General features: G+C 28.7%; 52 protein-coding genes (2 of these 52 only partly in view). 46 read left to right on the forward strand and 6 right to left on the reverse strand.

Annotation, left to right across the window (positions count from 1 at the left end; translation table 11 throughout):
- The 4 genes from IC218_RS01085 to IC218_RS01100 form a co-directional block, all read left to right on the forward strand.
- Positions 1-1,601, forward strand: the 3' portion of a protein-coding gene (locus tag IC218_RS01085) for a hypothetical protein (RefSeq protein ID WP_227482243.1). Its footprint begins 571 nt before the window's first position; 1,601 of the gene's 2,172 nt are visible here — the last part of the coding sequence; its start codon lies off the left edge, out of view; its stop codon occupies positions 1,599-1,601.
- A 151-nt stretch (positions 1,602-1,752) separates the two neighbouring features.
- The gene (ruvX, locus tag IC218_RS01090) at positions 1,753-2,178 is read left to right on the forward strand and encodes a Holliday junction resolvase RuvX (RefSeq protein WP_227434195.1); all 426 of its coding nucleotides are present in this window, start codon (positions 1,753-1,755) and stop codon (positions 2,176-2,178) included.
- Positions 2,179-2,255: 77 nt separating this feature from the next.
- A complete protein-coding gene (locus IC218_RS01095) occupies positions 2,256-2,543 on the forward strand; it encodes a DUF1292 domain-containing protein (RefSeq protein ID WP_009889069.1) in 288 nt (95 codons plus the stop codon).
- A gap of 275 nt (positions 2,544-2,818) precedes the next feature.
- A complete protein-coding gene (locus IC218_RS01100; RefSeq protein WP_227434196.1) occupies positions 2,819-3,277 on the forward strand; it encodes a Fur family transcriptional regulator in 459 nt (152 codons plus the stop codon).
- Between the two features lie 120 nt (positions 3,278-3,397).
- Here IC218_RS01100 and IC218_RS01105 read toward each other — a convergent pair whose 3' ends face one another.
- Positions 3,398-4,135, reverse strand: a complete 738-nt coding sequence (locus IC218_RS01105; RefSeq protein WP_227434197.1) for a metal-dependent hydrolase — start codon at positions 4,133-4,135, stop codon at positions 3,398-3,400.
- Between the two features lie 216 nt (positions 4,136-4,351).
- Between IC218_RS01105 and IC218_RS01110 the strand changes: the two genes are divergently transcribed.
- From IC218_RS01110 to IC218_RS01120, 3 genes are all read left to right on the forward strand, one after another.
- On the forward strand, positions 4,352-6,028 hold the full coding sequence (locus tag IC218_RS01110) for a ribonuclease J (protein ID WP_227434198.1): 1,677 nt from the start codon (positions 4,352-4,354) through the stop codon (positions 6,026-6,028).
- Positions 6,029-6,229: 201 nt separating this feature from the next.
- On the forward strand, positions 6,230-6,430 hold the full coding sequence (locus IC218_RS01115; protein WP_227434199.1) for a CD1290 family small acid-soluble spore protein: 201 nt from the start codon (positions 6,230-6,232) through the stop codon (positions 6,428-6,430).
- 53 nt (positions 6,431-6,483) lie between these two features.
- Positions 6,484-7,647, forward strand: coding sequence for a D-alanyl-D-alanine carboxypeptidase family protein (locus IC218_RS01120; RefSeq protein WP_227434200.1), 1,164 nt, complete (start codon positions 6,484-6,486; stop codon positions 7,645-7,647).
- A gap of 114 nt (positions 7,648-7,761) precedes the next feature.
- Here IC218_RS01120 and IC218_RS01125 read toward each other — a convergent pair whose 3' ends face one another.
- From IC218_RS01125 to IC218_RS01135, 3 genes are all read right to left on the reverse strand, one after another.
- Positions 7,762-8,184: a DUF2000 domain-containing protein gene (locus IC218_RS01125; RefSeq protein WP_227823656.1), complete on the reverse strand. Its 423-nt coding sequence runs from the start codon at positions 8,182-8,184 to the stop codon at positions 7,762-7,764.
- Between the two features lie 3 nt (positions 8,185-8,187).
- Positions 8,188-9,042, reverse strand: a complete 855-nt coding sequence (locus IC218_RS01130; protein WP_227823657.1) for an AraC family ligand binding domain-containing protein — start codon at positions 9,040-9,042, stop codon at positions 8,188-8,190.
- A 192-nt stretch (positions 9,043-9,234) separates the two neighbouring features.
- A complete protein-coding gene (locus IC218_RS01135) occupies positions 9,235-9,384 on the reverse strand; it encodes a hypothetical protein (RefSeq protein ID WP_227823658.1) in 150 nt (49 codons plus the stop codon).
- Between the two features lie 258 nt (positions 9,385-9,642).
- On the opposite strand from IC218_RS01135, the gene IC218_RS01140 reads away from it, so the two are divergent.
- The 8 genes from IC218_RS01140 (at position 9,643) to IC218_RS01180 (ending at position 16,127) form a co-directional block, all read left to right on the forward strand.
- On the forward strand, positions 9,643-10,239 hold the full coding sequence (locus IC218_RS01140) for a site-2 protease family protein (RefSeq protein ID WP_227434204.1): 597 nt from the start codon (positions 9,643-9,645) through the stop codon (positions 10,237-10,239).
- 29 nt (positions 10,240-10,268) lie between these two features.
- Positions 10,269-10,988: a segregation and condensation protein A gene (locus IC218_RS01145; RefSeq protein WP_227823659.1), complete on the forward strand. Its 720-nt coding sequence runs from the start codon at positions 10,269-10,271 to the stop codon at positions 10,986-10,988.
- 1 nt (position 10,989) lies between these two features.
- The gene (scpB, locus tag IC218_RS01150; RefSeq protein WP_227434206.1) at positions 10,990-11,529 is read left to right on the forward strand and encodes an SMC-Scp complex subunit ScpB; all 540 of its coding nucleotides are present in this window, start codon (positions 10,990-10,992) and stop codon (positions 11,527-11,529) included.
- Between the two features lie 219 nt (positions 11,530-11,748).
- Positions 11,749-12,381 carry a DUF2953 domain-containing protein gene (locus IC218_RS01155; RefSeq protein WP_227434207.1) on the forward strand — a complete coding sequence of 211 codons (633 nt, stop codon included), beginning with the start codon at positions 11,749-11,751 and terminating at the stop codon, positions 12,379-12,381.
- Positions 12,335-12,763 carry a GerW family sporulation protein gene (gene ytfJ, locus IC218_RS01160; RefSeq protein WP_227434208.1) on the forward strand — a complete coding sequence of 143 codons (429 nt, stop codon included), beginning with the start codon at positions 12,335-12,337 and terminating at the stop codon, positions 12,761-12,763. The genes IC218_RS01155 and ytfJ overlap by 47 nt, the downstream gene beginning before the upstream one ends.
- 260 nt (positions 12,764-13,023) lie before the next feature.
- Positions 13,024-13,464, forward strand: a complete 441-nt coding sequence (locus IC218_RS01165) for a MarR family winged helix-turn-helix transcriptional regulator (RefSeq protein WP_227434209.1) — start codon at positions 13,024-13,026, stop codon at positions 13,462-13,464.
- Positions 13,465-13,479: 15 nt separating this feature from the next.
- Positions 13,480-14,931: a leucyl aminopeptidase gene (locus tag IC218_RS01170; RefSeq protein WP_227434210.1), complete on the forward strand. Its 1,452-nt coding sequence runs from the start codon at positions 13,480-13,482 to the stop codon at positions 14,929-14,931.
- 1,046 nt (positions 14,932-15,977) lie between these two features.
- The gene (locus IC218_RS01180) at positions 15,978-16,127 is read left to right on the forward strand and encodes a hypothetical protein (protein WP_227434212.1); all 150 of its coding nucleotides are present in this window, start codon (positions 15,978-15,980) and stop codon (positions 16,125-16,127) included.
- A 212-nt stretch (positions 16,128-16,339) separates the two neighbouring features.
- On the opposite strand, the gene IC218_RS01185 is transcribed toward IC218_RS01180, so the two are convergent.
- Positions 16,340-16,660 carry a MazG-like family protein gene (locus IC218_RS01185; RefSeq protein ID WP_009905401.1) on the reverse strand — a complete coding sequence of 107 codons (321 nt, stop codon included), beginning with the start codon at positions 16,658-16,660 and terminating at the stop codon, positions 16,340-16,342.
- Between the two features lie 118 nt (positions 16,661-16,778).
- Complete coding sequence (locus IC218_RS01190; protein ID WP_227823660.1) at positions 16,779-17,516, reverse strand: NAD-dependent protein deacylase; 738 nt, start codon at positions 17,514-17,516, stop codon at positions 16,779-16,781.
- Between the two features lie 314 nt (positions 17,517-17,830).
- Between IC218_RS01190 and IC218_RS01195 the strand changes: the two genes are divergently transcribed.
- From IC218_RS01195 to IC218_RS01345, 31 genes are all read left to right on the forward strand, one after another.
- Positions 17,831-19,660 (forward strand): SH3 domain-containing protein, encoded by a 1,830-nt coding sequence (locus tag IC218_RS01195; protein ID WP_227482247.1) that lies wholly within the window; start codon positions 17,831-17,833, stop codon positions 19,658-19,660.
- Positions 19,661-19,872: 212 nt separating this feature from the next.
- A complete protein-coding gene (locus tag IC218_RS01200; RefSeq protein ID WP_227823661.1) occupies positions 19,873-24,171 on the forward strand; it encodes a PolC-type DNA polymerase III in 4,299 nt (1,432 codons plus the stop codon).
- A 212-nt stretch (positions 24,172-24,383) separates the two neighbouring features.
- Positions 24,384-24,845, forward strand: a complete 462-nt coding sequence (gene rimP / locus IC218_RS01205) for a ribosome maturation factor RimP (RefSeq protein WP_227434216.1) — start codon at positions 24,384-24,386, stop codon at positions 24,843-24,845.
- A gap of 29 nt (positions 24,846-24,874) precedes the next feature.
- A complete protein-coding gene (nusA, locus tag IC218_RS01210) occupies positions 24,875-26,029 on the forward strand; it encodes a transcription termination factor NusA (protein ID WP_227434217.1) in 1,155 nt (384 codons plus the stop codon).
- A 6-nt stretch (positions 26,030-26,035) separates the two neighbouring features.
- Entirely contained in the window at positions 26,036-26,317 is a 282-nt protein-coding gene (gene rnpM / locus IC218_RS01215; protein WP_227434218.1) for an RNase P modulator RnpM, read from the forward strand.
- Positions 26,307-26,618: a L7Ae/L30e/S12e/Gadd45 family ribosomal protein gene (locus IC218_RS01220; protein WP_227434219.1), complete on the forward strand. Its 312-nt coding sequence runs from the start codon at positions 26,307-26,309 to the stop codon at positions 26,616-26,618. Before rnpM ends, IC218_RS01220 begins: the two co-directional genes overlap by 11 nt.
- Before the next feature lie 21 nt (positions 26,619-26,639).
- Complete coding sequence (gene infB, locus IC218_RS01225; RefSeq protein ID WP_227434220.1) at positions 26,640-28,580, forward strand: translation initiation factor IF-2; 1,941 nt, start codon at positions 26,640-26,642, stop codon at positions 28,578-28,580.
- Between the two features lie 42 nt (positions 28,581-28,622).
- Entirely contained in the window at positions 28,623-29,003 is a 381-nt protein-coding gene (gene rbfA, locus IC218_RS01230) for a 30S ribosome-binding factor RbfA (protein ID WP_227434221.1), read from the forward strand.
- Positions 28,984-29,967: a DHH family phosphoesterase gene (locus tag IC218_RS01235; protein ID WP_227482249.1), complete on the forward strand. Its 984-nt coding sequence runs from the start codon at positions 28,984-28,986 to the stop codon at positions 29,965-29,967. Before rbfA ends, IC218_RS01235 begins: the two co-directional genes overlap by 20 nt.
- Before the next feature lie 12 nt (positions 29,968-29,979).
- A complete protein-coding gene (truB, locus tag IC218_RS01240; protein WP_227434223.1) occupies positions 29,980-30,885 on the forward strand; it encodes a tRNA pseudouridine(55) synthase TruB in 906 nt (301 codons plus the stop codon).
- A 131-nt stretch (positions 30,886-31,016) separates the two neighbouring features.
- Complete coding sequence (locus IC218_RS01245; protein ID WP_227434224.1) at positions 31,017-31,946, forward strand: bifunctional riboflavin kinase/FAD synthetase; 930 nt, start codon at positions 31,017-31,019, stop codon at positions 31,944-31,946.
- A 103-nt stretch (positions 31,947-32,049) separates the two neighbouring features.
- Complete coding sequence (gene rpsO, locus IC218_RS01250) at positions 32,050-32,307, forward strand: 30S ribosomal protein S15 (RefSeq protein ID WP_227434225.1); 258 nt, start codon at positions 32,050-32,052, stop codon at positions 32,305-32,307.
- 238 nt (positions 32,308-32,545) lie between these two features.
- On the forward strand, positions 32,546-33,391 hold the full coding sequence (locus IC218_RS01255) for a DegV family protein (RefSeq protein ID WP_227434226.1): 846 nt from the start codon (positions 32,546-32,548) through the stop codon (positions 33,389-33,391).
- 124 nt (positions 33,392-33,515) lie between these two features.
- Positions 33,516-35,627 carry a polyribonucleotide nucleotidyltransferase gene (gene pnp / locus IC218_RS01260; protein ID WP_227823662.1) on the forward strand — a complete coding sequence of 704 codons (2,112 nt, stop codon included), beginning with the start codon at positions 33,516-33,518 and terminating at the stop codon, positions 35,625-35,627.
- A 157-nt stretch (positions 35,628-35,784) separates the two neighbouring features.
- On the forward strand, positions 35,785-36,201 hold the full coding sequence (locus IC218_RS01265) for a MarR family transcriptional regulator (protein WP_227482444.1): 417 nt from the start codon (positions 35,785-35,787) through the stop codon (positions 36,199-36,201).
- Positions 36,202-36,248: 47 nt separating this feature from the next.
- Positions 36,249-37,649, forward strand: coding sequence for an MDR family MFS transporter (locus IC218_RS01270; RefSeq protein ID WP_227482251.1), 1,401 nt, complete (start codon positions 36,249-36,251; stop codon positions 37,647-37,649).
- Positions 37,650-38,033: 384 nt separating this feature from the next.
- Positions 38,034-38,777, forward strand: coding sequence for a polysaccharide deacetylase family protein (locus tag IC218_RS01275; RefSeq protein WP_227434229.1), 744 nt, complete (start codon positions 38,034-38,036; stop codon positions 38,775-38,777).
- 156 nt (positions 38,778-38,933) lie between these two features.
- Positions 38,934-40,181 carry a M16 family metallopeptidase gene (locus tag IC218_RS01280; RefSeq protein WP_227482252.1) on the forward strand — a complete coding sequence of 416 codons (1,248 nt, stop codon included), beginning with the start codon at positions 38,934-38,936 and terminating at the stop codon, positions 40,179-40,181.
- A gap of 34 nt (positions 40,182-40,215) precedes the next feature.
- On the forward strand, positions 40,216-40,461 hold the full coding sequence (locus tag IC218_RS01285; protein WP_003419503.1) for a YlmC/YmxH family sporulation protein: 246 nt from the start codon (positions 40,216-40,218) through the stop codon (positions 40,459-40,461).
- Between the two features lie 9 nt (positions 40,462-40,470).
- Complete coding sequence (gene dapG / locus IC218_RS01290) at positions 40,471-41,694, forward strand: aspartate kinase (RefSeq protein WP_227434231.1); 1,224 nt, start codon at positions 40,471-40,473, stop codon at positions 41,692-41,694.
- A 111-nt stretch (positions 41,695-41,805) separates the two neighbouring features.
- Positions 41,806-42,540: a ClpP family protease gene (locus IC218_RS01295; RefSeq protein WP_227434232.1), complete on the forward strand. Its 735-nt coding sequence runs from the start codon at positions 41,806-41,808 to the stop codon at positions 42,538-42,540.
- Positions 42,541-42,662: 122 nt separating this feature from the next.
- Positions 42,663-45,074: an FtsK/SpoIIIE family DNA translocase gene (locus tag IC218_RS01300; protein WP_227823663.1), complete on the forward strand. Its 2,412-nt coding sequence runs from the start codon at positions 42,663-42,665 to the stop codon at positions 45,072-45,074.
- 2 nt (positions 45,075-45,076) lie between these two features.
- Complete coding sequence (gene mnmH, locus IC218_RS01305) at positions 45,077-46,135, forward strand: tRNA 2-selenouridine(34) synthase MnmH (RefSeq protein WP_227434234.1); 1,059 nt, start codon at positions 45,077-45,079, stop codon at positions 46,133-46,135.
- Positions 46,129-47,463 carry a 30S ribosomal protein S12 methylthiotransferase RimO gene (gene rimO, locus IC218_RS01310; RefSeq protein ID WP_227823664.1) on the forward strand — a complete coding sequence of 445 codons (1,335 nt, stop codon included), beginning with the start codon at positions 46,129-46,131 and terminating at the stop codon, positions 47,461-47,463. The genes mnmH and rimO overlap by 7 nt, the downstream gene beginning before the upstream one ends.
- Positions 47,450-47,992 (forward strand): CDP-diacylglycerol--glycerol-3-phosphate 3-phosphatidyltransferase, encoded by a 543-nt coding sequence (gene pgsA / locus IC218_RS01315; RefSeq protein WP_227434236.1) that lies wholly within the window; start codon positions 47,450-47,452, stop codon positions 47,990-47,992. Before rimO ends, pgsA begins: the two co-directional genes overlap by 14 nt.
- Positions 47,993-48,281: 289 nt before the next feature.
- Positions 48,282-49,328, forward strand: a complete 1,047-nt coding sequence (gene recA / locus IC218_RS01320; RefSeq protein ID WP_227434237.1) for a recombinase RecA — start codon at positions 48,282-48,284, stop codon at positions 49,326-49,328.
- A 175-nt stretch (positions 49,329-49,503) separates the two neighbouring features.
- Complete coding sequence (rny, locus tag IC218_RS01325; RefSeq protein ID WP_227434331.1) at positions 49,504-51,045, forward strand: ribonuclease Y; 1,542 nt, start codon at positions 49,504-49,506, stop codon at positions 51,043-51,045.
- A gap of 325 nt (positions 51,046-51,370) precedes the next feature.
- Entirely contained in the window at positions 51,371-53,164 is a 1,794-nt protein-coding gene (locus IC218_RS22125; protein WP_227823665.1) for a sensor histidine kinase, read from the forward strand.
- A gap of 4 nt (positions 53,165-53,168) precedes the next feature.
- Positions 53,169-53,975 carry a response regulator gene (locus IC218_RS01335; RefSeq protein ID WP_227823666.1) on the forward strand — a complete coding sequence of 269 codons (807 nt, stop codon included), beginning with the start codon at positions 53,169-53,171 and terminating at the stop codon, positions 53,973-53,975.
- A 346-nt stretch (positions 53,976-54,321) separates the two neighbouring features.
- Positions 54,322-56,655, forward strand: coding sequence for a diguanylate cyclase (locus IC218_RS01340; protein ID WP_227823667.1), 2,334 nt, complete (start codon positions 54,322-54,324; stop codon positions 56,653-56,655).
- A 353-nt stretch (positions 56,656-57,008) separates the two neighbouring features.
- Positions 57,009-57,671 carry the 5' portion of a UvrD-helicase domain-containing protein gene (locus tag IC218_RS01345; RefSeq protein ID WP_227434241.1) on the forward strand. Its footprint extends 1,125 nt past the window's final position, so only the first 663 of its 1,788 coding nucleotides appear in the window; it begins with the start codon at positions 57,009-57,011; the stop codon falls past the right edge of the window.

Raw genomic sequence — 57,671 nt, forward strand, 5'->3', positions numbered from 1 at the left:
ATGATATTAACAAAAAAGATTCTAAGATGCCGTTTGGAATAGTTACAGACTACGATAAGTTATTAGATGAAACTAAAAAGTCTTATAAAAATAGTGATGCTATATTTGTAGAACTTGGAGATACATATAGATTAGATATGTATAGATTGAATTTAAATGATAATACTTATGCTGCAATGAAGAAAAATATTGTAAAAAATATAGATAAATACCTTAAAGAAGTATTTTCTATGGTTGGAGAAAATGATACTGTTTATGTATCAAGTGCTTTTCCAAGTGATTTAGATTATAAAAATAAGAGAAGACTTTCTCCAATAATAAAATTTAGTGGAGAAGGAAAGGGTCTATTGGAATCTGCTACAACAAGAAAAGCTGGTATTGTTGCAAACTTAGATGTTGGAGTGGACATATTAAATGAGTTTGGTCTTAAAAATGATGAAATGGTGGGTAGAAGTTATACTTTGGTTGACAAAGAAGATAATGCTAGTTACCTAAAATCACTTTATAAAAAGATAGTATCTATATCATCTATAAGGTCAAGTATCATAAATGGATTTGTAGGTGTAATATCTGCCTCTTGGGTGATTGCAATGTTTGCAATATTCTTTAGAAATTACATGCCACATAAAGAGCGTGTATTCAAAGTACTTAAGGAGTTTATAAAATTGGGTATAATAATGCCTCTGTCATTTATGTTGGCTCCTTTGATGAATTTTAAGACCCCAATTACAATATCTTTGGGAATCTTTGTAACTACACTAGTGTTATACTTATTAGGTCGAAAGTTATTTAAAGACAATGATATAAAACATATGGGATTTTTTGCAACACTGACTATTTTAATAATAGTCATAGATTCTGTATTTGGAACATACTTAATGCAAAATAATATAATGAGTTATGATGCTGTTATTGGTGCCAGATACTATGGTGTAGGAAATGAGTATGAAGGTGTAACCATAGCAAGTGCAGTATTTGGTTTAGCAGTTTTATTACATTACAAGAAGGTTTCTAAGCCACTTGTTGTAATATTTTCATTAATAATACTTATAACTAGCGCATATCCTTCTATGGGGGCAAATGTTGGTGGAGCAATATCAGAATGTGTAGCATATTTGTTGTTTATAATGCTTATATATGATGTTAAACTAGACATTAAAAAAGTTGCACTATTAGCTATTTCAGCTGTGGTTGTTGTTTGTGCATTTGCAGCTCTAGATATAATCTCAGGTAGTGAATCTCACTTAGGAATGTTTGTACAAAGAATTTTCTTAAATGGACCAGGAGAGATATTGCAGACATTTGGAAGAAAAATTCAAATGAATATGCAATTAGCACAGACAAGTGTATGGGTAAATATTTTACTTGTGGGAATTGCTGTGATTGCAGTACTTATATTTAAACCATCTAGACACTTTAGAAAGATAATGAATAATTTTCCAATTTTGTTTAAAGGATTCATTGCATCTATGGTTGGTTGTATAATTACTCTTTTAGTTAATGACTCTGGTATAGTTGCTGCATCTACAGCATCTATATATATACTTATACCACTTATAATAATAAGCATAAACATGATAATATTTGAAAAAAATAATTAAAAATTTTTTAATGTATATATGCTTTGAATAAAAAGTTGCAATATGATTATTAATGTAAACCAAACAGCTTACATCAAAAATTCATATTGCAATTTTTGTAATTAATGAAATGTATATGTTTTATAAAATAAGGTAAATAAAAGGAGAAAATATGTTAGATGGAAGAATAATGGGTCTTGATGTTGGAGATAAAACTATTGGAGTTGCTGTAAGTGATTTAATGGGATTAACTGCACAAGGGATAAAAACGGTAAGAAGAGTTGGCAAGAAGAAGGATATTGAAGAATTAAAAGCTATAATAAAAGAAAAACAAGTAAATAAAATTGTGTCAGGATTACCAAAAAATATGAATGGTACTTTAGGACCACAAGGAGAAAAGGTAATTAAGTTTTGTGAATTATTAAAAGAAGAAACAGGAATTGATGTAGAGTTTTGGGATGAGAGACTTTCTACAGTAGCAGCAGAGAGATCTTTGTTAGAAGCGGATGTTAGTAGACAAAAAAGAAAAAAGGTTATAGATATGTTGGCAGCAGTAATAATTTTACAAGGATATTTAGATTTTAAAATAAATTCATAAAAGAACTATAAAATTGAATACTTATGATATATAATATAAATAATAAAAATAAAAATAAATTTGAGGTGAATGACATTATGGAAGAAAATATAATAAATTTAATTGATGAAAATGGTGTAGAAAGCCAATTTGAAATAATATTAACATTAGAAGCAGAAGGAAAAGAATATGCAATATTAATGCCTTTAGATGATGAAGAGGCTGAAGAAGCTTTAATATTTAGAATTGATGAAGATGAAGAAGGAGAAATACTAATACCTTTAGAAAGTGATGAAGAGTATGAAACTGTTGTAGCTGTATATACTGCTATAATGGAAGAAGAAGGTTTAAATTACGACGAAGATGAATCAAATGGACTTAACTAGGTAAATAATTAAGTTTGTATATAAAAAATCAGGTATTTTACTGTATTTACTTTAATTAAGAATTATTAATTGTAAAAAGTATTTATAGTATATATCTGTTTTTTTATTTTTTATTAAAAAATTTATAGATTTTGGTGAATAATATATCTTTTATGGGTATATATTTATATTATGAGAAGAAATTAAATTTTTTCAAATGTCTTGACAAAAAAAGAATTATCAATTACAATATTATTTAATAAAGATTATCAATTGAAAATAGTAAGGGTGATGTTATGGCAAACACAATGGATTTATTAAAAGACAAGTTAAAAGAAACTGGTTTTAAGATTACGCCACAAAGAAGAGCAATAGTTGAGATATTGCTTCAACATGACCATTCACATTTAAGTAGTGAAGAAATCTATGATTTAGTTAGGGTTGACTGTCCTGAAATAGGGCTAGCTACTGTATACAGAACAATGCAGTTATTAGACGAAATAGGATTAATATCAAAACTAAACTTAGATGATGGGTGTATAAGATATGAGATTAGTCTACATAAAGAAGACTGTCATAATCATCATCATCTTATTTGTAAAAATTGTGGAAAGATAATGGAAGCTAAAGAAGACCTTTTAGACAATATAGAAAAAGAAATACAATCATTGTACAAATTTAAAATACTTGATCATGATGTTAAATTTTATGGATTATGTGATGAGTGTAATAAAATAAGTGATTCAGAAGAATAATTCTTCTGTAATTTAATGTTGATGGAAGAATAGTATAGAACTTTTATATTCTATACTATTCTTCCATTTTTTATTATAAATTTAAATATATAGTATAAATATAAATAGCTTTAAAGCTTTTTATAATTTTAATATTGAAAATATAATTAATCCTATAAGTATGAAAATAAATGATTTTTCTATAAAATTACTAAATGGTCCTCCAACTGTTAAAAATCCTAAGGAAATCTTTTTTTCACTTAGTGGATAAAAAAGTGGTATTCCTTGTTTTGTAAATAAATCCCCTAAAAACATATGGCTTGCATAGCCAAGTGTTCCATAAAAAGATAAATTATTAATACTAGTGATTAATTCTATTTGTTTTAGTAAAAAATATATTATGATGGTTGCAAATATACTATGAGAAAAGCTTCTGTGCTTTAGCCAGGGAAAAATTGACAACATTAGACAAAAAATTATAAAATATATTTCAACTTCTACGATGTATAAGCATATAGCTAATAGTATAAATATTAATGATAGAAAGATTTTTCTCAGAAATGTATGGGTTAGTTTTGCCTCAATAATTATAATTGCAACAAATGTAATTATTGCACTTAAATAAAAATTATCATTTATATTTATTGAAATAAAGAAAATAATAATATTAATAGCGTATATAAAAATTCTATATATGTATTTGGATATATTGTTTTTTAGAATGAAATTTGAGACCATAGAATTAGATTTATCCAAATCGGGCAGTACTGCAAAAGTAGCTGAAACTAAAATATCTACTAGAGATATAGGAATTGTAAAAATTAAAGATGTCTGGATAGCTGTTAAAATTCCTATTGCACAATGAGTTTTACCACGCATAAATCCTCCTAAAATATCAGATATTAAATCATATAATATTTAGAGGATATCAAAATAAAATAGGTTTGTCAAAATAATACGTTAAATGTATTTTAAATATAGCTTAAAATATGATACGAATTATGGTACAATAAGAATAACTGGTAGCGAGTGCGTGATTTGATATTATTTAAGATTGTAGAACGTGTTAAAAAATTAAATAGACAGAAGGAGATGATGCAATTGTTCAAAAAGAACACCAACAAGATAAAGGTAATGGCTTTAGGTGGACTTAACGAAGTTGGAAAAAATATGACTGTTGTTGAGTATAAAGATGAAATAATTGTTATAGATGCTGGACTTAGTTTTCCAGAAGATGAAATGTTAGGAGTAGATATAGTTATACCAGACATAACTTATTTAGTCAAAAACAGGGATAAAATAAAGGGTATATTTATTACACATGGACATGAAGACCATATAGGAGCTCTTCCATATATACTAAAAAAGATAAATGTTCCTGTATATGGAGCGAGACTTAGTATAGGTCTTATACAAGTAAAATTGAAAGAACATAAGATGAATAATGTTAAGTTAAATGTCATAACTCCAAGACAAGTTATAAAGCTTGATAATATGGAAGTAGAGTTTTTGAAAAATAACCATAGTATACCAGATGCTTACTCTATTGCAGTACACACAGACCAAGGGATAATATACCATACAGGAGACTTTAAGATTGACTTAACTCCAATTGATGGTGATGTTATGGATATGCATAGAATCTGTGAGTTGAGCAAAAAAGGAGTTCTTTTAATGTTGGCAGATAGTACTAATGCAGAAAAACCAGGATTTACTATGTCTGAAAAAACTGTTGGAGTAGGTCTTGATGAGTTATTTGCAAAGGGAAATGGTAGAAGAATTATAGTTGCTACGTTTGCATCTAACATACACAGATTACAACAAATAATAAATACAGCTGAAAAGTTTAATAGGAAGGTTGCTATATCAGGTCGTTCAATGGTAAATGTAGTTGGAGTTGCCAAGGAATTAGGATATTTAGATATTTCTGACGATATGCTAATAGATTTAAATGATATATACAAGCATGAAGATGGCGAGTTAGTGATAATAACGACTGGTTCACAAGGTGAGCCTATGTCAGCTCTTGCTAGAATGGCTTTTTCAGAACACAAAAAAGTAGAAATAAAGAGTGGCGATTTAGTTATAATATCTGCTCATCCAATACCAGGAAATGAAAAATTAATATCAAGAGTAATAAACTTCTTATTTGAAAAAGGAGCAGAAGTAGTATATAGTGATATAGCGGATATACACGTTTCTGGACATGCCTGTCAAGAAGAATTAAAGCTTATACATGCATTAGTTAGACCAAAGTTTTTTATGCCAGCTCATGGTGAATATAGAATGTTAAAAAGACATGCTGAAATAGCTGAACAACTTGGAATGGACAAGGAAAATATTTTTGTCATGCAAACAGGAGATGTTTTAGAGTTAGATAAAAACTCTGCTAAAGTAGCAAATCGTATACAAACAGGAAATATACTAGTTGATGGATTAGGTGTAGGAGATGTAGGTAATATAGTCTTAAGAGATAGAAAGCATTTATCAGAAGATGGTCTTATGATAGTTGTAGTAACTATTTCTAAAGATGAAGGCAAAGTTTTAGCAGGTCCAGATATAATATCTAGAGGCTTTGTGTATGTAAGAGAGTCTGAAGATTTAATGGATGGAGCAAAGGATATAATTAAAAACGTTCTAAACGAGTGTGAAGAGAAAAATATTAAAGAATGGGCTTATTTAAAGAATAACATTAAAGAAAACCTAAAAGAGTATTTATATCAAAAAACTAAGCGAAATCCAATGATACTTCCTATAATAATGGAAGTATAGGATATAAAGTTTATAAAATTGAAAAGTAGACCTCTTGTAATTTTTAAAATGATATCAAAAGATTAAATTGATATCATCTTAAGAATTACAAGAGGTCTTTTTAATATTGAAAAATTTAGATATTACATAAAATACCAATTATAACAATCTTTTATTAGTAAAAACTACTTATATATAAATTTTATTAATAGGAGGATATTTATGGATAATATTTCAAAACAAAATGCTAGAAAAGCTTTAAAACAAACTAAGATGGAAATAGCAGGAGAATATGGAATGAATTATGAAGATGCCTTTGAAATAATAGAAAATGCATCAAATAAAGGTGTTTTAGAAGGTTATTTTAAAAAGCTTGAAAAGAAAAAAAATTTAGGTCAAGGTATATCTAGGCATTTAGAATAAAAAAAGTTAATTGTGAGAAAATAAGTTTAAATAAACTTTAAGAGGTGACATCTATGAAAAAATTAGCTAGTACTGCTTTGGCTATATTACTTGCATTTACTCCTTTGAGTTTTTCTTTTGCAAATAGTAAGGACAATGCTGATGCCAACCAACTAAATATATCTTCAAAATCGGCAATTTTGATGGATGTTGGTAGTGGACAAATTTTATATGAAAAGGATGCTCATAAGAAGCTTCCTCCTGCCAGTGTAACAAAGGTAATGACAATGTTACTTATTGTAGAAGCTTTGGATTCAGGTGATATTAAACTTGATGATGAAGTACAAGTGAGTGAAACTGCATCTAGTATGGGTGGTAGTCAAATATTTTTAGAACCAGGAGAAACTCAAAAGGTTGATACTTTATTAAAAGGTATAGCTGTTGCGTCTGCAAATGATGCTTGTGTAGCTATGGCTGAACACTTGGCTGGAAGTGTTGAAGGGTTTGTTGATAGGATGAATTCTAAAGCAAAGGAGCTAAATATGAATGATACTCATTTTGCAAATACAAATGGACTTCCAGTAGCAAATCACTATACATCTGCTCATGATATAGCTTTAATGTCCAGAGAATTATTAAAACATGAAATGATAAGCAAATACTTAACTACATGGATGGATAAGGTTGTAGTAGGTAAAAAACAAGTTACAGTAGGTCTTGCAAATACTAATAAGCTTATAAAGCATTATCAAGGAGCTACTGGTGTTAAAACTGGATTTACTCAAGAAGCTAAATATTGTCTATCAGCATCAGCAAAAAGAGGTAATACTCATTTAGTTGCGGCGACTTTGGGTGCAGAAACTTCTCCTGAAAGATTTAATGATGCATCTAGTCTTTTAAATTATGGATTTGCAAATTATGAAAGCGTTAAGCTATGTAGTAAGGGAGATAATATCGCTACACTTACATTAGATAAAGCTGATGAAAATAAAGTCAAATTAGTTGCTAAAGAAGACTTAAATGCTCTTATTAAAAAAGGAAGTTCTAAAAAGTTTGAAAAGAAAATAGAAATAGTAAAAAATCCTAAAATGCCAATTAAAAAAGGTACTGTTTTAGGAAAGATAAAGATATGTAAAGATAAAAAAGTAATAGGTGAAGTAGAATTAATAAATAATAAAGATATAAATAAGGCAAGTTACCTACAAATGCTTCAAAGAATAATTGATAATATGATATAATAACTTGCGATAAGATACAGCTATAATTCACATAAAAAATGCCCGTATAGAAGTACTATATGGGTATTTTTATCTAGTATATTAAAGATTGTTATAAGCAGATGCTTACAATGATTATTTAAGTAAAGGCATACTGCCTGTAAGTTTATTTACTTGCTTTTTATTTCCATATATTCCTATACCAAAATACTGTAGTTCATCTTCTTGGACAGTGGCAATTTTTTGTGTGAATTCCTCATAAATATTACAACCTTGTGCAACATCTGAAAAATCTACAACAGTTAATCCTTCAAATTCAGGAGTGTATAATTTTTTACGTAAATTCTTTATAATTTCTTTGTTTCCTTTTAAGATAGGCACAGGTATAGCAACAATTCCTAAATGATTATTACCTGTTTTGTCAACTACATCTGGACCTACTATTTCTGGAGTATATTTACCTAGTGTAACTCCCATTACTGCTGCTGTATTTGATATAATTCCCATTGGTAAATTTTCATCTATTACCATAACACATTTTACATTTTTATTTTCCATTTTTCAATTCTCCTTTTTATCCTCTTTAAAATTATTTTTATCATTGTTTATAAATATATTTTGATACTGTTTAGGTGTAAGACCAATAAAGTTTTTAAAGAAATTTGTAAAGTGACTTTGGTCCACAAAGCCTGTTTGTATAGCAGCATCTATAGGTTCTATTCCATTTTCTAAAAGTTTCTTAGCTTTATTTACTCTTATATTTTCAAGGTATCTATAGGGTGTAATACCTTTTAATTTTGTAAAATTACGAAGTAATGAGTACTTATTCATTTTTGCTAGATAACTTAATTCATCAAGTGCTATGCGTTCAGCATAATTATTTTCTAAATAATCACAGACTATTTGAATTTCTGTATTTATTTTTTCTGAGTTAGATTGTAAAACTGGCTCTGTATATTCATTGATTATTTGTTCAATTAGGAAAAAGAATATTTCTTCTTTTTTAAAATCTAATTGTTCTTCCATAATTATATGATGTAGTTCTTGTAGCAAAGGTACTAATTCACTACGAAATATTACCTGCTGATTGAATTGAGGTAAATAATTTTTCCCTGTAATTTCTAATACAGCTTTTTGCATTATTTCTGGCTTAATATTAATACATCTATAATCAAGAACTTCATTATCTATTTGTTCACAAGTATGACTATCAAAAGGATTAAAAAGTAATAAATCTCCTGTGCTTGTGGTATACTTTTTGTTTTTGCATGATAAATATCTTTGACCTTTTTCTATCAAACCAATCACATAGTGTTCATGAAAATGGTTTGGAAAATTTTGCATAATACCTTTGAATCTATATGCTTCAATTTCTAATTCACTATCAAAACATACTGTGCGTTCTTCTTGTTTCACTTGGACAACCTCCTTTCATAATGTATAAAGTGTAACATATATTTTTTTGTAGTTCTTGTATGATATTGACTAAAAATTAAGAACAACTAAAAAAATGACAACTTAATTTTTTTAGTTGTCAAATTAAATAATATTTATATGTAATTTATTTTGCTAACCAATTAAAACTTCTGCCTTTTTCTTTACAAATAGTTAATGATTAAGTATTTTTTCAGTTACAACAACTTCGTCTAACATGTTCTCATAAGAAGCAAGTTCTTTTATAAATTTTAATACAAGGTTTGTATCTGATTCAACTGTGTATCTAAATTTTAGTTCATTATTTTCTACAGTACTATTCATTTTGTTGTTACCTTCATTTGTAATACACCAATAAGATAACAACAATGTCAGTTTATGTCAATATAATATTGTACTACCAATAAGTGTAATTATTATATTTTTACAGCTAATATGATATAATAATAAAAGTTATAAAGTAAAAAATGAATTTTAATTTTATGCTTATACACACAATTATTATAATATAAAATAATTTTGATTATAAGTTATTTAATTGTTATAATAGTATTAAAAATTTAATTTAGGAGATGTACATTAATGTTAAGTATGAATATAGGAGAAATCGTAGCAAGTTTGGTTGGTATAGCCATGGCAATATCAATACATGAGTTTGGTCATGCATACTCGGCACATTTATTAGGTGATGATACAGCTAAGGCTTATGGAAGAATGACATTAAATCCTGTAAGACATGTCGACCCAATTGGTCTTTTGGCTATGTTTATTCTTAGAATAGGATGGGCAAAGCCAGTCCCAGTAAATCCTAATAATTTTAAAAATTACAAGATAGGCAATTTGATAGTTTCACTTGCAGGTGTTTTCTGTAATGTTCTGACCGCTATAGTCTGTGTCATTATAAATAAATATGTGCACATGTATGCGATAAATACAATAGCTGAATATGTATTCTTATATAGTATGGGATTTGCAGCTTTTAATTTACTGCCTATACCTCCACTTGATGGATGGGGAGTTATATCTACACTTGTTCCATATAAATGGAATGAATATGTATATAAATTTGAAAATATGAGTTATATAATTTTGTTGATTGCTTTATTTACAGGGATATATCAAATAATATTAACACCAATATATACCGTATTACTAAGAATAGTATATTTATTTGTTTAATAAAATAAATAACTTAAAGAGGGATTAATATGAAGTATAATATACAATTACAAGTTTATGAGGGACCATTAGATTTGCTGTATGACTTGATAACTAAACATAAGATAGATATAAAAGATATATCAATTATAGATATAACTAAGCAATATCTTAATTATCTAAAAATGTTAGACAAAATGGATTTAGAGATAACTAGCGAATTTATAACTATGGCATCTAAGCTTTTAGAGATAAAATCTAAATACTTACTTTACAAACAAAAGGATGAAGAAGAAGACCCAAGAATAGAACTTATGGAGAAATTAGAAGAATACAGAAAATTTAAAATAGCATCACAAGATATAAAGGAAAATATAACTTATATTAATGAAAGATTTTATAGAACTAAAGAAGAAATAGTTATTGATGATAATGTAGATTTAGAAGATATATCAATAGAGGCAATAAAAAATATACTTCCATATATATTTAAGGTTAAAACATCACAAATTGAAAGTACTAATGATGAAAAATTGGATAAAATAGTGAGAAAAAAGATAATATCTGTGGAAGAAAAAATAGTGTATATAAGAAATGTCATAAAAGAGAAAATAGAAGTTACTTTTACAAATATCATAAAATCATATGAAAATGATGAAATAATTGCTACTTTTTTATCTATATTGGAGCTTATAAAAGAAAAAGAGATAGTGGTGGTACAAGATATATTTTTTGATGATATTTTAATTAGAAAAAGTTCGGAGTGTTAAAATGAAAAGAGAAGATATAAAGTGTATTATAGAATCTATTATGTTTGCATATGGTGACCCAATAAGTATAAAAGAATTAAATTATATAATAAATAAAGAACTTTCATCAAAAGAGATAGAGATTATGTTAAATTTACTTATTGATGAATATAGAGAAAAAAATAGAGGTATTCAAATAATCAAATTGGAAAACAAATATCAAATGTGTACAAATGAAGATTATGCAGAATATATAAAAAAAATTATTGAACCAAAGAAAAAGAAAAGTTTGAGTCAAGCTACACTAGAGACTCTTACTATAATTGCATATAAACAACCAATAACGAAGGTAGAGATAGAAGATATAAGGGGAGTAAAATGTGATAAGGTGCTACAAACTCTATTTGAAAATCAACTTATAAGAGAGGCTGGTAGACTTAATAAAATAGGAAAACCTATAATTTATAAGACAACAGATGAATTTTTAAAGTTGCTAAATATAGAAAGTCTTGAAGAGTTGCCTGCTATAGAAACTTATCAAGAAGCATTAACAAATGAATAAAATGTTATACAAAGAGAATATTAATTTTACAATAGAAATGTTAATTTTAAAATAAAAATATGGAGAACACAGTAATTTAGTTTATAGTTTTAAATTTTTTAGAAGGTTTAAAATACTCTAAGTTATTGTGTTTTTTTGTGTGAATATAAAAAAGTGGTTTTGGTAAAATAAATATGGTTAATTAAGTATAAATAGTAATTTTTTGATGATAATATAGACATGGAGATTAATGAATTACTTAATTTTAAATACTTAATAATAGCAATAATTTTTATAATAAGTATAATTGTATTGTTTTTAATGTCTCATATAAATATCTTATTAATAGCAGATATAAACAATAAAGATGTTTGCTTAAAACTTAATATAAAATACATGTTTGATTTAATAAATATAAATAGACAACTATATCCAGCTGAAAATAGTAACAATAATGATAAAAAAGAGGGGATGAAGAATAATATAGACTCTAGTATATTATTAGCTGATGACCTTTTAAGTATTTATAGACTATTAAAAAAGATAAAAATACATGAATTTTATTCAAACATTGATTTTGGAACTAAAAATGTAAGTTTGACATCTTCTGTGTATGTATTAATAAATACTCTATATGGAAATTTATTTAATATAATTGATGCAGAAAAAATATATCTAAATGTAAATCCAAATTTTACAAAAGATTACTTTTTGGGAAATGTAAGGATACATATAAGGTCAAGAATAAAAGATTTATTTCATTTTATAATAATGGTTAATAAGGTTATGAATAAAAATAAAGGAAATTATAAGGGAGGTGATAGTAATGAGAGCAACAGGTTCGATACAAAGTCTTATGGAAACAACTCTTGAAACTATTAAAGGTTCTATAGATGCAAATACTATTATAGGAGACCCTATAAAAACAGATACTACAGTAGTTGTTCCTATATCAAAAGTAACAATTGGATTTGGTATAGGTGGAGGAGAATATTCAAAAGGATATGATGAGAAAGATAAAAATATTGAAATAAAAAGTGAAAAAGCAGATACAAATTTTGCAGGAGGTAGTGCAGGAGCTATATCTGTACAACCAGTAGCATTTGTAGTAGTTGAAAGTGGAGAAACTAGAATAATGAGTTTAGATAGTAATATTAATCTAGTAGATAATATCTTGTCTATAACTCCTAGAGTATTAGAAAAAATTCAGAATATATCTCAAAATAATAAAAATACAGACAAGAATAATATGTAGTATAAGATTAGAATACTTTTGAAAATAAAATATATCCTTAAGTAAAATAGTGAGATTGATATAAGTCTCACTATTTTATAATGTAATTTAAATGTTTTTTACTTTATACCTAATAATATTTTAGTTTAAAACAATTTAAATGGATAATAAAGTTTATCTATAGTATAATTATAAAAAGAAAAGAAGTATTATATTAGAGATATATAAACATATTGGGGGGATGAGAGGGAGTCCCAATTATTAATTTTGAGGTGAATTTTATGAGTGATAAAGAGTTATCTATTTTGTTGTTGGAAAGTATGAATAACTTTCATAATTTAATAAAGATTATTAATAATGAAAGATATAAAAAAGGTAAAGTACTTACAGAAAGGCAATTTTTTGCTTTAGTAAGTATAAGAAAGCATAATAAAATGGAACTTAAAAATTTAAGTAGAGACTTACATGTATCTACTTCTAGTTTGTGTATATTGCTTAATAAGCTAGTTGAGCAAGACTATGTATATAGAGAAGAAGATAGTAGAGATAGACGAAATACTTTTTATGGAATAACTGAAAGTGGAGAAAAAATACTAGATGATGAAATATTAAAATTTATATCTATAATAAGTGATAAAATGAACTGTTTAGATGTAAAAAACAAAGATAAATTATTTGATTCTTTGGAAGACTCTAGAAATATAATTGAGCAATTATTTTAAAAAGGAGAATTTGATATGCAGATAAAATGTTCTAAAGAAATATTAAAAAGCTTGGATGATGCTATAACTGTAGTTACTGTGTTTGAAGATGAGAATGTTTCTACAATGTTTGATAAATTAAATATTGTAAGTAAAAACTTCAGTGCTAAAGAAAATAACATAGAGATTGTGACATTGCTCGAAAATGAAAATCTAATAGATATTTGTCTAGTTGGTCTTGGTAAGAAAGAATCTTTAGATAAGGAAAAACTTAGAATCATAGGGGGCAATTTATGTAAAAAAATAAAAAGTATATTGAGAAATAAAGTATGTAAAAATAATGATATTAACATAATAAATATTAATTTAGATATAGAAGAGATAGGTGCTTTTTCAGAAGGAATATTGCTTGGAAACTATAAATTTGATAAATATAAGACAAAAAGTAAAGAATTTGAAGAAAGAGAAATAGAGAATATAATTATATTCACTGAAAAAGAAGCAGATTGTCAAATAGAAAAAGCTAGAATACTATCTAATTCAACTATAATAGCTAGAAATCTAGTTAACGAACCATCAAATATAATATACCCAAAGACATTGGCAATAGAGGCAGTTAGACTTGGGGCAGAGTATGGATTTAATGTTGAGATTTATGAAGAAGAAAAAATAAAAGCATTGGGTATGGAAGCTTTTTTTGCTGTATCAAGAGGTTCAGTTAATAAACCAAGATTTATAGTAATGAGATATTTTGGAGATGAAGAGAATTCAGATATACTAGGTCTAGTGGGCAAAGGATTGACTTATGATACTGGTGGATATTCTTTAAAATCAAATGCATCTATGCTAGATATGAAAACAGACATGGCTGGAGCTGCAAGTGTAATAGGAGCTATGTGTGCCATATCTCAGAGTAAATTAAAGAAAAATGTTATAGCAGTAGTAGCTGCATGTGAAAATGCTTTATCGGGAGGTTCATATAAGCCAGGAGATATAATTAACTCTATGGCAAGAAAAACTATCGAAGTTTTAAATACAGATGCAGAAGGTAGACTTACATTAGCCGATGCAATATATTACATTATTAATAATGAAAAAGTAACAAAAGTTGTTGATGTAGCAACATTGACTGGTGCAGCTTTAACATTATTAGGTAATGTTGCAACTCCTGTAGTAACAAATAATGATGATTTTTATTGTGAATTGGAAAAAGCATCTACTTTATCTGGAGAAAGAGTTTGGAAGATGCCTCTTTATGATGAGTTTAAAAATATGGTAAAGGGAGAAGAAGCAGACCTTAAAAATACTGGAGGTAAAAATGCTGGATGCATAACAGCAGGAGCCTTTATTGGAGAATTTGTTGGCAGTACTCCATGGATACATATGGATATAGCAGGTACAAGTACATCATCAAAATCAAAGGGATATAAATCAAAAGGAGCGACAGGAGAGCCTGTTAGGACATTGTATTATTTAGCAGAGGTATAAAATTATATATTACAAAAACTATAGTTTAATGTGTAAAGCCACTTGGATATTTTTAAAACTTAAAAAATATCTAAGTGGCTTTATTTATAAATTTAAATAAATTATTTACTCTTTTTCTTTTTTTCAAGGATAAAGGTATCTATATTGGATAAAAGAGGAAGTATGTACACAATGCTAGTAGCAAAAATAAATATGAAAATGGTAGTTGTATTGTAACTTAAAAAGCTATAGTAATATTGTGAATCAGTAAATGTATTTAGTAAAAATATAAATGAAAAATAAATAAGACAAATTCCAAAATTATCTCTAAATGCATGTCTGTTAACTTTAAATTTTCTTACATCAACCATATAAATATTTGCATATATTATCAAACATTTAGAGAAGATAAATAGAAAATATATGAAGCTAGGAAATTCGTATCCTAAGTTTTTAGAAAAAATAAGTTCTCCAACAGAACAAACTAAACTCCAAGAAAAAAATATGTTAAAAAAATGATACTGTTTAAAAACTAATATAGCTATACATATGTAGATACAAATATGGCTAATTCCAATTGGTAAGGAATTCAAGGTGCTATAATTCCCTGAAGAAATAATTAAAATTTGTTCTAAAGCAACGACTATTACCATTAAGGTACAAAGTATTTTTTCAACTGTGTAACTATAGGGTAAAATATTTTTTGTTAGCTTTGGACAATGATATAGAAATAATCCGAATATAAAAAGACTTACAAACTGTTCACTAGAAAAAAGAAAAATTTTAAACATAGAGCATTCTCTCCTATAATAAATTAATATGTACCTATATAAATATATTCATCCTCTGTCAATTTAATATATAAAAAATTTAATAAAGTTAAGATTTTATATAGAAAATTTAAAGAGATAAAAGTTTTTAAATTTCGTAGTCATAGTGGCCATATTAGAATCGTGTCAAAAAATAAAAATATTTTTATTTATTAAAGTTTTTGGGAATAATAATAACAAATATTAGAACTAATTAACAGTTTTTGTAAGTATTTGACAATAGAGAGGGTGTAACAAATGGGAATAATAGAATCAGCATCAAAGTTAGCTGAGATAGTTCATTTATTAGCAATTGAAAAAGGGATAACAGATATAGAAGCATGGGATGAAGCGATAGAAGAATATAGTAAAATTTATGAAAATAAGAGAGAACAATATAGAAGTTAAAAATAAAATTTTGCTGACAAAAAACTCATTATACTGGATAAAATTTAATTGTTTATGAAAATATCAAATAATATATACAAATAAAATAAAAAATGGTATCTCAATTACAATTTAAAAAATCATTTTGAGATACCATTTAATAGCAAATTTACATAGAAATTAAACATTTCAGACTTTAAATTTATTTTAATAAATATTTAGAGATAGAATGTTTACTTATCTATGTTTTTTATGTAGCCTCTTTTTTCTAGTTTTTTTATATGTTCTTTGCGTATTTCATCAAGATTAATACCATATTGTTCTTCTAGTTTAAACATCATAGTTACACATGTTTGAGCCACGTCCATCAATTCTTTAGCAGTTTTCTTTATAATATCAACTTCATCTAAGTCATTATTTTCTCCACTTAGATTTCTGAATTTGCCTATACATTCAGCTAGTTCGCCTTGCTCTTCACCCATTTTGATAAATGTAGATTCCAGTGTTGGGTCTAAATTATTAAGTTCTGGTAAAGATATAGTTTTTAGTTTCATAAAAAGCTCCTTTCAAATTATATATTTATACTAAAATACTATAACAAAAATAATAATAAAAAGAAACTTTAAATTCAACATAAAAACTCATATATATAATAAAAATATTGAAATAAATCTATATTTGTCTTAATACAGCTTCATATAGGACTTCTCCAATAGGTCTATTAATTACAAGAGATGCAGATTTATCATAAACTGTGTTTGCCTTATTAATAAGAGCAATATATTTACCTTTGTAATAATCTATAAAACTAGCTGCTGGATATACAGCCAATGATGTACCTCCTATAATCAGTAAATCAGCATTACTTATAGCAGAAATTGTCTTAGTAATAACATCACCATCAAGAGCTTCTTCATAAAGCACTACATCAGGTTTTACTATAGAGCCACAATCATCACAATGAGGAATATTACCTCCTAGATTTAGCATAGCTTCTAAATCAAAAAATTTACCACAGTTAGTACAGTAATTTCTATGTACAGAACCATGAAGTTCTAAAACATTCTTACTTCCAGCCATTTGATGAAGTCCATCAATATTTTGAGTTATAACAGCTTTAAGTTTCCCCATTTCTTCTAGCTTTGCCAAAGCTATATGGGCATTATTAGGTCTTGCATTAGGATATATCAGTTTATCTTTGTAGAATTCAAAGAACTCTTCTGGATATTTAACAAAAAAAGTATGTGAAACTAATTGCTCAGCAGTAAATTGTTTATTGAGTTTTTGACTAAAAAGTCCAGTAGAGCTTCTGAAATCTGGTATATTAGATTCAGTTGAAACACCTGCTCCACCAAAAAATACTATATTATTATGATTAGATATTAAGTCTTTTAGGTTATTTGCATCCATAGTTTACACCTCCAAAATTATTATATATAGATTGTACTACATATTATAAAGTTTATGTTACTTTATTAGATTCTGAGTATCTTCTTAATGTTTTACAAATCAATTTAAAGAGTAGGCATAAATAAAATTATATGAGCTAAAAGAGTTTATATTTTTCAATATATAAATAGATAAATTAAAATCAGAAATGAAAATAAAGAAAGTATAAATAAAATGTATACATAATATAAATAGACAATATTTACTAAAATCATAAGTTGTCGTATAATTATATTAAAATTGTTTTAGTGTTAAAAGAAGGGCGGGGGAAGTAAGTGAAGAAAAAAGCAGCTTTAGCAACATTAGCTGTATTGCCATTAACTATGGTAAATGCACATGCTGATGGAGAAATAGGTATAGTGACTATAAATTATTTAAATGTAAGAAATGAACCAACTGCCGAAAGTAGTATATCTTTTGTTGCTAAAAAAGATGATAAAGTTTTAATAAAAGACTCTTCTAATGGATGGTATAAAATAAAAGCTGAATCTGGACAAGAAGGTTGGGCTTCATCAAAATATATAGCAAAATCTAATGGTGACTTTTTAAGAACATCTACAAATAAAGAAAAACAGGTTACCTCAAATAGTTTAAATATGAGAAATGGAGCAGGAACAAGCTATAGAGTTATAACTGTATTAAAAAAGGGACAAAAAGTAGAAGTAATATCAGAAAGCAATGGCTGGTCAAAAATCAAATATGATGGAAGACTAGGTTATGTATCGAGTTCTTATCTAGGAGATGTATCAAGTTCAACTAATAAATCAAAAACTAAGCAGGTAAATACAACTTCACTAAATGTAAGAAGTGGTCCAAATACAAGCTATGGTGTATTAGGTAAGTTACAAAAAGGAAGTAAGGTAGAAGTAATATCAGAATCTAATGGATGGTCAAAAATAAAGTATAATGGAAAAGATGGATATGTATCTAGTATGTATTTATCAGATGCAGGTCAGAGTGATACAAATAATTCTAGCCAAGATACTGATAAAAAAAATACTAATAAATTTGTAAATACAGCCTCTTTAAATGTAAGAAGTGGTCCAGGCTCTACATATAGTAAATTAGGAAAAGTCTATAAGGGAAGCAAAGTAACTGTGATGTCAGAAAGTAGTGGGTGGGCTAAAATTAATTTTAACAATAAAGAAGCATTTGTTGTGGGGAATTATCTAGCTGATTCGACAGATACATCAGATGATAATACAAATAATAATAACTCAAATAACAATTCCAATAATAATGGAAATAATGATTCTACAACGTCAGGACAAGTAAATGGTATGGCAAATATAAGTGGAGCTAAGATTGATTACAAATCTTTAAACTATACACTAGCTTCTCATGTAAGTAAACAAGTTGAGAAAGCAACAGCAGGAGGGAATGTAATAGCTCCAGGTAATAGAAAAAGTACCCCAAGTCCTGAATTTAGTACATTTTCAGCACAAAGAACAAGTTCATTTGTAAATGCTAGTTCAAGTGACATAGAATATTATTTAAATCCTAAAAACTTTACAAATACTACAAAAGGTATGATGCAATTCTTAAAAATTAATAGCTATAGAAGTGGTATATCAGAGTCAAGCTTAAATTCATACCTTAATGGATTATCTTCTAGTGTATTTAAGAATCAAGGAGCTGCATTTATAAACGCTGCTAAGAAGTATAATATAGATGTAGTATATCTAGTATCTCATGCTATGTGGGAAACTGCTTATGGTAAATCTACACTTGCACAAGGTCAGACATTGACTTCTTATAAAGGCCAAGCTCTTAGCAAGCCAGTTAAAGTGTATAATTTTTTTGGAATAGGAGCAATAGATAAAAGTGCCAATGTTTCAGGAGCAGAGGCAGCATATTCTAATGGATGGACTAGTATTGAAGCTACGATAGATGGTTCTGCAAAATGGATATCTCAAAACTATGTAAATAGTTCTAAGTACAATCAAAATACTATTTACAAGATGAAGTGGAATTATGATTATACATGGCACCAATATGCAACTGATGTAAATTGGGCTAATGGAATTTCTGGAATTATGGAAAATTTAATTGGCCTTTATGGTGGTGGAAGTAGTTTAGTCTTTGAGGTACCACAATATAAGTAATACATAAGTAAAAAATATAGACTATGGGTAGTTTTTCATTTTGTTTAAATTATCTGTAGTCTTTTTGTATATAATTTACAAGATATAAATCTTAATATTAGCAAAATTTTTATGCTATAATATTAATTCTAAGTAAATATAAGTGAGTAATAGATAGAAATAGAGAAAAAGTGGTAATAATATATATATAATGTTAGGAAAGGAGGATATAAATGGAAAGTGTTAAGGAATATTTAGATAAATTAGAAATTAATAACAGCGGTCTTGGAAAGCAACTTAAAGAAGTTTACATAAGTAGAGTAGTTTATTTTAAAGAAAATAAAATTGTTTATTTTTACCTGACATCTAAAGATATTGTTTCACATGAACTTTTAGATAAATTTAGAGAAGAATTGATGTATAAGCTTGATTATTTTAAAGATATAAAGATGAAAATAAGATTTACTGGGTTTGAAAGAAAATCTAACAAAGATGTTATAAAAAAATATTGGAATAATATCTTGTATATATTAAAGTACCTGTGTCCATCCATTGCAGGATGGTATAAGCAAGTTGAATTTCTTTGTTTAGATGAAGAATTAAAAATAAAACTCCCAAAGGGTATATTTTATGAGAGATTAATAAAAAAAAATGTAGTTCATGTACTTAAAACTGTTCTTAGTGAAGAATTGGGATTGGATTTAGATATAACTATTGAAAAAGCTGTTGATGAAAAGGTAAATGTAGAAAGACTTATAAGAATAAATGATAGAGAAATGGAAGAAAAAATTAGAGCATTGGAAATTGGACAAATTAATAAGTGTGAAGAAAATGAAGAAGAAGGCTATGTTATTAAATCAGAAGTTGACGAAAATTTAGTCTATGGAGATAATGCAAATGCTATGATTGAAAATATATCTAGCTTAAATGCCTCTTCTGGAACAGTTGCAGTTGTTGGAGATATATTTGATGTTGAGACTAAAGAACTTAAAAATGGAAAAATACTTATGATAGCATCAATTACAGATTATACTAGTTCAATAAGTTGTAAGCTATTTTTAACAGATACCAATAAAGATGGAGTACTTGAAAATGTTAAAAAAGGAGCTTATTTAAAACTTAAAGGTGACATAGTTTATGATACATATCAAAGAGAAATTAGTATGATGATTAGTGGAATTAGACAAGAAGCTAGACCAGAGAGAAAAGATACTTCAGAAGAAAAAAGGGTGGAGCTTCATGCACATACTCAGATGTCTTCTATGGATGCTATTTGTTCTGTTAAAAAACTTGTAGAACGTGCAGCAAAATGGGGACATCCAGCGGTTGCTATAACAGACCATGGTGTTGTACAGGGATTCCCAGATGCTATGAATGCTGGTAAGGCAAACAACATAAAAATACTTTATGGAGTAGAAGGGTATTTAGTTGAAGATGATTCTCTTATTATAGAAGATGCAAATGATAAAGAACTTTCTCAGACGTTTGTTGTATTTGATATAGAGACTACTGGATTTTCTAATACAAATGATAAAATAACTGAAATTGGTGCTGTAAAAATAGAAAATTTTAAAATTGTAGATAGATTTAGTGAATTAATAAATCCTGAAAAAGATATTTCGTATAAGATACAAGAATTAACAGGAATAACTAATGAATTGATTAAAGATAAGCCAACTATTGAAGAAGTTCTTCCAAGATTTATGGAGTTTGTTGGAGATAGTGTACTAGTTGCACATAATGCGGAGTTTGATACTGGATTTATATCACAAAAGTGTAGAGAACAGGGGATAATGTATAATCACAAAAAAGTAGATACACTTATGTTAGCCAGAGTAATGCTTCCAAAGTTAAAAAGACATAGATTAAATGTTGTTGCTAAAGAGCTTGGCATACCTCTTTTAAACCACCATAGAGCAGTTGATGATGCGGAAGCAACTGCACTTATATTTAATAAATTTTTACAGATGCTTACAGAAAAAGGTGCCAAAACTTTAAGTGATGTGAATAATATTCTTGGAAAAATCGATTATACAAAGCTTAGTACAAATCATATAACTTTGATAGCAAAAAATTCTATAGGTATAAAAAACTTATATAAAATAATTTCAGATGCACATGTAAATCATTTTTTTAGAGCCCCAAGAATCCTTAGAAGTATTTTAAATGAGTATAAGGAAGGTCTCATAATTGGTTCTGCTTGTGAAGCAGGGGTTGTTTTTCAAGCTGTAAAGAAAAATGTATCTGATGAAGAAATGAAAAAAATAATAGATTTATATGATTATATAGAAGTAATGCCTATAGATAACAATAGGTTTATGATTGATAAAGGAGAAGTAAAGGATGAAGAAGAGCTGAGAGAATTAAATAGAAAATTAATTGATACAGCTAAGAGGTTTAATAAAATTCCAGTAGCTACTGGAGATGTGCATTTTTTAGATAAACATGAGGCTGTTTTAAGAAAAGTTCTAAAGTATTCTCAAGGATTTAAGGTAGATGAAGAAGAGACTTATTTACATTTTAGGACAACAGATGAAATGTTGGAGGAGTTTAGTTATCTTGGAGAAGAATTAGCATATGAAGTTGTGGTTGAAAATAGTAATTTGATTGCTGATATGGTTGAAAATATAAAACCTATACCAGATGATACATATCCACCAATTATAGAAGGTTCAGATGTAGAATTAAGGGAAATGTGCTATGAAAAAGCTAAACGGATTTATGGAGAGCCAATACCAGAAATAGTTCAAAAAAGATTGGATAGAGAATTAAATTCAATAATAAGTAATGGATATGCAGTTATGTATATTATAGCTCAAAAACTAGTTGCAAAATCTCTTTCAGATGGGTATTTGGTTGGTTCAAGAGGTTCTGTTGGTTCATCATTTGCAGCTACTATGAGTGATATAACAGAAGTTAATCCTCTACCAGCTCACTATATTTGTGAAAATGAAGATTGTAAATATTCCTTTTTTTATGAAATAGGTGAATGGGGGTCAGGTGTTGACTTGCCAGATAAGGATTGTCCAAAATGTGGAAGAAAACTTGCTAAAAATGGTCATGACATTCCGTTTGAGGTTTTCTTAGGTTTTGAAGGAGATAAAGAACCAGATATAGACCTAAATTTCTCAGGAAATTATCAGCCAACAATCCACAAATACACCGAAGAATTATTTGGAGAGGGATATGTATATAGAGCAGGAACTATAGGTACAGTAGCAGAAAAAACAGCTTTTGGATATGCAAGAAAATATGTAGAAGAAAATAATATAAGTGTACCAAATGCGGAGGTTCTTAGACTTTCAAATGGGTGTACTGGCGTAAAAAGAACCTCAGGACAGCATCCTGGTGGAGTTATGGTTATACCAGACTATAAAGATGTATATGATTTTACACCTATACAATATCCAGCAAATGATACTTCTTGTGGCGTTATAACTACTCACTTTGATTATCATTCAATAAGTGGTAGGATACTTAAACTTGATATACTTGGACACGACGGTCCTACTATCATAAGAATGCTTGAAGATATTACTGGAATAAATATAACTGAAATTCCTCTAGATGATGAAGAGACTATGTCTTTATTTACATCTACAGAAGCGTTAGGAGTTACACCAGAAGAGATAAATTGTCCTATAGGATGTCTTGCTGTACCTGAATTTGGAACTAAGTTTGTACGACAAATGCTCCTTGATACAAAACCTACTACGTTTGCAGAGCTCGTACGTATATCTGGTCTTTCTCATGGTACAGATGTTTGGGTAAATAACGCACAAGATTTAGTTAGAGAAGGTATAGTGGGATTAAAAGATGTTATATCTACACGAGATGACATAATGAACTACTTAATATTTAAAGGCTTACCTCCTAAGATGAGTTTTACAATAATGGAGAGTGTAAGAAAAGGGAAAGGTTTAAAACCAGAACATATTGAAGAAATGAAGAAAAATAATGTTCCAGAATGGTATATAGGTTCGTGTAAAAAGATTAAATATATGTTCCCTAAAGCACATGCTGTTGCTTATGTTATGACCTCATTTAGAATTGCATATTGTAAAGTACATTACCCAGAAGCCTTTTATGCAACTTACTTTACTACAAAGGTGGAAGATTTTGATGCAGATTTAATTGTTAAAGGTTTGGATACTATAAAATCAAAAATAAATGAGATTGAAGCATTGGGAAATGATGCAACTACAAAGGAAAAAGGTATGTTGACCGTATTAGAAGTTGCACTTGAAATGTATGCAAGGGGGATAAGGCTGTTACCAGTTGATATATATAAATCGGATGCAAGTGACTTTATAGTTGTTGGAGAAAAAACATTACTTCCACCAATGGCAGCAATACAAGGTCTTGGAGGAAATGCAGCTTTAAATATTCAAAATGAAAGAAAAAATGGTGAGTTTATATCAAAAGAAGATTTAAGAAAGAGAGCAAAAGTATCAAAAACAGTAATAGAAACACTTACTAATCATGGCTCACTTGAAAATATGAGTGATGAAAACCAATTGTCACTGTTTTAGGTTAGTTCAAAAAGTTGCAAATAAAAGAATTTTATGATATCATAGTATAGAAAATAGTATACTTTGCAGAAACTAAGAGTGAGACAGCTGTTCTCACTCTTTTATTTTAAATATATTATTAAGAACTAGTTTAAATTTATTAAATACATTTAATTTAAAAATTATTTAATAAATTTAAAATAGTCATTTACAATTGAATAGGAGGTAATTTAATGAAAAAAGATTTAGAAGTAGCAATTGAAGAAATTGTAACTAAAATAACGGATGAACATGGATTTGAAATGGTTGATGTTGAATATGTAAAAGAAGCGGGAGAATACTACTTAAGAGTATACATAGATAAAGAAGAAGGAATATCTTTAAACGAATGTGAATTAGTTAGTAGAGAACTAAGCCCAATATTAGACGAAAAAGACCCTATAAAAGAGAATTATTTCTTAGAAGTATCTTCTCCAGGGCTTGATAAAGCACTAAAAAAAGACAGAGATTTTGCTAGATACCAAGGTAGAGATGTAGATTTAAAATTATATAAACCATTAAATGGATGTAAACAATTTGAAGGTGAACTTGTAGGATTAACAGAAGACAATAATATAAAAATCATTATAAATGGTGAAGAAATGGAATTTAATAGAAAAGATGTTGCTATTGTTAGATTAGCAATAAAGTTTTAGTGGTATATTAAATAGGGAGGAAATAAAAAATGAATCATGAATTTATGGAAGCACTAAATGAATTAGTAGTTGATAGAGGTATAGATAAAGAAATACTTATAGATACTATAGAGCAAGCTCTTTTAACTGCATACAAAAAAAACTTTGGTTCAGCACAAAATGTTAGAGTTGAGTTTGATAGAGACAAAGGCGATATAAAGGTGTTTTCTCAAAGAGTAGTTGTCGATGAATCAGACTTGTATGATACTTTCTTAGAAATAGAGTTAGCAGATGCTAGAGAAATAAACCCTAATTATGAACTGGGTGATATTATAGAGCATGAAGTTACACCTAAAAACTTTGGGAGAATTGCAGCTCAGACAGCAAAACAAGTAGTTGTTCAAAGAATAAGAGAAGCTGAGAGAGAAATAGTGTATAATGAATTTATAGAAAAAGAAAATGAAATAGTTACAGGAGAGGTTGCTAGAGCAAATAAAAATATTGTTTATGTAAATCTTGGAAGAATAGAAGGGATAATGACTCAAAGTGAACAAATCCCATTTGAAAATTATAAAGCAGGTCAAAAAATAAAATTCTATATACTTGAAGTTAAAAAGACTAACAAAGGACCTCAAATAGTTGTATCAAGAAGTCATCCAGGTCTAGTAAAGAGATTATTTGAAGAAGAAGTTCCTGAAATATATGAGGGTATAGTTCAAATAAAATCAGTAGCAAGAGAAGCTGGGTCAAGAACTAAAATGGCAGTAAGATCTATAGATGAAAAAATAGACCCAATTGGAGCTTGTGTAGGTCCAAAAGGACTTAGAGTAAAAAATATAGTGGATGAACTTGGTGATGAAAAAATAGATATAATAAAATATAGTGAAAATCCAGCAGAGTTTATATCAGCAGCACTTAGCCCATCAAAAGTTGTTAAAGTAGATATAAATGAAGATGAAAAATCTGCCTTAGTTATTGTTCCAGATTATCAGCTATCACTTGCTATAGGTAAAGAAGGCCAAAATGCAAGACTTGCAGCAAAATTGACAAACTGGAAGATAGATATTAAGAGCGAATCTCAAGCAGAACAAGAAATGATAAATCTTGAAAATTCCAAAGAAATAGAAGATGAGGGTATTAAAGCTGAATTTATCAATCAAGATGAGTTAGATATCTCAGATGATAATTTCAAAGAAGAAGAGTAAGGAGGGATGGCTTTGAAAAAAGTAAAAAAAGTGCCTCAAAGAAAATGCATAGCGTGTCAAGATAGAGACTCTAAAAAAGAGCTTATAAGAATAGTTAAAAATAAAGAAGGAAAAATATTTTTAGACCCAACAGGAAGAGCTAATGGAAGAGGAGCATATGTGTGCAAAAGCTCTGAATGTCTAAAAAAAGCTATAAAAAGCAAAGCATTAAATAAAGCTTTTAAAATTGATGTTCCTGATGAAGTCTATGATAATCTACTTATGGAGTTAGAAGAATATGAAAAATAATAAAGAAAAGATACACTCGTTCTTAGGACTCGCAACTCGTGCAGGGAAAATAGTGTCTGGTGATGATTCAACTTTGCTTGACTTAAAAAAAGGAAAAGTAAAATTAATTTTAATTGCAGAAGATGCATCAAATAACACAAAAAAACTTTTTAAAGATAAATCAACTTTTAGAAATATTCCATATCTATTTTTTTCAACAAAAGATGAAATAGGATTTGCAATAGGAAAATCTCCAAGAGCAGTCGTAGGAATAAAAGATGAAAATTTTGCTAAAAAGATAATTGAACTAATAGAAATTTAAAATAAAATAGGGGGTGATCTTGTGTCAAAAACAAGAGTATACCAAATAGCAGAAAAATTAAATATATCAAATGAAGAGCTTATAAATAAGTTAGCTGAATTAGATATTAATGTAACTGACAAAGATTCAGTATTAGAAGGTGAAGCGTTAGAATTAGCACTTGAAGTGTTAAGTGAAGATTCATCTCAAGAAAATGGAAATATTATAGAAATAGATGGACAGTTGACAGTACAAGTATTGGCAACTAAATTAGATAAATCTCCATCAGAAATAATTATGAAGCTTATGAAAATGGGAACTATGGCAACAATAAATCAAGAGATAAATTTTGAGATTGCTGCTTTAGCTGCCAAAGACTATGGATTTGAATTAACAGTAGCAGAAAGTGATGATACAGAAGCTTTAGAAATAGAAGCTTTAATGGAAATTGAAGAAGATAATGAAGAGGATTTAAAACCTAGACCACCAGTTGTTACAGTTATGGGACATGTTGACCATGGTAAAACATCTTTACTAGATGCAATAAGAAAAACTGATGTAATTTCAGGTGAAGCTGGAGGAATAACTCAGCATATAGGTGCTTCAGAAGTTAAAATTAATGGACAAAAAATAGTCTTTTTAGATACACCAGGGCATGAGGCTTTCACATCAATGAGAGCAAGAGGAGCACAAGTTACAGATATAGCAATATTAGTTGTTGCAGCAGATGATGGTATAATGCCTCAAACAGTAGAAGCAATAAACCATGTTAAAGCAGCAGGAGTACCTTTAATAGTTGCTATAAATAAAATAGATAAACCAGGTGCAAACCCAGATAAAGTTAAACAAGAATTAGCAGACCAGGGATTATTAGTTGAAGACTGGGGTGGAGAAGTAATAGCAGTTCCAGTATCAGCTAAGAAAAAAGAAGGAATAGATACACTTTTAGAAATGGTATTGTTGGTTGCTGAAATAGAAGAATTAAGAGCCAATCCAAATAAAAGAGCAGTAGGAACTGTTATAGAAGCTGAGCTTGATAAGGGAAGAGGTCCAGTTGCAACAGTACTTGTTCAGGGTGGTACTCTAACAGTAGGTGATCCAATTGTTGCAGGTGTTGCATGTGGTAAAGTTAGAGCAATGATAAATGCAAAAGGAAAAAGAGTAAAAACAGCAGGTCCATCTACAGCAGTGGAAATATTAGGGCTATCAGAAGTTCCACAAGGTGGAGACCAATTTGTTGAGGTTCCAACAGATAAAATTGCTAGAAGTGTAGCAGCAAGAAGACAACAATTATTTAGAGATGAGATGTTAAAATCAACTCAAAGATTATCACTAGATGCTTTATTTAGTCAAATGAGTGAAGGTGCTATAAAAGACCTTAACATAGTTATAAAAGCAGATGTACAAGGTTCAGTACAAGCAGTTAAACAATCTTTAGAAAAATTATCAAATGAAGAAGTACAGGTTAAAGTAATACATGGAGGTGTTGGAGCTGTAACAGAATCAGATATATTACTTGCAGCAGCCTCTAATGCAATAATAATAGGATTCAATGTAAGACCAGTTCCAGGTGCAGAATCTCTAGGAGAAAAGGAAAATGTTGATATAAGAACATATACTATAATATACAAGGCTATAGAAGATATACAAGCTGCTATGACTGGTATGTTAGACCCTGAATATGTTGATGAAGAAACAGGAAAAGCTGAAATAAGAGAAATATATAAAATATCTGGTATTGGAACAGTAGCTGGATGTTATGTAACTAATGGTAAAATATTTAGAAACTGTAAAATAAGATTAGTTAGAGATAGTATAATAATACATGAAGGTGAACTGGCAGCACTTAAGAGATTTAAAGATGATGTAAAAGAAGTTAATTCTGGATACGAATGTGGTATGAGTTTTGTAAATTATAATGACATAAAAGAAGGCGACATAGTAGAAGCTTATATAACTAAAGAAGTAGAAAGAAAATTATAAATTCGTATCAAAGAAAATCAGTTAGTAAAGAAGGTCGATGGTATGGCATCATATAATAGAACAAGAAGAATTGCAGAAGAAATAAGAAAAGTAGTAAGCACTATGCTTATAAATGGAGTAAAAGACCCTAGAATAACATCTTTGGTAAGTGTAACTGATGTAGAAGTTACAAATGACCTAAGATATGCTTATGTATATGTAAGTATTCTAGGTGGAGATGAAGAATCCACATTAGCAGGACTTAAGAGTGCTGGAGGGTATATAAGAAGAGAAGTAGGAAAAAATATAAAGCTTAGATATATTCCTGAGATAATATTTAAACTTGATGATTCAATAGAAAAAGGAATGTATATGGATAGCCTTATAAAGAGAGTAAATGAAAAAAATACTCAAAAAAATGAGGATGAAAATTATGATGAATAATATTGATAGTATTATAAATTATATATATGAAGGTGACTATTTTATAGTTACCTCTCATATTAGTCCAGATGGAGATAATATTGGTTCCACACTTTCAATGTATTATACACTAAAAAATTTAGGGAAAAATGTATATTATGTACTTGATGATGAAGCTCCATTGAATTTAAAGTTTTTAGTTGAAGGTATAGAAATTTATAAGTCTCATGAATTTGATATAAATAAGTATTCTCTAATTGCACTTGACTGTGGAGATAAGATGAGAATATGTGTAAGTGATGAAATCAAAAATAATGCATCAAAAGTAATCTGTATTGACCATCATGCAAGTAATGATTCATATGGAGACTTAAACTATGTAGATATTGATGCATCTTCTACTTGTGAACTAGTGTATAATTTATTGGTTAGATTTCAAGAAATAAAAGACATTAAGATTATAAATAAAGACATAGCAACATGTTTATACACAGGTCTTGTAACTGATACCGGAAATTTTTCCTATTCAAATGTGCATGCAAGTAGTTTTGAAATGGCAAAGGATTTACTTATTTTGGGTGCAGAAAAAAATACTATAATACAAAATATATATCAAAGTAATTCTTCTGATTATTACAAATTATTAGGTGAAGCTTTGAAATCTTTGGAGATATTTGATTCAAAGGTATCTAGTATAATTTTAACTCAGGATATGATGAATAGGAATAACATGAGTTTCAATGATGTTGATGGTATAACAACATATACTAGAGATATAAAGGATATTGAAGTTGGAATTTTATTTAAAGAAAAAAAACAAGATGAAATTAAAGTGAGTTTTAGGTCAAAAAATTATGTTGATGTAAGTGAAATAGCTAAGGTATTTGGTGGCGGTGGTCACATAAGAGCTGCTGGATGCACTATCAAAGATAGTATTGATAATGCTAAAAAAATGGTATTAGAGGCAGTGTTAAAATCAATTTAAGGTGACAATAAAATGAATAAGATTATAAATATATTGAAGCCTACAGGTATGACGTCTCATGATGTTGTAAGTAGGGTAAGAAAGATTTTAAATATGAAAAAAGTTGGGCATACAGGTACTCTTGACCCAGATGCATCAGGTGTTTTACCAATATGTATAGGAAAAGCTACAAAAGTATGTGAACTTATTTTAAACAAAGATAAATCGTATATATGTGAACTTACTTTAGGTATAAGTACAGATACCTATGATTCATCTGGCGAAATTATAAAAAAAGTTGATGATTTTAAGTTAAGTAATGAAGATATAGAAAGAGCTTTTGATACGCAAAAAGGTGAAATAGATCAACTTCCTCCAATTTACTCAGCTTTAAAAGTAAATGGAAAGAGAATGTGTGATTTAGTAAGAAGTGGTAGAGGCTCTGAGATTACTTTAAAAACTAGAAGAATAAACATAAAAGATATAAAAATCCTTAGTATAAAAGGTAATAAAGTAATGTTTTATGTTGAATGTTCTAAAGGGACTTATGTGAGAAGCATTTGCCATGATATAGGAGAATATCTAGGGTGTGGAGGACATATGTCGTTTTTAAATAGAACATCTTCTGGCAAATTTAACTTGGAAAATTCGATAACGCTGGAAGAATTAGAATTATTTTATGCAAATGAAACTCTGGATAAACATTTATATGATATAGATTATGTATTGGATTCGTTTAATTATATTGTATTAAACCCTAATGCTATAAAATATTATAGTAATGGTGGTTCAATAGATGATAAGAGATTTTTAAAGAACAATCTCAGTAAAGATGATGAATTTGTAAGAGTATACAGTAAAGATAACTTCTTAGGATTAGGAAAATTATCAAAACATAATAATACAATAAGTGTTAAAAGTGATAAGATGTTTGTATAATCAATGTATTTGAAAAAACACCAAAAGAGATAGTACTATAATAACTTCTATAGTCTATCTCTTTTACTTATGCTATAATAGTTTGTGAATAAGTTAAGAGTAAATTATAATTTTAGCGGGGAAAATTTATTATGGTGATTATAAAATCTATAGCAGAAATAGCAAACATAAAAGAAAGTGTCATTACCATAGGGAATTTTGATGGCATACACAAAGGACATCAAGTTCTTATAAAAAAAGCAGTTGAATATGCAAAAAAAGAAAATATACAGAGTATTGTATTTACATTTGCAAATCATCCTGTAAACTACTTTAGACCAAACTCAACAAAAAATATTATAAGCAATGAGGACAAAATAAGATTATTGGAAGAATTGGGAATAGATATAGTTGTAATCATACCATTTGATGAGTATATGACCAAAATACCTGCAAAGGATTTTGTAGAGGAGATACTAGTAAAAAAATTAAAAGCTAAAAAAATAGTAATTGGACATGACTTTACGTTTGCTAGAGCGAAGGAAGGTAATGTCAATCTATTAAAAAGCTTAGAAGATGAATTTGGTTTTGAGGTGGAAGTAATAAAACCAATCAAAATAAATGATGTAAGAGTGAGTAGTACTTATATTAGAAGTTTAGTATCCCAAGGTGATATGACTAATGTCAAAGAGTATTTAGGTCGTAATTACAAGTTAGAAGGCTGTGTTATACATTCTAAACACCTTGGAAGAACTATTGGATTCCCAACAGCAAATATTGACCTTAAGAATAATATGCTCATTCCAAAGAGAGGTATCTATGCTTCTATTGTACATATTGGAGATGAGGTTTATTTTGGTGCTACAAATGTAGGTTACAACCCAACGGTTAATGGAAAATCTTTGTCTATTGAAACAAATATTTTAGAATTTGACAGAGATATTTATGGTGAAAATATAATTGTTGAATTTTTGGAAAGAATAAGGGATGAGAGAAAATTTAATTCAATAGATGACTTAAAAAATCAATTGTCTAATGACATAAACTATGTATATGAAAACTATGTTTGCAAAAACAGGTAATGTATGATAAAATGATTAAGGAAAATAACCATTACTCAGCTTTTGAATACTCCAATCAATGCTTAGTAATAGGCGTTTCTAAAAAAATACGGAGGTAATCTAAATGATAAACAAAACAGAAATAATCAAAGAATATGGAAGAGTTGAAGGAGATACTGGTTCTCCAGAAGTACAAATAGCTTTATTAACAGCTAGAATAAATGATCTAAATGGACATTTAAAAACTCATAAGAAAGACCACCATTCAAGAAGAGGACTATTAAAAATGGTTGGTAGAAGAAGAAACTTATTAGCTTACTTAAAAGAAAAAGATCTTGAAGGATATAGAGCATTAATAGCTAAATTAGGATTAAGAAAGTAATTTCATTCTTTATAAAAAAGCAGGTATAGTGTATACCTGCTTTTTTATAGTTAATTTATTATAGAGTAAAATAGTTAATAATAAAAGTAATTTATACATTATAAAAAATTATAAAATGAATAATATTGGGTAAGAATATAAGGTAATATATAAATACATAAGCAATTAAAAAGGAAAGACAAGATAAATATAGAAACTTTATACTATAATATTTAGTTAGAATAAGGAGGAAATTATTTTGAAAATAAAGTTAGTATGTGATAGTTTGTGCGATATTCCAGATGAAATATCAAAGAAAGATTATATAGAAATAGTTCCACTTACAGTTATTTTTAATGATAGAGAATACATAGAAGGAGTGGATATAGATAAAGAAGAGTTTTACAAGAAAGTAAAAGAAATAAAACAAATACCTAAGACTTCACAAGCTACATATATGGAGTTTAAAGAAGTATTTGATAAGTTTATAGAAGAGGGATATCATATAATCTGTTTAACAGGTGCATCAAATGCCTCAGGAACTTTTCAAAGTGCTGTAATAGCTAAGAATGATATGAATGAAAAAGAAAAAATACATATATTTGATACTCGAAACTTATCACTTGGTAGTGGGCAATATGTTATAAAAGCCTGTGAACTTGTTGAAGAAGGTTTGGGGTTTGAAGAAATAATAAATGAGTTAGAAAACATTCGTAGCAGTATAAGATTACTTTTTGCTCCATATACCCTTGATTTCTTAAAACAAAGTGGAAGGGTTCCAGTAGCAACTGCTTTAATAGGAAATATGTTGAATATAAAACCTATATTTTTCTTTGATAATGGGGAAGCTAAGTTGGTAAACAAGGTCAGAGGAGTAAAAAATATAGCAAGTAAACTAGTAGATATAATTTTAGAAATGAATGAAGGGTCTTTAGAAGGGAAAATAGTAACAATAGGCTGTGGAGATAATCTACATGATTGTGAAATATTAAAAGAAGAAGTAAATAAAAGAATAAAAGCAAGAAGAGTCTTGTTTACTAGAGGTGGAGTTTCTATTTGCTCTCATACAGGGCCAGATATATTAGCTATAAGTTGTTCTAATTAGCAGGAATATAAGCTTCTTGCATATATAGGCAAAGATAATTTTTATATTGTTAATTTATAGTATTTTTGATAATATAGTAAATAGAGTGATATACGTGTTTTTAATAAGAGGAGGACAAGCATTAATGTTTGAACATAAAATATTTAAAATGGATTTCGCAGGGAGAGAACTTTCTGTAGAAATAGGAAAAATTTGTGAAATGACTAACGGTAGCTGTATAGTTAGATACAGCGACAGTATGGTAATGGTAAATACAACTAAGTCAGCTAAGCCTAGAGACGGAATAGACTTTTTCCCTTTAAGTGTAGATTATGAAGAAAAATTATACTCTGTAGGTAAAATACCTGGAGGTTTTTTAAAGAGAGAAGGTAAGCCTTCAGAAAAAGCGATACTTACATCAAGATTGATAGATAGACCAATAAGACCATTATTTCCAAAAGGATTTAGAAATGATGTTCAGGTAGTTGCAACAGTTTTATCAGTAGATCAAGATTGCACACCAGATATAGTAGCAATGATAGGTTCATCTATAGCACTTTCTATATCAGATATACCATTTAATGGTCCAACAGGTTCAGTATGTGTTGGTCTTGTAGATGGTGCATTTGTTGTAAATCCAAATGCAGAGCAAAGAGAGAAAAGTTCAATGCATCTAGTTGTTTCAGGTACAAAAGAAGCAATAATGATGGTTGAAGCTGGAGCAGATGAAGTTCCAGATGATATAATGCTTGATGCTATTTTATTCGCTCATCAAGAAATAAAAAAAGTGGTTGAATTTATAGATGGTATAGTTGCAGAAGTTGGAAAAGAAAAAATTGTTGTTGAATTATACCATGCAGGAGAAGAAATAACTCAATTGGTTCGTGAATTTGCAACTGCTAAGATGAAGGACGCAGTTCAAACTTTTGAAAAACTAGAAAGAATGGAAAAGATGGATAGAGTTAAAGAAGAAACTCTAGCTCATTTTGAAGAAACTATTGAAAATTTTGAAGAACTTATTGGTGATATAGAGGAAGTATTACAAGATATAATAAAAGAAGAAGTAAGAAAACTTATAGTGCATGAAAATGTAAGACCAGATAATAGAAAATTAGAAGAAATCAGACCTATATGGTGTGAAACTGGTATGATACCTAGAGCTCATGGTTCAGCTATATTTACTAGAGGACAAACTCAAGTACTTAATGTAGCTACTTTAGGTGCTTTAGGAGATGTTCAAAAGTTAGATGGATTAGATGAAGAAGAAAACAAGAGATATATGCATCACTACAATTTCCCATCATATAGTGTTGGAGAAGCTAGACCATCAAGAGGTCCAGGTAGAAGAGAAATAGGGCATGGTGCTTTAGCTGAGAGAGCTTTACTACCAGTGATACCATCTCAAGAAGACTTCCCTTATGCTATTAGATTAGTTTCTGAAGTATTGAGTTCAAATGGTTCTACATCTCAAGCGAGTGTATGTGGCTCAACATTATCTCTGCTTGATGCAGGTGTACCTATAAGAGACATGGTTGCAGGTATAGCAATGGGACTTATAAAGCATGATGGTAAAGTAGCAGTGCTTTCAGATATACAAGGTATGGAAGACCACTTAGGAGACATGGACTTTAAAGTGGCTGGAACAGAGCATGGTATAACTGCGATACAAATGGATATAAAAATAGATGGTATAGATAAAGAAGTTCTACAACGTGCTTTAAAACAAGCTAAGGAAGGTAGAATCCATATACTAGGAGAAATGAGAAAAACTATATCTCAACCAAAACCAGAGCTTTCACCATATGCACCTAAGATTGTTAAAATGCAAATAAATCCTGACAAAATAAAAGATGTAATAGGACCTGGTGGAAAAATAATAACTAAGATAATAGATGAAACTGGAGTTAAGATAGATATTGAACAAACTGGAGAAGTATTCATATCAGGTATTGAAATTGATATGATTAATAGAGCTCAAGAACTTATAAATAATATAGTTATTGAACCAGAAGTAGGAAAAACTTATAAAGGTAAAGTAAGTAGAATAATGAATTTTGGAGCATTTATTGAAATACTTCCAGGAAAAGAAGGATTACTTCATATATCTCATATAGCTCATGAAAGAGTTGCTAAGGTTGAAGATGTATTAAATATAGGAGATGAAGTTGAAGTTAAAGTTACAGAAATAGATGAAAAAGGAAGAGTTAACTTATCCAGAAAAGTTCTTTTACCAAAACCAGAGCATAAAAATAAATAATATATTAAATAATTAAAGGCAAAATCCTAGGGTTTTGCTTTTTTTTATTGCTAATATGATAATGACTATTAAATATCGTGTTAATATTGATTTTATTTACAACATATGGTAAATTACTAATAGTATTAGCAATTAAGGAGGTGATAATGTGGACTATATGAAATTAGCACTTGAACTTGGAAAGGTTAAGACGTTGATGGTAAAAATACCGCATAAAGATAAAATTGCAGATATACAAAGTGGTGAAAAATTTGTATTGGGTTATTTATCTAAAAATAATAAAAAAGTAAATCCAAAAGAAATAAGTAGTACTATGAATGTTAGTACTGCTAGAATGTCTGCTATTCTTAATCAATTAGAATCAAAGGAAATGATTGAACGCTGTGTTGACCCACAAAATGGTAGACAGACACTAGTTCAATTAATGGCTAAGGGAATACAACAGCAGAAAATAAATGAAAAAGAATTTTTAGAGTATACAGTTGAATTTTTAAAAGCACTAGGTCCAGAAGATGCTATTGCTTACATACGTATTCAAAAAAAGATTATAAAGTTTTTTGAAGATAAAAAATAGAGATATTTCTTAAGTGTTGCTAATAAAAACAGAAAGAAGGTAAAGACATGAGTTTAAATAAGCAATCTAGAAATATGATTTTTGCTGTACTATTGATTGGTTCTATAGTTGGCTCATTACTTCAGACATCTCTTACTACTGCATTGCCAGTTATGATGGGGGATTTAAATATATCAGCCACAACAGCTCAATGGCTTACTAGTGCATATACGCTTGCTATGGGAATTATGGTTCCTGCCACTGCATTTTTGATTAGGAGATTTCCAACAAAACCACTTTTCATTAGTGCTATGAGTCTTTTTGCTGTAGGATTGTTGCTTTCTGCTAGTGCATCTTCATTTACACCCCTTTTGTTTGGGCGTATATTGCAAGCAATGGGGAATGGAGTGTTGCTATCCATGACACAAGTAATAATTTTAACAATTTATCCTGCAGAGCAAATGGGTTCTATAATGGGTATATATGGTTTGGCTGCTGGTGCTGCTCCAATATTTGCTCCAACTCTAGCAGGAATTGTCATTGATATTTTTAATTGGCAAGCTATTTTTTGGTTTTCTTTAGTTATAAGTATTATTGATATTATTATAGCATCTAGAGTGTTACAAAATGTAATAGAGACAAAAAAACAATCATTTGATACGTTTTCTATGATTTTATGTGCAGTAGGATTTAGTGGTCTTTTACTTGGGCTTGGGAATATTGGGACAACTGAGTTTTTTAGTATAAATATTGCTTTACCATTATTTGTAGGGATAGTATCAATTATAGTATTTTCTTTACGTCAGATTCACTCAAAAGAGCCATTTCTAGAACTTCGTATTCTTAAAAATAAAAGTTATAGGCTTGCTGTAATTATAAGTATGCTTTTATATGTTGTAATGATGGCAGGATCCACTTTAATTCCAATATATATCCAGACAGTAAGAGGATTTTCAGCAACTAAGTGTGGTCTCATTATGATGCCAGGTTCTCTTGTAATGGCACTTATAAGTCCTTTTGCAGGTAGATTTTATGATAGGTTTGGAATACGAAAGCTAGTTGTATGTGGAAGTATATTCTTGGCAATAAGTTGTCTTGGTGTATCTTTTGTAGGAGAAGATACTTCAGTATTGTATATCTCTGCTTTTTATATTATACGTCTGATAGCTATTGGATTAATTATGATGCCTATTGTTACCTGGGGAATGAGTGTGCTTGGTGAAAAAAATATTGCTCACGGAACAGCATTACTTACTTCATTGCGTACAATAGCTGGTGCTATTGGCTCAGCAGTTTTTGTTGCAGTAATGACAACTGCTACAGTAACATCACGAGGTATGACAAATGCTACAGCAAATGTATTTGGAATGGATGTTGCATTTATTTGTATTTCAATTGTTGCAGTAGTTCAGCTTTTAGTGGCTTTCTTTTTTATAGAAAGAAAAAGTTTAAAGAAATCAACAAACTAAAGCTGATTTGTAGATTTTAAAAGCACAATTACATAAACATGTTCTAGTTATTATAATAAATTTTCAAGTATGAAATTAAACTTTTGAATATGAAATTAAAAGCCTATGTTACTTTTGCTAACAGAGGCTTTTTATATAAAATGTATTATGTCCTCTTATATTAAAGGTAATGGAAGGAAGTACTATAGGAAATTCTAAAATAATAGGAAAAATAAATAGCTAATTTAAAATTTTTTTAATAATAGAGGTTTAGTTAAGAGATTTTTAAGATAATTTTTTATTGATATACAGAGAAAGGTTTATGTTATATTTAGTGCATAAATAGAGCTTTCCTTTAATAGTATTAAATAAGAAACAATTTGTACATAATTAGGGGGAGTTTTAATGATAATGATGGTACTTAATAAGAGTAAGCTCAAAAAAATTATAATACTAATTTTAGTGATATTATTAGGATTGTCAGGAGGGGTAATGGTATTAAAATTGTTTAACAATAAGCCCGTTTTCAACTTATTTAATGGAGTAGATTTACCATATGAGAGAGGCACAAAAGATAAAAGTGGCTACGTTGCATTAACATGCAACGTAGACCTTGGATGGGAAACAGAGTACATAGAATCTATTTTGGAAACTCTCAAAAAAGAGAATGTAAAAATTACTTTTAATGTAACTGGGAAGTGGGCAGAAAAAAACAAAGATGAACTATTGAAGATAAAGAAACAAGGACATGAAATAGGAAATCATGGATACAAACACTTAGATTATTCGACACTATCATATGAAGATAACTATAAACAAATAGAAACCTCTAAAAAGATAATTGAAGAAATTATAAATGAAAAGACTAAGTTTTTTCAAGCTCCAGCAGGTTCTTTTGGAGCAGAAACAGTGAAGGCAGCTAAAGAATTAGGATATACTTCAATTAAATGGGATGCTGATACTATAGACTGGAAATATAAAGATCAACCAGAAGTAATTATAGATAGAATGAAGAAAAAAGATATTAAAGATAGTAGTATAATCTTAATGCATCCAACTGATGCAACGACAAAATGTATTGATGATATTATAGCAATTGTAAGAGAAAAAGGATTAAAACCAGGTAAACTTAGTGATGTATTTAAGTAGACAAAGTATAAAAATTTGATTAAGATTGTATAAGTTGTAGTTGAATTAATTAAAAGACTGACTTATAATGTAATACATATAAAAATAAATAGAATTAGAACATAGTGTTTTCAATAATCCAATGTAAAATAAAGAATAAATTTTTAGGAGAATGTAATGTATAAGACAAAAATACTGGAAAATGGGCTTACAATAATTGGTGAAGAAATACCATATCTAAAGTCAATAACATTAGGTATTTGGATAAATGCAGGGTCTAGAATAGAAGAAGAAGAGGTAAGTGGAACTTCTCATTTTATAGAACATATGATGTTTAAAGGAACCAAAAATAGAACCTCAAAAGAGATTGCTAGCACAATTGACAATTTAGGTGGGCAAATCAATGCATTTACAAGTAAAGAATGTACATGTTATTATGTAAAATTAATAGATGAGCATATAGATACAGGAATAGATGTATTAAGTGATATGATACTAAATTCTAGATTTGATAAAAATGATATAGATAAGGAAAGACTTATAATACTGGAGGAACTTAAGATGTATGAAGATTCTCCAGACGATTTATCTTATGATTTATTAGTCGAAAATATATATGCTAATGATGGTTTAGGGATGAATATAATTGGGACAAAAGATTCTCTATACAATATAACTAAGGAATCTATGTTAGAGTACTTAAACAAATATTATATTCCAAATAATGCAGTCATTTCTATAGTTGGAAACTTTGACTTTGATGATATGGTAGATAAACTTGAATCTAAATTTGGAAACTGGAAAAAGAGAAATTTAAATATAGACGTAACTGAGGCTACGTTTAATCCTTGTTTTATATCAAAAAATAAAGATACTGAACAGGTAAATTTGGCTATGTGTTTAAAAGGTATTCCATTTGAAAATGATGATGAAGTTTATTCAATGGCAGTGGTAAACAATATTTTTGGTGGAAGTATAAGCTCAAGACTTTTTCAGAAGATAAGGGAGGAAAAAGGGTTAGTATATTCAATATATTCATCACAAACACTATACAGAAAATGTGGTGAATTGGGTATATTTGCAAGTATGAGTACAGAAAATTTACAAGATGTTTATAATTTAATAAAAGAAGAAATTGAAAATATAAGAAAAAATTATCTTACAGAAAAAGAAATATTTGAAAGTAAGGAGCAACTAAAAGGTAATTATATATTGGATTTAGAAAGTACTAGCAGTAGAATGATGTCTACTGGTAAATCTATGTTATTGAGTAAAAAAGTAAAAACTACAGATGAAATACTTGAATGTATAAATAATGTTGATATTAATTCAGTAAAAAAAGTTGTTGATAAGGTATTCAATATAGAAAATATTGGTACATGTATAGTGGGAAGAGATGTAGAAGATATTCTGCACTTGGATTAATATCTTAAAAAGTAAATCTCTGGAGGTATAAAATATGAATTTATCTGAAATAGCAGGTAAGGAAATAGTTAACTTAGTCACAGGAGAAAGATTAGGAGTTATTGGAGAGTGTGACCTTATACTAGATGAAACTACAGGCGGGATATTGGCGCTTTTAATTCCAAAAGAAAAAGGCTTTTTTGCCAGAAGAAAAGATAAGTCATTTTTAGAAGTTCCATGGAGAAATGTAAAAAAAATAGGCAATGATATGATAATTATAGAATATGAGGGATATATTTAGGAGGAAAAAATGAGTATTTTAGTGCAAAAGTTTGGTGGGACATCAGTAGAATCATATGAAAAAATGAATGAAGTATGTAAAATAGTAAAAGCATACAGAGATAATGATGAAGAGTTACAATTAGTATTAGTAGTTTCAGCAATGGGTAGAAAGGGAGCTCCATATGCCACAGATACACTTATAAATCTATGTAATTCAGTAAATGACGAACCAAATAAAAGAGAACTTGATTTAATAATGTCTTGTGGTGAAATAATATCAGGGACAGTTCTTGCTAATTTATTAAATGCAAAAGGTATAGAATCTGTTTTCTTTACTGGTCAACAAGCAGGTATAATTACAAGTGATGAGTATTCTAATGCAAAAATAAAATATATAAACCCTAAAAAGGTAAAAAGAGCATTAGATGATGGTAAAGTTGTTGTTATAGCTGGATTTCAAGGTGTAACAGATGATGGTGAAGTAACGACTCTTGGAAGAGGTGGAAGTGATACATCAGCAGTTGCTATTGGTAAATCTTTAGAATGTGAGACAGTTGAAATTTACACTGATGTAGATGGTATAATGACTGCAGACCCTAGAGTAGAACCAAATGCTAAAGTATTGAGTTTTATAGATTATGAAGAAGTATTTCAAATGGCAGATAAAGGAGCTAAGGTAATACATCCAAGAGCAGTACAGTTGGCTAAAAGTGGAAATATAACTCTAGCAATAAAAAATACAATGAATCCAACTTTTGAAGGTACAAAAATAGGTTCTTTATGTAAGCATTTAGAACAAAATATAGAATATGAACAAGAAAAAGACCTTAAAGTTGCTGTTGCAAATAAAGATAGTGTTGCTCAAGTTAAGATTAAATCAGCAGAAGAAGTGTTTACAGAAGTATTAAATGAAATAGAAAAGAAACTTATAAATATAGATATGATAAATTTCTTTATATCAGAAAAAGCCTTTGTTATTGAAGATGCTGATATAAAAGAATTAAAAGAAATACTGGATAAATTTGAATTAGATTATGAAGTAAATAGAGATTGTGCTAAAGTAACATTGATATGTTCAAGAATAGCTGATGAAATGTCTGGTATCATGTCAAAAGTAGTTAGAGGGTTATCAAAAGCAGGAGTATCTCTTTTACAAACATCAGATTCAAATATGACTATATCTTGTTTAGTTAGTGAAGAAGATATGCATACAGCAGTACATGCAATACACCAACAATTTTATGTAAAATAAGAATCGTAATGCAATTACTTTTATTCAAAATTTAATAATTTTGCTTATATCTTAATATATTTGATTTATTTGGTAAAACTAAGTTAAATATATTTTGATAGGAGTTTTTTTATGAAAGATTATAAAGATGATAATGAAACATTTGATAAAGATAATTGTAGAAGAGATTCTAGCTGTGAGGAAAGAGAATGTATAAAACAATTTGGCACTAGTGAGATGCCTCCTCAGCCTCCTAAAGATACCCAATGTATAACTATAATTGGAGAAATTGAAGGTCATTTTATAGGAAATCCTCAGAAAAAAGCTACGAAGTATGAACATATAATTCCAATGCTTTATTCAATTGAAGAAAGTAATGATGTTAAAGGAGTACTAGTTGTTTTAAATACTGTTGGAGGAGATATTGAGGCAGGTCTAGCTATTGCAGAACTTTTAAATAGTACATCCAAAAAAGTAGTTACTCTTGTATTAGGGGGAAGTCATAGTATAGGTGTTCCTCTTGCTACTGCTGGTGATTACTCATTTATAGCTCCAACTGCAACAATGATTATACATCCTGTAAGAACAACTGGACTTGTAATAGGTATAAATGAAACTTTCGAGTATTTTAAAAAGATGCAAGAGAGAATAATTCAATTTATCATAAGAACATCTAATATCGAAAGAGATATACTTGATAAACTTATGCATGAGAAAGATGAGCTTATAAGTGATGTGGGTAGTGTTCTAATAGGAAAAGAAGCTGTAGATTATGGGCTTATAGATGAAGTTGGTGGATTAAAAGATGCTATTAAAAAATTAAAAGAGCTTATAAAAGAGTCAGAAGAAGAAAAAAATAATGATTAAAATTTGTTTAAATAATAAAATTTATGATATAATGATGTAATAAAGTAGGAGTGTTAGTGTTAAGGCATTAGCACTTTTTGCTATGAAGGGGTAAAACTTGCTAAAAATAAGGAGTGATATTAATGGCCACGAAAAAGAAGAAAAAAAAGAAGGTAAATACCTTAAGCTTTAATGCAGAATATCATAATTTGATAACCATATTTATAGGTGTATTTTTATTATATAGTTTAAATTCTAATTCTATGGGATGGATACCTGTGATAATGCAAAATCTCTTTAAAGGATTATTTGGAGGACTTTCCATAGCAATACCATTTATAGTAATTATAACAGGACTTCTAGGATTTTTTGATGGAAATGAATATATATATAGACTGAGAAAGACTAAATTATACTACATAATTATTTTATTTATTTTTGTATTTTATGGATTGTTAAATGCAGGAACTCTTCCTGTAGATAGCCCACTAAAAGGTAATATGTTTGATGATGTTATGAAATTGGGTGTAAGTGGACAAGGTAGTGGTTTAATAGCAACAACCATTGCGTATTATATGAGTAAAATATTTGGTATAGCAGGTGGATGGCTAATAAGTATATTTGCTCTTATACTTTCTATAATGTTTATATTTAATATTTCTATAAAAGACTTGGTATCAAATGCAAAGTCAAAATCTAAAGCATCAAAAGACAGTAATTTAACTTTTAAAGATAAAATTTCAAATATGAAAAAATCTGCAATAGATATGATAACTGATGAAGTGGATGATACTACTGTAAACAAGAAGCCTGGATTTTTTAAAGGGCTAATGTCAAAAGGTCGTGACAATGAAGATGAAGAAGATGAATATTTAGAAGAAGAAAATGGTGATGGTGTAGACGATAAAACTATTAAAATAGTTGGTTTTAACAAGGCAGAAGATGAATATTTAGAAATATTAGAAGGAACTCAAAGTATGCCAGAACTAGATGTTTTAAAAGAGTTACAGAAAGCTACAAATGAAAATTCAGTTGTAGAGACTAAACTAGAAAAGAAAGTTGATATAAGCAAATCTAATTTAGCTGTAGAAAAAACTCAACCAATAAGCATTGTATCAGAGTCAAATAATGAAGACTATTCAAATTATAAAAAACCTGGTGTTGAACTTTTAAATAAAGTAAATAAAAAATCTGATGAAAATGGCAAAAAGAAGGTTTTAAAAAATGCCTCTCTTTTAGAAAAGACACTTTCAGATTTTGGAGTGGAAGCAAAGATTAATCAAGTTACAGTTGGTCCGACTATAACAAGATATGAGATACAACCAAGTCCAGGGGTTAAAGTAAGTAAAATTGTAAACTTAACTGATGATATAGCTTTGAGTTTAGCAGCTAAAAGTATAAGAATTGAAGCACCAATCCCTGGGAAAAGTGCAATTGGAATAGAGGTTCCAAATGAGGAAGCTCAAATGGTTGGAGTAAGAGAAGTTCTAGAAAGTGAAGAGTTTAATAATTTTGATTCACCTCTTGCAATGGGACTTGGAAAAGATGTAGCAGGTAAAATTATAATTGGAGATATAGGTAAGATGCCACATTTACTTATAGCTGGTTCTACAGGTTCAGGGAAGAGTGTCTGTGTAAACACTTTGATAAGTAGTATATTATATAAGGCAAACCCTGATGAAGTAAAATTACTTTTAATAGACCCAAAGGTAGTTGAACTTGCAAATTATAATGGAATACCACATCTTCTGATACCTGTAGTTACAGACCCTAAAAAAGCTGCTAATGCTTTAAACTGGGCAGTGACAGAAATGAATAGAAGATATAAATTATTTGCAGATGCTCAAGTAAAAGATGTAACAAGTTATAATGAAAAATCAGAGGAAAAATTACCTAAAATAGTAATAATAATAGATGAGTTAGCAGATTTAATGATGGCAAGCGCAAATGATGTAGAGGATTATATTTGTAGACTAGCTCAGATGGCCAGAGCTGCTGGAATGCACTTGATTGTAGCTACACAAAGACCATCTGTTGATGTCATAACGGGTGTTATAAAAGCTAATATACCATCTAGAATAGCATTTGCAGTGTCATCTCAAACTGATTCAAGAACAATACTTGATATGGGTGGAGCAGAGAAACTTTTAGGTAAAGGTGATATGCTATTTTACCCACTTGGAGCGGCAAAACCAGTTAGACTTCAAGGTGCATTTATATCAGAAAGTGAGTCAGAAAGAGTAATTGATTTTGTAAAAGACCAAGTTAAGGATGGAATAAAGTATGAGGAAGATATAATTGAAACTATATCTAAAGTTAACACATCAAAATCTAGTGATGAGGATGAATTTTTAAGTGAGGCAATAGAATTTGTTGTAGATAGTGGTCAAGCATCTGCTTCTATGTTGCAAAGAAGATTTAAAATAGGATTTAATAGAGCGGCTAGACTTATTGACTCTATGGAAGAAAGAGGTATAATTGGAGCTAGCGAGGGAAGCAAACCGAGAAAGGTACTAATAAGCAAACAAGATTTGCAGAATTTAGAAGGTGAATAGAATTGTCAGTTATAGAAATAGAAAAAGCACTTAAGCTAGAAAAAGTAGTTTTTGTAGATGTAAGAACAGAAGGGGAATATGAAGAAGACCATATATTAAATGCTTTTAATATGCCTCTTTTTAAAAACAATGAGCATAATGAAGTCGGAACTATTTATAAGATGCAGGGAAAACATGAAGCAATACAAAAAGGATTTGATTATGTATCATATAAGCTAAAGGATATATATTTACAGGCAGCAGAGCTTGCAGCAAATTATGATAATATCGTCATATATTGTGCAAGAGGCGGAATGAGAAGTGGAAGTATAGTAAATGTATTGTCATCATTAGGTGTAAATGTTTATCAACTTGAAGGTGGATATAAGGCTTACAGAAACTTTGTATTGGATTACTTAAGAAATATAATGAATACAAAGAACTTTATATCTGTGCATGGATTAACTGGTTCAGGAAAGACTGATTTATTGCATTTATTGAAGAAAAAAGAAATAGATGTATTAGATTTAGAAGGTATAGCTAAAAATAGTGGTTCAACCTTTGGTTTTATAACATTTGATGAGAAGCCACCATCTCAAAAGAACTTTGAAACTAATTTATTTGAAAGTATATTTTTCTCAAAGAAGGATTATATATTTGTTGAAAGTGAAAGTAAGCGAGTTGGAAGTGTCATAGTTCCTAATGAAATCTTCGATGCAATGATACGAGATGGGTATCATATACTACTGGAATGTGATATTGATAATAGAGTCAATAGGCTTTGTAGAGATTATATTTATGGTAAAGGTGAAGATAATATATTGGTTTTAAAAGAGTGTATAAATAAATTCAGAAAAAGATTGGGTCATAAAGAAGTAGATGGATATATTGATTTATTAGAATCAGGTAAATATGAAGAGCTTGTAAAAAAATATCTTATAGAATATTACGACCCACTTTATATGCATTCAGTGGAAAAATATAAGTACAATAAAATTGTAAATTTTGATGACACACAAAAAGCCCTAGAAGATGTTATAGGCTTATATGAGAGCATATTGGAAGGAGAGAAAAAATGTTAAAGATAGCATTAGAATCATTAGGATGCTCAAAAAATTTGGTGGATGCAGAAATAATGATGGGAATTTTAAATAAAAAGGGTTATAAATTAATAGGAGATTTTGAAGAAGCTGATGTAATTATAGTAAATACTTGTGGGTTTATAGAGTCAGCTAAGCAGGAATCAATTGATACGATAATAGAATTTGCAGAATTAAAACAGACTGGTAATCTAAAGCTATTGATAGTAACAGGATGTCTAGCTCAAAGATACTCTGAGGAATTAAAAACTGAAATTCCAGAAATAGATGCAATAGTTGGTACAGGAAGCTACCAAAATATAGATGACATACTTAAAGATTTGAGTGAGAAACATCAAATTGTAAGCCTTGATGATATAGAGTTTGTATTTAATGAGGACTTACCAAGATATCTATCTACACCTAGCTATATGGCATACTTAAAAATTGGAGAGGGATGTTCCAATAATTGTACTTATTGTATAATACCTAAGCTTAGAGGTAAATATAGAAGTAGAAAATTTGAAGATATAATTAAAGAAGCGAATAAATTGGCTGAATCTGGAGTAAAAGAACTCGTAGTTATAGCTCAAGATACTACAAAGTATGGTTTTGATTTATATGGTAAAGAAAGATTACCAGAACTTTTAGAAGAGCTTGCAAAGATAAATGGGTTTAAATGGATAAGAGTCATGTACTCATATCCAGAATCAATAACAGAAGAACTGATTAAAGTTATAAAAGAACATGATAATATATGTAGCTATTTTGATATGCCAATACAACATGCAAGTAACAGTATTTTAAAGTTAATGAATAGAAAAACTAGTAAAGAGGATATATTAAATAAAATTAAACTTATAAGAAAGAATATACCAGATGCTATACTTAGAACTACGATAATAGTAGGTTTTCCTGGTGAAACAGAAGAAGATTTTAAACAGCTTGTAGATTTTGTCAAAGAAGTTAAATTTGATAGGCTAGGTGCATTTGCATATTCAAGAGAAGAAGATACACCAGCAGATAAATTACCAAATCACATAGATGAAGAAGTAAAAATACAAAGAAGAGATACTTTAATGATGATTCAACAAAAAATATCTGAAGAACTTAATGATAAAAAAATAGGAAAAACATATGAAGTCCTTATAGAAGAGCAAATAGAAAATAATGTATATACAGGAAGAACACAGGGTGATGCAGAAGAAATTGATAGTATAGTATATGTAAAAAGTGTAGATAATCTTGAAGTAGGAGAATTCGTAAGTGTTCAAATAAATGATGCAATGGAATACGATTTAATGGGAGATGTTGTATATGAACTTGCCTAACAAATTAACTTTGTTTAGAATATTTTTAATTCCAGTATTTGTTTTAATAATGTTATTTAATGTACCGAACAAGTTTTTATTAGCTTGTATTATTTTTATAGTAGCTTCAATTACTGATGCACTAGATGGAAAGATAGCTAGAAAGTATAACTTAGTTACTGATTTTGGGAAGTTTATGGACCCATTAGCAGATAAGTTATTAGTAATCTCAGCACTTACATGTATGATAGAAGATGGTCTTGTAAGTAGTTGGATGGTAATTATAATAGTAGCTAGAGAACTTACAGTTAGCATATTGAGGGCTATAGCAGCTGCCGATGGAAAAGTAATAGCAGCTGGTGGCAGTGGAAAGCTTAAAACGATAACTCAAATGATATCAGTAGTAATTTTATTGTTAGGGGCTCAGTTTGAAAATGAATTAATACTAAATATAGGTGGAATTCTTATACTTATAGCAACACTGCTTACTTTATATTCTGGATGGGAATACCTATATAAAAATAAAGAACTTTTCATGTCTTCTAAATAGAATCTTATCATTTAATAATCATAAATTGATTGATTAATAAATAAAAAATAGCAACTTAAAATTTTAAAAATGTAAAAAAGGGTATACTATAATAGTATACCTCTTTTCTTTTTTAGGAATATTTTCTTTTGTGTATATAATTATTGATAATGGTTTATAAATAAAATGTAGCAAATAAAAATATAATCATTAGGAGCGTTTTTAAATTGACTAGGTTTGATTTATGTTATATAATTAATATATAACAAGAGAACAAATGTTTGTAGATAAATGAAGGGATGGTATAGAGATGAGTGTAGATCAAGAAAAATTAAAAGCGTTGAATGAAGCTTTAGGTAAAATTGAAAAAGATTTTGGTAAAGGTTCAGTAATGAAATTGGGAGAAGCAACGTCTATGTCTATAGATGTTATATCAACAGGAGCAATCGGTTTAGATATAGCTATTGGTATAGGAGGTCTACCTAGAGGGAGAATAGTTGAAATATATGGTCCTGAATCTTCTGGTAAGACAACTGTTGCACTTAGTTGTGTAGCATCAGCTCAAAAAAATGGAGGAATAGCTGCATTTATAGATGCTGAACATGCGCTTGACCCAGTATATGCAAAAGCATTAGGTGTGGATGTTGATAATCTAATCATATCTCAACCAGATACAGGAGAGCAAGCCTTAGAAATAGCAGAGGCATTAATAAGAAGTGGTGCAATTGATATAATAGTAATAGATTCAGTTGCAGCATTGGTTCCAAAAGCAGAAATAGATGGAGATATGGGTGATTCTCATGTAGGTTTACAAGCTAGACTTATGTCTCAAGCACTTAGAAAATTAACTGGTTCGATTAAAAAATCAAATTGTGTTGCTATATTTATAAACCAATTAAGAGAGAAAGTAGGAATAATGTTTGGAAATCCAGAAACGACTACTGGAGGACGTGCATTAAAGTTCTATTCATCAGTTAGATTGGATGTTAGAAAAATAGACACAATAAAACAAGGTGACAAGGTTATAGGAAGCAGAACAAGAGTTAAGGTTGTTAAAAACAAAGTAGCACCACCATTTAAACAATCTGAATTTGATATAATGTATGGAGAAGGTATATCAAAAATTGGAGATCTTTTAGATATAGCTGCTGACATAGATATAGTTAAAAAATCAGGTTCATGGTATAGTTACAATGACACTAAACTTGGACAAGGAAGAGAAAATGTAAAAAAATTCCTAGAGGATAATATGGATTTAACTAATGAAATAGATGAAAAAGTTAGAACATTTTACAATTTAAATGAGGTTAGTGAAGAAGCAGGTACTTTGGTATCAGAAGAAGTTGTTGAAAAATAAGTGAAAATATAAAAAAATAACTATTAAATAAGGACATACCACGCTCCCTATTAGCTTGACACAATGTTGAAAAAATTATAAAATTAAGTGAGGATAAAATATCTAAATTTAATTTTAATTATTAGGAATATTTTTTAATCATAGTGATGACATTTTGGGATTATTAACGAAGGAGGTGGATGTCATAGATAGTGTAGTAATGATTGTAATAGGTGCAGCTGTTGGTATTATAGCTGGATATTTTGTTAGAAAAAATATATCTGAAGCAAAAATTGGACAAGCTGAAAACTTGGCCAAAGAAATAATAGATAAAGCACACCACGACTCAGAAACAGTACAGAAAGAAAAGTTATTAGAAGCTAAAGAAGAGATCCATAAATGGAGAACAGAAGCTGAAAGAGAAAACAAAGAAAGAAGAACAGAAGTACAAAAGTATGAAAAAAGAGTAGTACAAAAAGAAGAAGTCTTAGATAGAAAATTACAAAATTTAGAATCTAAAGAAGTAAATTTAAGTGAAAAATTAAAGACAGTTGAAAAGAAAGAAGAAGAAGTTGAAGTAATAAAAACTCAACAATTGGAAAAATTAGAAAGCATATCAGGAATTACATCTGATAAGGCTAAAGAAATTATTTTAACAAATGCTGAGAGAGATGTAAGACGTGAAATGTCTATAATGATAAAAGAGATAGAAGGTCAAGCTAAAGAAGAAGCTGATAAGAAATCAAGAGAAATTATAGGATATGCAATTCAAAAATGTGCAGCAGATCACGTAGCTGAAACTACTGTTACAGTAGTAAGCTTACCTAATGATGAAATGAAGGGTAGAATAATAGGTAGAGAAGGTAGAAATATAAGGACTCTAGAAACTTTAACAGGGATAGACCTTATAATAGATGACACTCCAGAAGCAGTAATTTTATCAGGATTTGATCCAATAAGAAGAGAAATTGCAAGAATTGCTCTAGAGAAGTTAATAGCAGATGGAAGAATACATCCAGCTAGAATTGAAGAAATGGTTGAAAAAGCGAGAAAAGAAGTTGACAATATTATAAAAGAATATGGTGAACAAGCTGCATTTGAAACTAGTGTACATGGAATTCATCCAGAATTAATAAGATTATTAGGTAGACTTAATTATAGAACTAGTTATGGACAAAATGTTCTTAAACATTCTATAGAAGTTGCTCATATAGCTGGTATAATGGCTGCTGAGATAGGTGCAGATATTAGATTAGCTAAGAGAGCTGGTTTGTTACATGATATAGGTAAGGCTGTAGACCATGAAATGGAAGGTACACATGTTGAAATAGGTATGGATTTACTTAGACGTTATAAGGAATCTAAAGAAGTTATACATGCTATGAGTACACATCATGGAGATTATGAACCTCAAACAGTAGAAGCTGTATTAGTTACAGCAGCAGATGCAATATCAGCTGCTAGACCTGGTGCTAGAAGAGAGACTTTAGAAGCTTATATTAAGAGACTTGAAAAACTAGAAGAAATAGCTAATTCATACGAAGGTGTAGAAAAATCATTTGCTATACAAGCTGGTAGAGAAATTAGAATAATGGTAAAACCAGAAGCTATAAATGATGAAGAAATACACTTATTAGCTAGAGATATGACTAAGAAAATAGAGGATGAACTTGAATATCCTGGACAAATAAAAGTAAGTATAATAAGAGAAACAAGAGCTATAGAATATGCAAAATAAAATATAAATATCTAAATGATAATAAAAATATTTTTAAAAATTTAGATTTGCCACAGGATTTAATAATTTATCCTGTGGCTTTTTAATTTTCAAGGTATAAAATGATATAATTTGAAATAATTATAAGGCTGATAAATATTAATTATAAAGAATTAATAAAATTAATCCTTATATACACATTGTTTGTATAATTATTTAAGTTTGTTTGATATAATGAAGTGATAAAATAATCTATTATATCTAAATAAATATTTTTAGGTTATATAATTTTTTTATATATTCAAATATATAAAAGATATACATATATTTTATGGAGGAAACTATTGTGGAAAAGAAAACATCTAGATGGTATATGTATTATTTACCAGTATTACTAACTTTATCAGTAATACTGTTGTTTGTTTGTGCTTTTAAATCAGATAAACATTCAAATCCTCGAAGCAATCTTATTCCAGTTTCATTTATTGGAGAATTTAGAACATCTAATTCTGAAAATCTTCAGCCGTTTATCAATGTTGACTCATTGAATGATATAAGAAAAGAGTCTATTTATTTGCGTGGACATTTTAGCAGAAATATTCCAGCTGGAGAGACATTTTTGCTACATATCAGCCATCTAAAAGTTGATATTCGTGTATCTAATAAAGAGGTATTTTCCATACAAGAAGGTAGAGAAAATGCACTAACAAAGTCTACAGGTCATCTTTGGACAGGTTTTAAATCTGATGGAATATCGGTTGACGATTTAGTTGAGATAAATATACAACGAGTGTACCCTAGTGGGCGAGCATTACAATTAGTATGTTTTTTTGATGAAATGCAGATTGGCTCCAAGGGCGATTTAATTGTTAGTATACTCCACGAAAACAGGATTGGTCTTATATTTACTATGTTAACAATATCTTTTGGCTTATTTGGTCTAATTGCAAGTATCATTTTGTTTTTTTTGAAAAGTGAGTTAACACGTCAGATTTTTTTGTTATCATGTTTTGCTATATTTGGAGGAATTTGGTGTTTAGCAGATTTTAATATACTTACTCTTATTATCCAATCTCCAACTCTTGTCAGTATTTTGGAATTACTGTCGCAGTTTTTACTTCCAACTTTTTGTATACTTTATTTGTCTACTTACTTAACTGAGTGGAGATTGAACGTTATAAATTTATGTGTGTATTTAATTATGACTATCATACTACTTTGTGTTATTCTCCAAATACTTCATATTTATGATTTGCATGAGTTTCTGATTTTACAAAATAGCATCTGTATTCTAATTGTATTACTTGGTATGGGGTTCTTGGTTATTGAAATTATTATATACAGAGAATCTGATGCTAAGATTGCTTTGTTTGCTTATCTACCAGCAACTATAGGTGGTATTGCAGAAATAGCAAATTATTATACTATATACATTAGAAGTCTACCATTTTTTTGTATAGGTTTTCTAACCACTATTGTATTACAGATTGGGCATATGATGCTATCTATCAAAAGAAAGGAAAAGTTTCAACAGAGATTAGAGGGAGAATTGATGGAAAATCGTATTTCTATAATGCTTAGTCAAATACAGCCTCATTTTTTATATAATGCACTTAACACTATCCAATATTTGTGTAAACATGATTCTAACATGGCAGTTCATGCAGTAGAAAAATTTTCTTCTTATCTTCGTGGAAATATGGATTCTCTTACACAAAAAAAGCTAATTCCATTTGAAAAAGAATTAGCTCATTTAAAAAATTATTTGTACATAGAGTTATTACGCTTTGGAGAGCGTATAAAAATACATTATGAGCTTACAATTACTGATTTTTTTATTCCTGTTCTCACTATACAACCAATTGTTGAAAATGCGATACGACATGGTGTTACAAAACAAAAAGAAGGGGGAACAATTATAGTATCAACATCCAAGGATGAAAATAACATTTATATTGTTATAAAAGATGATGGAGTAGGTTTCCAACCCTTTGAAAGAGTTAATGATGGAAAAAGCCATGTTGGTATTCAAAATGTAAAAAGACGATTAGAGACACAATGTAATGGAATTCTAAATATAGAAAGTGGTATAGGAAAAGGTACAATAGCAACAATAATCATTCCTATTAGAAAGGGGTAAAATTATGAATATAATTGTCGTAGATGATGAGCAAATTGCTCTTAAAAATTTGAATGAAAAATTAACATATATTTCTGGTATTGAAAAAGTTACTCTTTTTGATGAACCTAAGTTGGCGCTAGAGTATTTAAAAAGAAATTTTGTAGATATTGCATTTCTTGACATTGAGATGTACGGTATGAATGGACTAGAGTTTGCATGTCTAGCAAAAGAAATTTTACCAAATATAAATATTATTTTTGTAACTGGTTATTCAGAATATGCGTTAGATGCATTTTCAATGCATGCCAGTGGATATCTTCTAAAGCCTGTTACAATAGAAGGAATTCAGAAAGAAATAGAAAATTTACGTTCTCCTGTTGTTTTGAACCATAAGAGCCATATATTTATTCATACATTTGGTAACTTTGAGGTATTTGTAGATGAAAAGCCATTAACTTTTAGTAGAGCAAAATCAAAAGAATTACTTGCTTATTTAGTAGATAGGAAAGGAGCAAGTGTGACTATTGCTGAAATTGCAGCAGTACTTTGGGAAGACAAAGAATACAATCGTTCTTTGCAAAATCAAACGCAAACTGTTATATCACATCTGATGAAAACCATAAAGGATGCAAAAATTGAATATATAGTTATTAAAAAATGGAATAGCCTTGCAGTAGATATTACAAAATTTGATTGTGATTATTATAATATGTTAAGGTGGGATATGATGGCAATTAACACATATGCTGGAGAATACATGACAAATTACAGTTGGGCAGAATTAACTACAGGTATGCTGTATCAAAAAACTTTTAATTATAATTGTTAAAGATAGATAATATGTTTTTATACAGCAGAAGTTCTTAAGTTTTTTGTTTTGTTGATGTGCTTTGGATGTGCATTATCGATTATATTAATATATTATAGGAATATTAAAAATATATAATAATAAATAAAAATTATATAATAGATTTATATTATTAAAAATGATTTAGATGAGCAATTTATATGTTTTTACATGTAATATCTATGCATTAATGTTGATTTATGAAATTTAATATTTGAAATAAAATTAAGTTTTTGAGATAGTTTGCTGATTAAAATTAATTATATTGTAAGCACTAAAAAGTTGAGAATACAATGAGCCAAAGTGATGATGAAAGAGAGGATACATGATGAAAAAAAATACACTTTTACATACAAATGTTATTGTTTGCGTTATTATTACTATTGGTTTTATAGCTACATCTGTGATTGGGTACCAATCTAATACTAATATTTTTAAAAATGATATTGAACACGTATCTACATTGGCTGCTGAAGGTATTTATTATCAGATAGATAAACTTCTTTCACAACCTATAAATGTATCACTTACCATGGCCAATGATAGTCTATTAAAAAATTTTTTAACTAGTGAGAAAGAATATATAAATGATAGGAACTTTGTTTATAAATTACAGGATTACTTAAATACATACAGAAATAAATATTCCTATGATTCTGTTTTTTTAGTTTCAACCAAGACAAATAATTATTATCATTTTAATGGACTTGATAGGACACTTAGTGCTGATAACTCAGAGAATCAGTGGTATTATGATTTTTTAAAACAGGATGAAGAATATTCATTAAATGTTGATAATGATGAGGCAAGTAATAATAGTATTACTGTATTTGTAAATTGTAAGATAAAAGATGATAATGGATCAACTATGGGAATTATTGGGGTTGGATTAAAAGTTGACTCATTACAAATGTTGCTTAAAGAATATGATGAAAAGTTTGATGTTGTAGCACGTCTAATTGATGATAAAGGATTTGTTCAATTATCATCTGAGGAAACAGGCTATGAACATGTTAATTTATTTGAAGATGAAAGTAGTAATTTATCTGCTTCAAAAGATTTAATCTTGAGCAATAAAAAAGAACAGAATAGTTTTTGGAATTCATCAGAAAAATTAAAAAGTTATGTTGTATATCAGTATATCCCAAGTTTAAAATGGCATCTTGTTTTGGAAAATGATTTGACTGCAATGAGTAGACAACTTCAAATACAGTTTTTAAAAGGGATTGCAATTATAATTTTAATTATAATGTTTGTACTTTTTACAATTACACGTGTGCTTAAGAAATACAAGCAACAAATAATTAATCTCAGCTCTTCTCAGAAATTAGAATATCAAAAGTTATTGAGTAAATCTACTGAAGATCTCTATGAAAATATTTTTGAGATTGATGTTACTAATAACAAAGCTGGTTGTGAAGATGCAAATCGATATTTTAAAGAGTTTGGCTTAAGTCTTAGCACACCATATGATGAAGCACTCTATATAATTGCTAAAGGGCAAATTAAAGAAGAGTATGCACAAGGTTATTTAGATACATTTTTACCTGAAAATGTTCTTAAGTGTTATAATAGTGGAATCAATAACATAAGTTATGACTTTTTAATTAAAAGAGATGAAGAAAATTATCATTGGATGAGGATTACTGCTAGAATTTTCTTTTGGACATCAGATGAATCTGTTCGTATGATTTCTTATCGTGAAAATATAGATGAAGAAAAAAATAGAGAATTGCTGCTTCTTGAGCGTTCACAACGTGATTCTCTTACTGGTCTTTATAATAAGGGAGTAACAGAGGACTTTATTAGTACATTTTTAAAAAGTGATAAAAATCAAAATTCAGAACATATTTTTCTGATTTTTGATATTGATGATTTCAAAAATGTAAATGATAGATATGGTCATGCATTTGGAGATTTTATTATAAGTGAATTTGCATTAGAATTAAAGTCTCAATTTCGTGAAGATGATATTGTTGGGCGTATTGGTGGAGATGAATTTGTTGTGTTGATAAAAGATTTCAATAGCAGTAATTATGTAATTATGGATAAATTAGAGCGTTTTTGTTCTAAGATTAACCAGAAACGTTTTGCTGAACATGAAGAATTTTCTATTTCATGTAGCATTGGTGTGGCAATATATCCTGAGCATGGCTGTAAGTATTCTGAACTCTATGAAAAAGCAGACCAAGCACTTTACTATACAAAGGGTCATGGAAAAAATTCTTTCCATATTTTTGGGGATGATTCTATTGATGGTATAGCATTTAATATAGACACTAGAGATGTAAAGTTATTGTTGGAGATGTCTACTGATGGGATTGCAAAATTTGCTTGTATGGAAAATTTGAAACTACTTTACTTTAATCAAAAAATGCTTGAGTTTACTGGTTATTCAGCTAGAAATGTTTCATCCAAAGATTTTGATGTACTTTCACCTATATCACCAGAGGATTTACAGGTTGTACTTGATACACTGAATAAAGCAATACCTAAGAGAGAAACTTTTGAAGTGATTTTTAACTTCCGTCATATAGATGGTCACTATTTCCCTGTGAGAATGCAAGGTAAGTTTGTAAATGAACTATACCAAAATCGTTACCCTGTTTTTTATGCAGTTTACACAGATATATCAAACTTTAATGTTTTTTTAGGAAGATAATTTAAATAAAACCTGCTAATATGAATGGATTATTTTTTAGCAGGTTTTAAAATTTTTTGTTCGTTAATTTTTATATAATTAAGTAATATAAGTCACTAGTTAAAGAAATTTTACCTTTTTAGAGTAGATTTTATTTATTATTTAAAAAAATAATTCTGAAGTTTATTTTGTCAGTGCTTATCATAAAGAATTTTATATTTATATATATCTATACTTATTGCAATTTTTCTTTAATAGTTTTGTATTTATTTGTACTTATTTTGAATTTGTTTACGAAATTTGCCTATAAAAAGTATATATAAAAATATAGTTTAAAATGGTATAATTAGTTATAACAGAAGGAGGTAATATAAGTGAGCCAATACATAAATATAAACTCTCAGTTAGACGCCCTGAAATTGAAAGAATTCGAGAAAGTATTTTACGAAAATATCAATAAGGACGTTAAAGTAGTGCCAAAAGTTACTCCTTTTAAAGGAATAAATACTGACTTGTTGTATGTAAAAGATGGAAAAATTTTATTTATAAAATTTATGGATACAACAGAAGACATATATTTTATTTTGGAAGAAGAGTTACTTGAAGTTATGCATGAGGAATATGAGCTTTTGAAACTAAAAATGGGACAAAAGAATAGAAATATAAGCTATAACTATGTTTACATTATGCCATATGTTGAAGTAGATGAAGCTTATGAGTTTGAAGAATTTGTGAATAATAATATAATAGATAAAAATAAGCTTCAAGATATAATGGCTAGTGCTTCACTGGATGAATATCTTAAGGAAAAAAATGATGAAATAAATTTAAATTTATTTTTATTAGATATATGTTCAGAATACTATATAATAAATGACACACTTCACCTAAACGAAAAATTTAAAAAAATTTCCTTCTATAATGATGACTATAAGTATACAGCAACTATGATGGAAGAAATTCAAATTAAAGATGCTATTTCTATTAAATATGGAAATACACTTATTGAAGGCGGTTCTGGTATAGGAAAAACGGCA

Source organism: Clostridioides sp. ES-S-0005-03, assembly GCF_020658455.1.
Classification (GTDB): domain Bacteria; phylum Bacillota; class Clostridia; order Peptostreptococcales; family Peptostreptococcaceae; genus Clostridioides.

What these genes read in the sequence shown, in the direction of transcription:
- ruvX (WP_227434195.1), top strand. Translation starts at nt 1,753, where the DNA reads ATGTTAGATGGAAGAATAATGGGTCTTGATGTTGGAGATAAAACTATT.
- IC218_RS01095 (WP_009889069.1), top strand. Translation starts at nt 2,256, where the DNA reads ATGGAAGAAAATATAATAAATTTAATTGATGAAAATGGTGTAGAAAGC.
- IC218_RS01100 (WP_227434196.1), top strand. Translation starts at nt 2,819, where the DNA reads ATGGCAAACACAATGGATTTATTAAAAGACAAGTTAAAAGAAACTGGT.
- IC218_RS01105 (WP_227434197.1), bottom strand. Translation starts at nt 4,135, where the DNA reads ATGCGTGGTAAAACTCATTGTGCAATAGGAATTTTAACAGCTATCCAG.
- IC218_RS01110 (WP_227434198.1), top strand. Translation starts at nt 4,352, where the DNA reads ATGCAATTGTTCAAAAAGAACACCAACAAGATAAAGGTAATGGCTTTA.
- IC218_RS01115 (WP_227434199.1), top strand. Translation starts at nt 6,230, where the DNA reads ATGGATAATATTTCAAAACAAAATGCTAGAAAAGCTTTAAAACAAACT.
- IC218_RS01120 (WP_227434200.1), top strand. Translation starts at nt 6,484, where the DNA reads ATGAAAAAATTAGCTAGTACTGCTTTGGCTATATTACTTGCATTTACT.
- IC218_RS01125 (WP_227823656.1), bottom strand. Translation starts at nt 8,184, where the DNA reads ATGGAAAATAAAAATGTAAAATGTGTTATGGTAATAGATGAAAATTTA.
- IC218_RS01135 (WP_227823658.1), bottom strand. Translation starts at nt 9,384, where the DNA reads ATGAATAGTACTGTAGAAAATAATGAACTAAAATTTAGATACACAGTT.
- IC218_RS01140 (WP_227434204.1), top strand. Translation starts at nt 9,643, where the DNA reads ATGTTAAGTATGAATATAGGAGAAATCGTAGCAAGTTTGGTTGGTATA.
- IC218_RS01145 (WP_227823659.1), top strand. Translation starts at nt 10,269, where the DNA reads ATGAAGTATAATATACAATTACAAGTTTATGAGGGACCATTAGATTTG.
- scpB (WP_227434206.1), top strand. Translation starts at nt 10,990, where the DNA reads ATGAAAAGAGAAGATATAAAGTGTATTATAGAATCTATTATGTTTGCA.
- IC218_RS01155 (WP_227434207.1), top strand. Translation starts at nt 11,749, where the DNA reads ATGGAGATTAATGAATTACTTAATTTTAAATACTTAATAATAGCAATA.
- ytfJ (WP_227434208.1), top strand. Translation starts at nt 12,335, where the DNA reads ATGAGAGCAACAGGTTCGATACAAAGTCTTATGGAAACAACTCTTGAA.
- IC218_RS01165 (WP_227434209.1), top strand. Translation starts at nt 13,024, where the DNA reads ATGAGTGATAAAGAGTTATCTATTTTGTTGTTGGAAAGTATGAATAAC.
- IC218_RS01170 (WP_227434210.1), top strand. Translation starts at nt 13,480, where the DNA reads ATGCAGATAAAATGTTCTAAAGAAATATTAAAAAGCTTGGATGATGCT.
- IC218_RS01180 (WP_227434212.1), top strand. Translation starts at nt 15,978, where the DNA reads ATGGGAATAATAGAATCAGCATCAAAGTTAGCTGAGATAGTTCATTTA.
- IC218_RS01185 (WP_009905401.1), bottom strand. Translation starts at nt 16,660, where the DNA reads ATGAAACTAAAAACTATATCTTTACCAGAACTTAATAATTTAGACCCA.
- IC218_RS01190 (WP_227823660.1), bottom strand. Translation starts at nt 17,516, where the DNA reads ATGGATGCAAATAACCTAAAAGACTTAATATCTAATCATAATAATATA.
- IC218_RS01200 (WP_227823661.1), top strand. Translation starts at nt 19,873, where the DNA reads ATGGAAAGTGTTAAGGAATATTTAGATAAATTAGAAATTAATAACAGC.
- rimP (WP_227434216.1), top strand. Translation starts at nt 24,384, where the DNA reads ATGAAAAAAGATTTAGAAGTAGCAATTGAAGAAATTGTAACTAAAATA.
- nusA (WP_227434217.1), top strand. Translation starts at nt 24,875, where the DNA reads ATGAATCATGAATTTATGGAAGCACTAAATGAATTAGTAGTTGATAGA.
- rnpM (WP_227434218.1), top strand. Translation starts at nt 26,036, where the DNA reads ATGGCTTTGAAAAAAGTAAAAAAAGTGCCTCAAAGAAAATGCATAGCG.
- IC218_RS01220 (WP_227434219.1), top strand. Translation starts at nt 26,307, where the DNA reads ATGAAAAATAATAAAGAAAAGATACACTCGTTCTTAGGACTCGCAACT.
- rbfA (WP_227434221.1), top strand. Translation starts at nt 28,623, where the DNA reads ATGGCATCATATAATAGAACAAGAAGAATTGCAGAAGAAATAAGAAAA.
- IC218_RS01235 (WP_227482249.1), top strand. Translation starts at nt 28,984, where the DNA reads ATGAAAATTATGATGAATAATATTGATAGTATTATAAATTATATATAT.
- truB (WP_227434223.1), top strand. Translation starts at nt 29,980, where the DNA reads ATGAATAAGATTATAAATATATTGAAGCCTACAGGTATGACGTCTCAT.
- IC218_RS01245 (WP_227434224.1), top strand. Translation starts at nt 31,017, where the DNA reads ATGGTGATTATAAAATCTATAGCAGAAATAGCAAACATAAAAGAAAGT.
- rpsO (WP_227434225.1), top strand. Translation starts at nt 32,050, where the DNA reads ATGATAAACAAAACAGAAATAATCAAAGAATATGGAAGAGTTGAAGGA.
- pnp (WP_227823662.1), top strand. Translation starts at nt 33,516, where the DNA reads ATGTTTGAACATAAAATATTTAAAATGGATTTCGCAGGGAGAGAACTT.
- IC218_RS01265 (WP_227482444.1), top strand. Translation starts at nt 35,785, where the DNA reads ATGAAATTAGCACTTGAACTTGGAAAGGTTAAGACGTTGATGGTAAAA.
- IC218_RS01270 (WP_227482251.1), top strand. Translation starts at nt 36,249, where the DNA reads ATGAGTTTAAATAAGCAATCTAGAAATATGATTTTTGCTGTACTATTG.
- IC218_RS01275 (WP_227434229.1), top strand. Translation starts at nt 38,034, where the DNA reads ATGATAATGATGGTACTTAATAAGAGTAAGCTCAAAAAAATTATAATA.
- IC218_RS01280 (WP_227482252.1), top strand. Translation starts at nt 38,934, where the DNA reads ATGTATAAGACAAAAATACTGGAAAATGGGCTTACAATAATTGGTGAA.
- IC218_RS01285 (WP_003419503.1), top strand. Translation starts at nt 40,216, where the DNA reads ATGAATTTATCTGAAATAGCAGGTAAGGAAATAGTTAACTTAGTCACA.
- dapG (WP_227434231.1), top strand. Translation starts at nt 40,471, where the DNA reads ATGAGTATTTTAGTGCAAAAGTTTGGTGGGACATCAGTAGAATCATAT.
- IC218_RS01295 (WP_227434232.1), top strand. Translation starts at nt 41,806, where the DNA reads ATGAAAGATTATAAAGATGATAATGAAACATTTGATAAAGATAATTGT.
- IC218_RS01300 (WP_227823663.1), top strand. Translation starts at nt 42,663, where the DNA reads ATGGCCACGAAAAAGAAGAAAAAAAAGAAGGTAAATACCTTAAGCTTT.
- rimO (WP_227823664.1), top strand. Translation starts at nt 46,129, where the DNA reads ATGTTAAAGATAGCATTAGAATCATTAGGATGCTCAAAAAATTTGGTG.
- pgsA (WP_227434236.1), top strand. Translation starts at nt 47,450, where the DNA reads ATGAACTTGCCTAACAAATTAACTTTGTTTAGAATATTTTTAATTCCA.
- recA (WP_227434237.1), top strand. Translation starts at nt 48,282, where the DNA reads ATGAGTGTAGATCAAGAAAAATTAAAAGCGTTGAATGAAGCTTTAGGT.
- IC218_RS01335 (WP_227823666.1), top strand. Translation starts at nt 53,169, where the DNA reads ATGAATATAATTGTCGTAGATGATGAGCAAATTGCTCTTAAAAATTTG.
- IC218_RS01340 (WP_227823667.1), top strand. Translation starts at nt 54,322, where the DNA reads ATGAAAAAAAATACACTTTTACATACAAATGTTATTGTTTGCGTTATT.